The 57,671-nt window shown below is 62.9% G+C and carries 47 protein-coding genes, 1 tRNA gene, 1 pseudogene and 1 riboswitch (2 of these 50 cut by a window edge); of the genes and pseudogenes, 16 read left to right on the forward strand and 33 right to left on the reverse strand.

The genetic code is table 11. The features are described 5' to 3' along the window. Nucleotides 1-1,059, forward strand: the 3' portion of a protein-coding gene (locus tag E4P09_RS03275) for a GumC family protein (protein ID WP_137388133.1). Its footprint begins 423 nt before the window's first position; 1,059 of the gene's 1,482 nt are visible here — the last part of the coding sequence; its start codon lies beyond the left edge, outside the window; the stop codon is at nucleotides 1,057-1,059. Then, nucleotides 1,056-2,072, forward strand: coding sequence for a UDP-glucuronic acid decarboxylase family protein (locus tag E4P09_RS03280; protein WP_137388134.1), 1,017 nt, complete (start codon nucleotides 1,056-1,058; stop codon nucleotides 2,070-2,072). The genes E4P09_RS03275 and E4P09_RS03280 overlap by 4 nt, the downstream gene beginning before the upstream one ends. A gap of 80 nt (nucleotides 2,073-2,152) precedes the next feature. Here E4P09_RS03280 and E4P09_RS03285 read toward each other — a convergent pair whose 3' ends face one another. The 3 genes from E4P09_RS03285 to E4P09_RS03295 form a co-directional block, all read right to left on the reverse strand. Continuing rightward, nucleotides 2,153-3,964, reverse strand: coding sequence for a potassium/proton antiporter (locus tag E4P09_RS03285; RefSeq protein WP_137388135.1), 1,812 nt, complete (start codon nucleotides 3,962-3,964; stop codon nucleotides 2,153-2,155). A 372-nt stretch (nucleotides 3,965-4,336) separates the two neighbouring features. Next, nucleotides 4,337-4,412: transfer RNA gene (locus tag E4P09_RS03290), tRNA-Glu, on the reverse strand. 118 nt (nucleotides 4,413-4,530) lie between these two features. Beyond that, complete coding sequence (locus E4P09_RS03295; protein ID WP_137388136.1) at nucleotides 4,531-5,040, reverse strand: hypothetical protein; 510 nt, start codon at nucleotides 5,038-5,040, stop codon at nucleotides 4,531-4,533. Here E4P09_RS03295 and E4P09_RS03300 point away from each other — a divergent pair. The 4 genes and pseudogenes from E4P09_RS03300 (at nucleotide 5,039) to E4P09_RS26430 (ending at nucleotide 8,192) form a co-directional block, all read left to right on the forward strand. Continuing rightward, complete coding sequence (locus tag E4P09_RS03300; RefSeq protein ID WP_137388137.1) at nucleotides 5,039-6,040, forward strand: RluA family pseudouridine synthase; 1,002 nt, start codon at nucleotides 5,039-5,041, stop codon at nucleotides 6,038-6,040. The genes E4P09_RS03295 and E4P09_RS03300 overlap by 2 nt on opposite strands. 147 nt (nucleotides 6,041-6,187) lie before the next feature. Then, nucleotides 6,188-7,087, forward strand: a complete 900-nt coding sequence (gene rpoH / locus E4P09_RS03305; protein ID WP_137388138.1) for an RNA polymerase sigma factor RpoH — start codon at nucleotides 6,188-6,190, stop codon at nucleotides 7,085-7,087. 163 nt (nucleotides 7,088-7,250) lie between these two features. Further along, nucleotides 7,251-7,739 (forward strand): annotated as a pseudogene (locus tag E4P09_RS26680) (DUF1801 domain-containing protein); the annotation flags it as partial. After that, nucleotides 7,737-8,192: a DUF1801 domain-containing protein gene (locus E4P09_RS26430; RefSeq protein WP_239025083.1), complete on the forward strand. Its 456-nt coding sequence runs from the start codon at nucleotides 7,737-7,739 to the stop codon at nucleotides 8,190-8,192. The pseudogene E4P09_RS26680 and the gene E4P09_RS26430, both read left to right, overlap by 3 nt. 55 nt (nucleotides 8,193-8,247) lie before the next feature. Here E4P09_RS26430 and E4P09_RS03315 read toward each other — a convergent pair whose 3' ends face one another. Then, on the reverse strand, nucleotides 8,248-8,649 hold the full coding sequence (locus E4P09_RS03315; RefSeq protein ID WP_137388140.1) for a hypothetical protein: 402 nt from the start codon (nucleotides 8,647-8,649) through the stop codon (nucleotides 8,248-8,250). 114 nt (nucleotides 8,650-8,763) lie between these two features. Further along, nucleotides 8,764-9,090, reverse strand: a complete 327-nt coding sequence (locus E4P09_RS03320; RefSeq protein ID WP_137388141.1) for a hypothetical protein — start codon at nucleotides 9,088-9,090, stop codon at nucleotides 8,764-8,766. Nucleotides 9,091-9,522: 432 nt separating this feature from the next. On the opposite strand from E4P09_RS03320, the gene E4P09_RS03325 reads away from it, so the two are divergent. Further along, the gene (locus E4P09_RS03325) at nucleotides 9,523-10,680 is read left to right on the forward strand and encodes a GNAT family N-acetyltransferase/peptidase C39 family protein (protein ID WP_137388142.1); all 1,158 of its coding nucleotides are present in this window, start codon (nucleotides 9,523-9,525) and stop codon (nucleotides 10,678-10,680) included. Then, a complete protein-coding gene (locus E4P09_RS03330) occupies nucleotides 10,677-12,152 on the forward strand; it encodes a RimK family ATP-grasp domain-containing protein (protein WP_137388143.1) in 1,476 nt (491 codons plus the stop codon). Before E4P09_RS03325 ends, E4P09_RS03330 begins: the two co-directional genes overlap by 4 nt. A gap of 29 nt (nucleotides 12,153-12,181) precedes the next feature. On the opposite strand, the gene E4P09_RS03335 is transcribed toward E4P09_RS03330, so the two are convergent. The 4 genes from E4P09_RS03335 to E4P09_RS03350 form a co-directional block, all read right to left on the reverse strand. Next, on the reverse strand, nucleotides 12,182-12,742 hold the full coding sequence (locus tag E4P09_RS03335) for a hypothetical protein (RefSeq protein ID WP_137388144.1): 561 nt from the start codon (nucleotides 12,740-12,742) through the stop codon (nucleotides 12,182-12,184). Between the two features lie 215 nt (nucleotides 12,743-12,957). Next, a complete protein-coding gene (locus tag E4P09_RS03340) occupies nucleotides 12,958-15,681 on the reverse strand; it encodes a YadA-like family protein (RefSeq protein WP_137388145.1) in 2,724 nt (907 codons plus the stop codon). 253 nt (nucleotides 15,682-15,934) lie between these two features. Continuing rightward, nucleotides 15,935-17,791, reverse strand: coding sequence for a phosphomethylpyrimidine synthase ThiC (gene thiC / locus E4P09_RS03345; protein ID WP_137388146.1), 1,857 nt, complete (start codon nucleotides 17,789-17,791; stop codon nucleotides 15,935-15,937). A gap of 56 nt (nucleotides 17,792-17,847) precedes the next feature. Continuing rightward, nucleotides 17,848-17,973, reverse strand: a riboswitch (TPP riboswitch). 67 nt (nucleotides 17,974-18,040) lie between these two features. Further along, complete coding sequence (locus E4P09_RS03350; RefSeq protein WP_137388147.1) at nucleotides 18,041-19,333, reverse strand: adenylosuccinate synthase; 1,293 nt, start codon at nucleotides 19,331-19,333, stop codon at nucleotides 18,041-18,043. Between the two features lie 191 nt (nucleotides 19,334-19,524). On the opposite strand from E4P09_RS03350, the gene betC reads away from it, so the two are divergent. Both betC and E4P09_RS03360 read left to right on the forward strand, forming a co-directional pair. After that, a complete protein-coding gene (gene betC, locus E4P09_RS03355; protein ID WP_205041999.1) occupies nucleotides 19,525-21,081 on the forward strand; it encodes a choline-sulfatase in 1,557 nt (518 codons plus the stop codon). A 92-nt stretch (nucleotides 21,082-21,173) separates the two neighbouring features. Further along, a complete protein-coding gene (locus E4P09_RS03360) occupies nucleotides 21,174-21,644 on the forward strand; it encodes a DUF992 domain-containing protein (RefSeq protein WP_137388148.1) in 471 nt (156 codons plus the stop codon). Between the two features lie 137 nt (nucleotides 21,645-21,781). On the opposite strand, the gene serA is transcribed toward E4P09_RS03360, so the two are convergent. The 3 genes from serA to E4P09_RS03375 all read right to left on the reverse strand — a co-directional run bounded on the left by serA (nucleotide 21,782) and on the right by E4P09_RS03375 (nucleotide 26,614). Beyond that, nucleotides 21,782-23,362, reverse strand: coding sequence for a phosphoglycerate dehydrogenase (gene serA / locus E4P09_RS03365; protein ID WP_137388149.1), 1,581 nt, complete (start codon nucleotides 23,360-23,362; stop codon nucleotides 21,782-21,784). Nucleotides 23,363-23,401: 39 nt separating this feature from the next. Further along, nucleotides 23,402-24,574 (reverse strand): phosphoserine transaminase, encoded by a 1,173-nt coding sequence (locus E4P09_RS03370; RefSeq protein ID WP_137388150.1) that lies wholly within the window; start codon nucleotides 24,572-24,574, stop codon nucleotides 23,402-23,404. Nucleotides 24,575-25,255: 681 nt separating this feature from the next. Then, a complete protein-coding gene (locus tag E4P09_RS03375) occupies nucleotides 25,256-26,614 on the reverse strand; it encodes a pectate lyase (protein WP_137388151.1) in 1,359 nt (452 codons plus the stop codon). 205 nt (nucleotides 26,615-26,819) lie between these two features. Between E4P09_RS03375 and E4P09_RS03380 the strand changes: the two genes are divergently transcribed. Continuing rightward, nucleotides 26,820-28,055 carry a glycosyltransferase gene (locus E4P09_RS03380; RefSeq protein WP_137388152.1) on the forward strand — a complete coding sequence of 412 codons (1,236 nt, stop codon included), beginning with the start codon at nucleotides 26,820-26,822 and terminating at the stop codon, nucleotides 28,053-28,055. Nucleotides 28,056-28,108: 53 nt separating this feature from the next. Here E4P09_RS03380 and E4P09_RS25850 read toward each other — a convergent pair whose 3' ends face one another. From E4P09_RS25850 to ruvC, 18 genes are all read right to left on the reverse strand, one after another. Then, nucleotides 28,109-28,300 (reverse strand): hypothetical protein, encoded by a 192-nt coding sequence (locus E4P09_RS25850; RefSeq protein ID WP_170984208.1) that lies wholly within the window; start codon nucleotides 28,298-28,300, stop codon nucleotides 28,109-28,111. Between the two features lie 560 nt (nucleotides 28,301-28,860). Next, a complete protein-coding gene (locus E4P09_RS03390; RefSeq protein WP_137388154.1) occupies nucleotides 28,861-29,451 on the reverse strand; it encodes an outer membrane protein in 591 nt (196 codons plus the stop codon). Nucleotides 29,452-29,664: 213 nt separating this feature from the next. Then, on the reverse strand, nucleotides 29,665-30,249 hold the full coding sequence (locus E4P09_RS03395; RefSeq protein ID WP_137388155.1) for an outer membrane protein: 585 nt from the start codon (nucleotides 30,247-30,249) through the stop codon (nucleotides 29,665-29,667). A 304-nt stretch (nucleotides 30,250-30,553) separates the two neighbouring features. Continuing rightward, nucleotides 30,554-31,186: an outer membrane protein gene (locus tag E4P09_RS03400; protein WP_170984209.1), complete on the reverse strand. Its 633-nt coding sequence runs from the start codon at nucleotides 31,184-31,186 to the stop codon at nucleotides 30,554-30,556. Nucleotides 31,187-31,542: 356 nt separating this feature from the next. Beyond that, nucleotides 31,543-32,898: a phosphoglucosamine mutase gene (gene glmM / locus E4P09_RS03405; protein ID WP_137388157.1), complete on the reverse strand. Its 1,356-nt coding sequence runs from the start codon at nucleotides 32,896-32,898 to the stop codon at nucleotides 31,543-31,545. Between the two features lie 14 nt (nucleotides 32,899-32,912). Further along, on the reverse strand, nucleotides 32,913-33,905 hold the full coding sequence (folP, locus tag E4P09_RS03410) for a dihydropteroate synthase (protein ID WP_137388158.1): 993 nt from the start codon (nucleotides 33,903-33,905) through the stop codon (nucleotides 32,913-32,915). Between the two features lie 279 nt (nucleotides 33,906-34,184). Beyond that, nucleotides 34,185-36,110, reverse strand: a complete 1,926-nt coding sequence (ftsH, locus tag E4P09_RS03415; RefSeq protein WP_137388159.1) for an ATP-dependent zinc metalloprotease FtsH — start codon at nucleotides 36,108-36,110, stop codon at nucleotides 34,185-34,187. Between the two features lie 144 nt (nucleotides 36,111-36,254). Next, nucleotides 36,255-37,622 carry a tRNA lysidine(34) synthetase TilS gene (gene tilS / locus E4P09_RS03420; protein ID WP_137388160.1) on the reverse strand — a complete coding sequence of 456 codons (1,368 nt, stop codon included), beginning with the start codon at nucleotides 37,620-37,622 and terminating at the stop codon, nucleotides 36,255-36,257. Next, nucleotides 37,573-38,847 carry a tol-pal system protein YbgF gene (gene ybgF, locus E4P09_RS03425; RefSeq protein ID WP_137388161.1) on the reverse strand — a complete coding sequence of 425 codons (1,275 nt, stop codon included), beginning with the start codon at nucleotides 38,845-38,847 and terminating at the stop codon, nucleotides 37,573-37,575. Before ybgF ends, tilS begins: the two co-directional genes overlap by 50 nt. 170 nt (nucleotides 38,848-39,017) lie before the next feature. Further along, a complete protein-coding gene (gene pal, locus E4P09_RS03430) occupies nucleotides 39,018-39,515 on the reverse strand; it encodes a peptidoglycan-associated lipoprotein Pal (RefSeq protein ID WP_137389218.1) in 498 nt (165 codons plus the stop codon). Between the two features lie 191 nt (nucleotides 39,516-39,706). Then, a complete protein-coding gene (gene tolB, locus E4P09_RS03435) occupies nucleotides 39,707-41,014 on the reverse strand; it encodes a Tol-Pal system beta propeller repeat protein TolB (protein WP_428977696.1) in 1,308 nt (435 codons plus the stop codon). A gap of 60 nt (nucleotides 41,015-41,074) precedes the next feature. After that, the gene (locus tag E4P09_RS03440; protein ID WP_137388163.1) at nucleotides 41,075-42,019 is read right to left on the reverse strand and encodes a hypothetical protein; all 945 of its coding nucleotides are present in this window, start codon (nucleotides 42,017-42,019) and stop codon (nucleotides 41,075-41,077) included. A 7-nt stretch (nucleotides 42,020-42,026) separates the two neighbouring features. Further along, a complete protein-coding gene (gene tolR, locus E4P09_RS03445; protein ID WP_137388164.1) occupies nucleotides 42,027-42,482 on the reverse strand; it encodes a protein TolR in 456 nt (151 codons plus the stop codon). A gap of 38 nt (nucleotides 42,483-42,520) precedes the next feature. Beyond that, nucleotides 42,521-43,228 (reverse strand): protein TolQ, encoded by a 708-nt coding sequence (tolQ, locus tag E4P09_RS03450; RefSeq protein WP_137388165.1) that lies wholly within the window; start codon nucleotides 43,226-43,228, stop codon nucleotides 42,521-42,523. Nucleotides 43,229-43,496: 268 nt separating this feature from the next. Then, complete coding sequence (ybgC, locus tag E4P09_RS03455) at nucleotides 43,497-43,958, reverse strand: tol-pal system-associated acyl-CoA thioesterase (RefSeq protein ID WP_137388166.1); 462 nt, start codon at nucleotides 43,956-43,958, stop codon at nucleotides 43,497-43,499. Then, nucleotides 43,948-44,997 carry a Holliday junction branch migration DNA helicase RuvB gene (gene ruvB, locus E4P09_RS03460; RefSeq protein WP_137388167.1) on the reverse strand — a complete coding sequence of 350 codons (1,050 nt, stop codon included), beginning with the start codon at nucleotides 44,995-44,997 and terminating at the stop codon, nucleotides 43,948-43,950. The genes ybgC and ruvB overlap by 11 nt, the downstream gene beginning before the upstream one ends. Continuing rightward, nucleotides 44,994-45,614, reverse strand: coding sequence for a Holliday junction branch migration protein RuvA (gene ruvA / locus E4P09_RS03465; protein ID WP_137388168.1), 621 nt, complete (start codon nucleotides 45,612-45,614; stop codon nucleotides 44,994-44,996). Before ruvA ends, ruvB begins: the two co-directional genes overlap by 4 nt. Nucleotides 45,615-45,641: 27 nt before the next feature. Next, entirely contained in the window at nucleotides 45,642-46,160 is a 519-nt protein-coding gene (gene ruvC, locus E4P09_RS03470) for a crossover junction endodeoxyribonuclease RuvC (RefSeq protein WP_137388169.1), read from the reverse strand. A 142-nt stretch (nucleotides 46,161-46,302) separates the two neighbouring features. Here ruvC and E4P09_RS03475 point away from each other — a divergent pair, with 142 nt between their 5' ends. Further along, nucleotides 46,303-46,914 (forward strand): LysE family translocator, encoded by a 612-nt coding sequence (locus E4P09_RS03475; RefSeq protein ID WP_137388170.1) that lies wholly within the window; start codon nucleotides 46,303-46,305, stop codon nucleotides 46,912-46,914. An 85-nt stretch (nucleotides 46,915-46,999) separates the two neighbouring features. Here the strand turns inward: E4P09_RS03475 and E4P09_RS03480 are convergent, their stop codons facing one another. The 3 genes from E4P09_RS03480 to E4P09_RS03490 all read right to left on the reverse strand — a co-directional run bounded on the left by E4P09_RS03480 (nucleotide 47,000) and on the right by E4P09_RS03490 (nucleotide 52,872). Further along, the gene (locus E4P09_RS03480; RefSeq protein WP_137388171.1) at nucleotides 47,000-48,616 is read right to left on the reverse strand and encodes a peptidoglycan L,D-endopeptidase MepK; all 1,617 of its coding nucleotides are present in this window, start codon (nucleotides 48,614-48,616) and stop codon (nucleotides 47,000-47,002) included. 475 nt (nucleotides 48,617-49,091) lie between these two features. Continuing rightward, nucleotides 49,092-51,005 (reverse strand): L,D-transpeptidase family protein, encoded by a 1,914-nt coding sequence (locus E4P09_RS03485; protein WP_137388172.1) that lies wholly within the window; start codon nucleotides 51,003-51,005, stop codon nucleotides 49,092-49,094. Between the two features lie 355 nt (nucleotides 51,006-51,360). Beyond that, nucleotides 51,361-52,872: a sigma-54-dependent transcriptional regulator gene (locus E4P09_RS03490; RefSeq protein ID WP_137388173.1), complete on the reverse strand. Its 1,512-nt coding sequence runs from the start codon at nucleotides 52,870-52,872 to the stop codon at nucleotides 51,361-51,363. Between the two features lie 311 nt (nucleotides 52,873-53,183). Between E4P09_RS03490 and E4P09_RS03495 the strand changes: the two genes are divergently transcribed. The 4 genes from E4P09_RS03495 to E4P09_RS03510 form a co-directional block, all read left to right on the forward strand. Continuing rightward, a complete protein-coding gene (locus E4P09_RS03495) occupies nucleotides 53,184-55,013 on the forward strand; it encodes a M3 family oligoendopeptidase (RefSeq protein WP_137388174.1) in 1,830 nt (609 codons plus the stop codon). After that, entirely contained in the window at nucleotides 55,010-56,386 is a 1,377-nt protein-coding gene (locus tag E4P09_RS03500) for an ABC1 kinase family protein (protein WP_137388175.1), read from the forward strand. The genes E4P09_RS03495 and E4P09_RS03500 overlap by 4 nt, the downstream gene beginning before the upstream one ends. 92 nt (nucleotides 56,387-56,478) lie before the next feature. Continuing rightward, entirely contained in the window at nucleotides 56,479-56,763 is a 285-nt protein-coding gene (locus E4P09_RS03505; RefSeq protein WP_137388176.1) for an aa3-type cytochrome c oxidase subunit IV, read from the forward strand. Continuing rightward, nucleotides 56,763-57,671, forward strand: the 5' portion of a protein-coding gene (locus E4P09_RS03510) for a Re/Si-specific NAD(P)(+) transhydrogenase subunit alpha (RefSeq protein WP_137388177.1). 219 nt of this gene lie beyond the right edge of the window; only the first 909 of its 1,128 coding nucleotides appear in the window; its start codon is at nucleotides 56,763-56,765; its stop codon lies off the right edge, out of view. Before E4P09_RS03505 ends, E4P09_RS03510 begins: the two co-directional genes overlap by 1 nt.

A 57,671-nucleotide genomic window follows, 5' to 3' on the forward strand; every position in this document is an offset into this window, starting at 1 on the left:
GGCCTTCGAGCGAAGCTGCTCGATCTGCTTGGCGAGGGGGATGCCGCAGGAAGCCGCATCGCGCAGGACCCAACCGAGCTCGCGCTCTACCACCTGCGCAAGGCGCTCTATGTGAAGCGGGTCGGCAATACCTACATCATCGAGATCTATATGCTGCTGCCAGATCCCCGTCAGGCGGCCGCGATCGCCAACGCGGTTGCGGAGGCGTACCTGGCGGAGGAGGCGCATGCGAGCTCTTCATCCACCCGGGAGACAACCGAAAGCCTGGCGGCGCGAATAGCCGAGTTGCGCACCGACGTTGAGCGGGCCGAGAGCCGGGTGGAGGACTACAGGAAAGCGCACGACCTGGTGGGCACCCAAGGCACGCTGATCAACGAGCAGCAGCTTGCCGACATGAACCAGCGCCTCGGCGCCGCCCGGGCGCAGGTGGAGGCGGCTCAGGCGCGCTTCGCGCAGGCCAAGCTGCTCGTTGGGGCCGGCCCAAGCGCCGCTTTGGCTGCAGAGGGGCTGGACTCGCCCACCCTCGCGGCGCTGCGCACGAACCTTGCCGAGATCGACCGCCGCCGTGCCGAGCTTAGCGCCGTCTTCGGTCCGGACCACCCGCAGATGAAGACCATCGAGGCCCAGCGCGCCGTCGCACAGGGCCAGCTGAGCGCCGAGCTCTCGCTCGTGGTTCAGCGGACGCGCAACGAGCTAGAGCTTGCCCGCGCCAATGAAGCTTCCCTTGCCCGAGAGCTCGACAAGCTCAAAGCCACCACGCTCGCCAACAACGAGGCGCAGATCAAGCTTCGCGAATTGCAGCGTGACGCCGACACCTCTCGCGCGCTTCTGGAAAACGTGCTGGCCAGAGTGAAGCAGAGCAGCGAGCAGGAGGCTCTGTCCACCAGCAACTTCCGCATTCTGACCAGGGCGACAACGCCCATGCGCATCGCCTATCCGCCGACCCTCATCGTACTGCTCGGGGCCCTCTGCGCAGGGCTGGCCATCGGCGCGCTGTTTGCCTGGCTTCTTGAACATTTCGCAACAAGAGCCGCTTCCCCAGAAAGGTCTGTCGCATGAACAATGTTTCCCGTCCCTTTCCGCCCACCATCGTTTCGTCCAACCGGCGCATTCTGGTCACGGGCGGGTCCGGGTTCATTGGCAGCCATCTCTGCGAGCGCCTCTTGGAGGCTGGCCAGGAAGTGCTCTGCGTGGACAATTTCTTCACCGGCAGCCGTGCCAACGTGGCGCATCTGCTCGATCACCGCAATTTCGAGCTGGTGCGCCACGACGTGACGGTGCCGCTCTATGTGGAGGTGGACGAGATCTACAATCTCGCATGCCCCGCCTCGCCCATCCACTATCAGCGCGATCCCACGCAGACCATCAAGACCTCGGTGCATGGGGCCATCAACATGCTCGGGCTGGCAAAGCGCCTGCAGGCCAAGATCCTGCAAGCCTCGACCAGCGAGGTCTATGGCGATCCCCACGTCCACCCGCAGCCCGAATCCTATTGGGGCAATGTCAATCCGATCGGACCGCGAGCCTGCTATGACGAGGGCAAGCGCTGCGCCGAAACCCTGTTCTTCTCCTATCGGATGCAGCACAATCTGCGCATCAAGATACTGAGGATCTTCAACACCTATGGCCCGCGCATGCATCCCAATGACGGCAGGGTCGTCTCCAACTTCATCATCCAGGCGCTGACCAACCAGCCGATCACCATTTTCGGGGACGGCGAGCAGACGCGCTCGTTCTGCTATGTGGACGACCTGGTGGAGGGCATGATCCGAATGATGGACCGGACACCGGACCGGGTCACCGGTCCGGTCAATCTCGGCAATCCCGGCGAGTTCACCATTCGCGCCCTGGCAGAAGCGGTTCTCGAGCTGACGGGATCGCGTTCGAAGATCGTGCAGCAACCGCTGCCCGTGGACGACCCGCGCCAGCGCCGGCCCGACATTACCCTTGCCAAGCAGCTGCTCGACTGGGAACCAACCATTGCGCTCCGCGAGGGGCTGGCGAAGACCATCGAGTACTTCGATCGATATCTGTCGAGCACCGCTGCCGCCGCTGCCAACGCCGACCGGTAGGTCCGACGGGTCTGGGTATCCACGGGACGAGCACTTCGTAAGCAGCGGCTCCTAAAGACCCGAAGGCGAAATCCAGCGGATCACTTGCCACCCGACCTTGCTTCTCGCGCTTTTTGTTTAAACCATCCCCAAATCTCTTCCCCGCTGACAAAAAGCGGAATTTGAGCCTGCCCGTCAGTCTGATCAATGGCCAAGCCAATCTCCCCGATTTGCCCATCCGCACGTACATCCCTTACGATCAGCTCAACCTCACCGCATTTAACTCTGTCGCCGACTTCAGCCGTTCCACCGAGCCGCTGCACCATGAAGTCCGCAAGAGAATGCGACAAGTAGCGCTCCGGAACCGATCGCAAGTCATATGCGTCGACGAGCGCCGACAGCGGCTTCTTGGGATCGAGCGTGAACCGGCCAAAGAATTCGGCATCGTCTTCGCTGAGCTTCTTGGGGCTGGCGAAAAGACGGTCCAGGAGCCTTACGTACTGTGGGGCGACGAAAATGTAGACGAGATCGTTTGGCTTCAGGTGTCCTGCGTATTGGTATCGCATGGATCTGCCGTCGCGAACCACGAGAGATGGGCGCGCCCAGCGGGGTAGGCGCTCACCTTGAAGGACCGGACTTTCATTCACCACGCGATAAACGAGCAGCTCGTGGTCGGATCGCCCGGGGAGATCAAGAGCCACTCGTTCAACCGGTCCAATTCTCGGGGGAATAATAAGCCCCAGCCATCGCGCCATTGGCCGGATCGTCCACCCCTGGACGAGCAGCGAGGTGAGCACGATGATGTAGGCCGTGTTGAAAAGCAGTTGGCCGTTTTCGAATCCTTCCGCCAAAGGGATGATGCCGAGCAGGATCGAAACCGCTCCGCGCAGGCCGACCCAGGAGATAAACGCCGTTTCATTGCGTTGATACCCAAAGGGAAGCAGGCAAAGCCAGACTGCGAGTGGCCGGCAAACGAAGGTCAGCGCAAGCGCGATGGCAATGGCCGGGACCGCGATGTCAAGGAATTGCGATGGCGTCGCGAACAATCCCAAGGTCAGAAACATCGAGATCTGGGCGATCCAGGTGAGCCCTTCCAGGAACCGTCGCAGACCCGCATGCCCCGTAATCCGACTGTTTCCGGCCACCAGTCCGGCCACGTATACGGCAAGGAAGCCACTGCCTCCCAGCATGCCCACCAACCCAAACAAACATATCGCCGTAGAGATGACGCCGATTGGATAAAGAGCTCCTTCGAGTGTTATCCGGTTCGCCGCGGCTACGATCGCATAACCCCCGGCGATGCCCATGACGACGCCCAGGCCTATCTGCATCACGAATCCCTCTACGATCTCATCCCAGAGGTTCTGCTGGCTCCCGCCAGCAAGGATGAGCCCAAGCAGCATCAGAGTGAGGAAAATCGCGATTGGGTCGTTCGAGCCGGACTCCACCTCGAGGGTGGAGCGCACGTGATCGCGGATCGTTATCCCGCCAACGCGCAGCAGGAAGAACACAGCGGCCGCGTCCGTGGAACCGACAATGGCGCCGATGAGGAACGCTTCCAGCCACGGGAGGCCGAACGCATAACGAGCGGCAACACCGACCAGCCCGGCGGTGAGAGCCACGCCCAAGGTTGCCAGCGTGATGGCGGGTGCCGCAGCCTGCCTGAAGGAACGAAGCTTCGTGTCGAATCCGGAGTCGAAGAGGATGATCGCTAAGGCCAAGCTGCCGATCAGATAGGCTGAATTGGCATCGTCATAGGTAATCCCTAGGCCATCCTCGCCGGCAAGGAGGCCAATTCCAAGGAATACCAGCAACAGCGGTGCGCCAAACCGGAACGCCAGTGCGCTGGTGATCACGGACGCCAGCACGAGCCCTGAGGCCACGAGGAAGGCTGGGAAAATAAGCTCTAGCATCGCGCAGCTTTCTAGATACCCTCCTTTCTGGCACGGCATCTAAGGCATTGATTCCGATTGGAACCTTATGGCCGCTGCAAATTCAGCGCGCAAGGAACATCGGGGTGCATCTGTCCGGTGCAGGTAGAATGAACGACGAGCGACTGCACGCTCGATGGCTCATTTGACAGGGCGTTCGGCAAGGCTGTGAGAAGGTCGGGGCTTCGCTGCAGATATCCGTCCCGGCCAGAACTTAGAGAGAGCAATTGAAATGGTGTAGATGGCTCTCCGGACTGCCAGTTCAGACGGCTTTATGTATCTTAGTCCGGTACCGTCCGGGCAAGTCTCGTTTGACGCGTATTGGACGAATCGAAAACCAACTAATTGAAAATTTGGCGCTCCCAAGGGGACTCGAACCCCTGTTTTCGCCGTGAGAGGGCGACGTCCTAGACCGCTAGACGATGGGAGCAGGTGCCGGCATGGTCACCAGCCTGCGCGCGGATCGTATATCGTGCTCGGCCGGGAGAAAGCAAGTGGGAAAGGCCTTGTCGGCGCGCATTGTTTGTCCGGCGGTTTGGCGCGGCCCCCTATTCGCCCTCCGCTCCTGCTGCACCCGGGCGGAGCCGGACACGGGTCAGAACTCTGCCGTTCCGGAGGTCGACGACGACGACTTCACCAGGTGCCGCGTTGTCTCCAGGCGCCGTCAACAGCGTGAGCCAGCCATCTGAGACCGCCGCTTGGACCACGCGCGTACCCGGCGGCAGGTCGACATCCACAAGCGGCTGCAATGGCTGCGCAGCCGGCCCGCTGCCGCCCGATTGAGCGGCTGCTCGGCTCGGCCGGTCCGCAACGCCGCCCTGCCCTGCCGCCGCCGGTGGTTGCGGCAAGACCGGGGTGGATTGCGCAGGAGGCTGATCGGCCATGCGGCTGGCGCGGAACACAATGGTGAGCACGATCGTGGCCAAGGCCGCCACGATCAGGACGCCCAGGATGATGCAGATCGCCTTCAGGATCCTTATTTTACGCGCGTCCGGCTGGGGAAGGGCAGCGCCAGCCGTTGACGCGGGCGATGAAGGATGTGACGGCTGTGCGGCCATGACAGACGAGTTCCAGGACATCAGGGAGATCACCGTCGCCGACGCGGAACAGGGTGAACGCCTCGATCGGCTGCTCGCCCGCCATTTCGGCGACATCAGCCGGTCCCGCATGAAAGCCCTCATCGAGGACGGAAGGGTCACCGCCGACGGCTGCAAGATAGGTGAGGCGCGCTACCGGGTCAAACCCGGCGAAAGGATCAGCTTGGCAGTGCCCCCACCCGTGCCGGCGGAACCGGAGCCCGAGCCGATCCCGCTGAACATCGTCTACGAGGATGATCAGCTCATCGTGATCGACAAGCCCGCGGGGCTTGTGGTGCACCCCGCTGCCGGAAACTGGACCGGCACCCTGGTCAACGCGCTGATCGCCCGTTGCGGCGACAGCCTTTCGGGCGTCGGCGGCGTCCGCCGGCCCGGCATCGTCCACCGCCTCGACAAGGACACCACCGGCCTTCTGGTGGTGGCGAAGACGGACCTGGCTCATGCTTCGCTCTCCGAACAATTCCAGGCCCATGGCCGCGACGGCCGCCTGGAGCGCGTCTATACGGCCCTGGTCTGGGGAAAACCCGCGCGACTCCGCGGGACGGTGAGCACCCAGCTCGGCCGCATGGACAGCAACCGGCAGAAGATAGCGGTCCTGCGGCAAGGGGGACGGAGCGCGATCACCCACTACGAAACTGCGGGCTCAACCGAGGATGGCTTGGTCTCGTGCCTTCGCTGCAGGCTCGAAACGGGGCGCACCCATCAAATTCGCGTGCACATGGCTCATATCGGCCATCCGCTTCTGGGCGATGTGGTATACGGGCGCGGCTTCGCCACCCGCGCCAACAAGCTGCCGGATCCGGCCAAATCGGCCCTGGTCGGCCTAAAACGCCAGGCTCTCCATGCCCAGCGTCTTGGCTTCGACCACCCGGTGACCGGGCAGCACTTGGTGTTCGAAAGCCCGTTACCTGCGGACATGGCAAATTTGGCCCACTCGCTAAAATTTCACTCCCGGAACTGATCCATTAGCGAGGGATTTGCGTAACTATAGGCGAAACCAAGGGTGGGATGCCTCACCAAGGCCATATAGGCTCAGTAGGATCCTGGCCAACCAGAGAGAGCAGAGGATAAACGGCCATCCGGCCGCCCCTCGGAAAAGGGGGACAGAATGAGCAAGATCATGGTTCCAACCATCACCAGCGACGGCGGGCTGTCGCGGTATCTCCAGGAGATCCGCAAGTTCCCGATGCTGAAGCCCGAGCAGGAGTTCATGCTCGCCAAGCGCTGGCGCGAAACCGGCGACAGCGAGGCGGCTCACAAGCTCGTGACCAGCCATCTGCGCCTCGTGGCGAAGATCGCCATGGGCTATCGCGGTTACGGCCTGCCGGTCTCCGAGATCGTCTCCGAAGGCAATGTCGGTCTCATGCAGGCCGTGAAGCGGTTCGATCCCGATAAGGGCTTCCGACTCGCTACGTATGCCATGTGGTGGATCCGCGCCTCGATACAAGAGTTCATCCTGCGCTCGTGGAGCCTCGTGAAGATGGGCACCACGGCCAGCCAGAAGAAGCTGTTCTTTAACCTGAGAAAGGTGAAGGGCCAGATCCAGGCGCTGGAGGAAGGTGACCTCAACCCGGATCAGGTGTCGGAGATCGCCACCCGCCTCGGCGTGCCGGAGGAGGACGTCATCTCCATGAATCGGCGCCTGTCGGGCGATGCATCACTGAACGCGCCCTTGCGCGCGGAGTCTGAAGGCGAGTGGCAGGATTGGCTGGTGGACGAAGAGGCCAACCAGGAAACGAAGCTTGCTGACCTGGAAGAGATGACGGTCCGCCAAGGGCTGCTGGCCCGCGCCATGGACAAGCTGAATGAGCGCGAGCGTCGCATCTTCGAAGCGCGCAGGCTGTCCGACGAGCCGCTGACCCTTGAGGATCTGTCTCGGGAGTTCGGCGTGTCGCGGGAACGGATCAGGCAGATCGAGGTCCGCGCCTTTGAAAAGGTGCAGAAGGCGGTGCGCAACGAGGCCCAGGCGGCGCTTGCCGCGCCGGCCGGCACAGGCGCTCTGGCCTAAGATCCGCAACCGGCAGCAGGCCCGCTGCCGAACGACAAATACGGAGAAGCGCAGGCCATTCATGGTCTGCGCTTTTTCTTTTGGGGCTTGTCTCTCAGGTGGCATTTGGTAGACATCCGACCCGCGATATGAAGCGCGCAGATCCTCTCGAAGGGATGGATCAATGACCGATAACGGCACCGAAAAGCCCTCTGCCGCCGCCCGCAAGACGCCCCCGAAACCGGTGAGGCCTGCAAGCAGAGCAGCCGCCAAACCATCTGAAGCAAAGGCGGCCAAGCGCCCGTCTCGCGCTAAAGAAAAGGCCGTCTCGGCGAAGGCCAAAGTGGAATCCTCGTCGAAATTGATTGACGAGAGGATACAGGAGCTTGGCGACTGGCGAGGCAAGACACTCCAGAGAATACGCGAGATCATGAAGGAAGCAGATCCGGAGATTATCGAGGAGTGGAAATGGGAAACCCCCGTCTGGTCTCGCAATGGTCTTATCTGTACGGGTGAAGCCTACAAGAATACCGTCAAGATGACCTTTGCCAAGGGAGCGTCCCTGAAGGATCCTTCGCGCCTATTCAACGCCAGTCTCGAGGGAAAAGTCAGGCGGGCCATCGACATTCGTGAGGGTGACAAGCTCAACGAAAAAGCCCTCAAGAACCTCATTCGTGAAGCCGTTGCGCTAAACCTCGGGAGCAAGAGTCCTTCCCAGGCTGAAAAACCGGTCCTCCTCACAGGCGGGAATCCTCAGATCCCCAAGGGCGACGGCGACGCCCCCGTGCAGGCCTATATCGCGGCCATGCCGGGCTGGAAGAGCGATATCGGGCGCCGCCTCGATGCGCTCATCGAGCGCACCGTCCCTGGCGTGCGCAAGGCGGTGAAATGGAACTCGCCCCTCTACGGGATCGAGGGCCAGGGATGGTTCCTCGGCATCCACTGCTTCACGAAATACATCAAGCTGGCTTTCTTCCGCGGCGCATCGCTGCAACCGGTCCCGCCGGTCGAGTCCAAGGACAAGAACACGCGCTATTTCCACATCCACGAGGGCGACCGGCTCGATGAGGAGCGCCTGGCGCGTTGGATCAAGCAGGCATCGCAGCTGCCCGGCTGGATTCCGTAGGGCCGGCAGACTGGCACGCGCTTGCGATGATCCAGCACCCGCCAGTCGCGGTTCCTCACGAACAGTAGCTATCCACGCGCAACCAAGACGCGTCTTCCAGCTGCGGAGGCACACTTCCAAACCAGTATGAAGCCGCCTGAGTAGTGGTATAGTCCATTTCTATTCTCACATGGCCACGTCCACAATCCTCATTATCGTGAATTTCCGGATATTTCTCACGCAAGACTGAATACATTTTCTTCAGTGAGTGCGCTTCGCTGAGGGGATAGAATCGAATTTCATTGACATATTCACGCGATCTGCTGGAAACATCTTGCGTTTGGCGTGCAACCCGAAGGGTGCCATGAGTGAGATCGCCAGTCGCATCCCTGGTATTCTCTTCTCTGTGAGCCAAGTGCAGCATGCAGCGAGCACCCCGAACCCCAGCCTCTGTCGATAAGACGAGCTTGCTTGCCATCGCTTTCTCCGTCGTTCGGCTTCAACATCCCGATGCTCTGCGACGGCAGAAACACGCGCCTTACGGCCAATCTGAGTTGATTTTCTGATCAGTCCATGTCGACGTGCTCAATTGTCATCCAACGCCATACTGGGCCTCGACTTGCATAGGGGTTGCTGATGACCAGTATTCTTCGGCATTGATCCAACAATAACCGGCAATGTCGGCCGGAATTTCTTCGATAGGCCCATCGTGGGACTCGGAAACGCGCTGAGGTGAAAACGCAATGTAGACTTGGGTTTGCTTGCACTCCGAGGTCTCGCATTCTGGAAAGTAGGCACGCATCTTTTGGATCACGGCTTGTACCGTTTCGGGCAGATTCGATTCGCCCAGTGCGAAGGCGCTGAGATGAACACTCGTCTTGCTTGACCCATCAGCGATTTCGGTGGTGGTCAGGGTCACGGCCACGCTCCTCGCCTTATCGCTCGCTGCGAGGGCGGATCCGGACTGGCACGGTTTGGAACCCGCAATTGCTCTTAGCGAGGGTACGGCGGCTGGCTCTTGGGTCTCGGTGCTCGTCATAAAAGCTTGTCCATTGCTAATCTATCCTAGGACGCGCAACCTCCGGGCGCCATGCGGCCGATATGAGGTTTTTCGAGGCCGAATTTGTGTTGCCACCGGCGCCCGAGGCCCGCGCACAACCATTGCCAAACCTTGGCGGAAAGAATTCGTCGGCGATCCAGGATTGCCCCTTGAACTCCGCCGTGAACGGCGCGATATCAGCGCATCCGGGTTGGAACGGCGCGGCAGTTGCCTCCGGCGTGCAGGACGCGAAGTCTGGCCGCTGCATCGACGTGAGAAGGCTTGCGTTGGCGGTCCCGTGGAGCGCGGTTGATGAGCATCGCAATGACGTCGATACAGGCTTCGTCAGGCCGCGAGCCCTCGGCTATTTCGCTGCGCCTTGCAGAACCCTCGGATATTCCCGTGCTCGTCGCTCTCGAGAATGCCGTCTTCGAGACGGACCGGATCAGCGCGCGCAGCTTCAAGGACTTTCTGCGTTCCGATTCAGCCGTGGTCAAGGTGGCCGAGTTGAATGGCAGGGTGGCCGGCTATGGGATCGTTCTTTTTCGACGCACTACATCCGTCGCCCGGGTCTATTCCATTGCGGTTGCGCCATTCGCGCGCGGCCGCAAGATCGGTGAGCATCTGATGCGGGCGCTGGAGGCCTGCGCGACGGAACGCGACGCGCTGTTCATGCGCCTCGAGGTCCGGCCCGACAACCACGCTGCCATCGCGCTGTATCAGCGCCTCGGCTATCGTGCCTTCGGCCGCTTCCTTGATTACTATGGCGACCATTCCGATGCCTTGCGCTTCGAGAAATCGCTGCTCTCGCACGCGCCGACCATCGTGCGTCAGGTGCCCTACTATCCCCAGAGCACCGATTTCACGTGTGGCCCGGCGGCAATGATGATGGCCCTGGCGGGTGCCGGCGCCCCTGTCGAGTTCAGCAAGCGCTTCGAGATCGGGCTGTGGCGGCAGTCCACCACCATCTTCATGACCTCCGGCCCGGGTGGATGCGAGCCTTTGGGCATGGCCGTTACGCTCGCCTGCATGGGACTGAAGACGGCTGTTTATGTCAGCAACACCGGACCGTTGTTCCTGGACGGCGTGCGCTCGCAATGGAAGCGCGACGTCATGATAACCGTCCAGGAAGAGTTTCAGGAGCAAGCTCGCGCCTTGGGCGTGCCGGTGCATTATCGGCCGCTGAGCATGACGGAGCTTCGCGAAGCGCTGAAGCGTGGGGCCTGCGTGATCGTGCTGGTTAGCGCCTATCGCATGTATCATGAGCGCTCGCCCCACTGGATCCTGGCCTATGACTGCGATGACAGCTACGTTTTCGCCCACGATCCCTGGGTCGACCCCGAGAGCTATGAAATTCCAGCCTCCAAGGCGGCCGTGGCGATTCCGGTCAAGGAGTTCGAGCGAATGAGTGTTTATGGCAAGTCGCGCCTAAGGGCAGCCGTGATCGTGGAGCCTGTCGAGCACAGATGAGCTGGCTAATTCTCGTCGACCAGAACCGCGACTTCGCCAATGCCGACACGCCGCACAAGGTGATGACCTCGCGGGATTATCTTTCCCGGCCCAATCTCTTCGGCGAAATGAAGCCGAAGATCATCAATCTCGCGCGCAACTACTCCTATCAAGCCACCGGCTATTATTGTTCGTTGCTGGCGGAAGCGCGCGGACATCGCATCATACCGTCCGTCGAGACCATGGTGGAGCTGTCCAAGAAAACGCTCTACAAGCACGCGCTCCCTGAGCTGGAGGACACGCTCAATCGCTGTATGGAAAAAAGCAACGGGCACGGCGGACCCAGAACTGTTCCGGACGAAATCCTGGTCTGTTTCGGCCTGACGGTGGATCAGAACCTCAGCGCCTTCGGACGGCTGCTGTTCGACTGGTTTCGCGCCCCCATTCTGCGGGTCCAGCTGGAGCAGAACGGCCAGCCCACCCCGAAGCGGATAAAGAAGATCGGCTTGGAGTCGGCAAGCACCCTCAAAGGTAACGAGAACGACTTCCTCCGGCAGGCACTGGATGCCTATACCCGGCGCGCCTGGCGGGAGGCCAAGACCCGCGTGCCGGCGAAATATGCCCTGGCCGTGCTGTATGATCCGCAGGAGCGGCTGGCCCCCTCCAAGGAGACCTCGCTCAAGTATTTCGCGAAGGTGGCGGAGAAGCACGGGGTGGAGGTGGCACCGATTACCAAAGGCGACCTTGACCGGCTTGCAGAGTTCGACGCCCTGTTCATTCGCGAGACCACCTCGATCGACAACCACACCTACCGCTTCGCCAGACGGGCCCAGCAGGAAGGTATGCCGGTCATCGACGATCCGCAGTCCATGATCCGCTGCACCAACAAGGTTTATTTGGCGGAGCTGTTGACCGCGCACAAGCTGCCGACCCCGAAGACAGTGATCGTGCAGAACATCCGCCAGGCGGATGAGTTGCCGGACCAGCTCGGTTGGCCCGTGGTCTTGAAAATACCGGATGGGTCGTTCAGCCGAGGCGTGTTCAAGACCGAGAGCCCTGACGCCTTGCGTGAGAAGATCAAGAGCCTGCTTGAGGAATCCGATCTGCTCATCGCCCAGGAATACGTGCCGACCGCCTTTGACTGGCGCATCGGCGTACTCGGCGGCGAGCCGCTCTTCGCCTGCCAGTACATGATGGCACCCCACCACTGGCAGATCGTCAAGCACGAGCCGGGAAAGGCGCCGGACGAAGGCAAGTTCAAGTCATTTCCGGTGAGCGAGGTGCCGGAGGCGGTCATGAAGACAGCTGTGGCGGCAGCGCGGCTGATCGGCGACGGCCTGTATGGCGTCGATCTCAAGCAGACGGAACACGGCCTCTACATCATCGAGGTGAACGATAACCCGGACCTCAACCACGGTATCGAAGATCTCGCCGAGAAGGACGCAATCTGGGACAAGCTGATCAGCTGGTTCGTCACCAGGCTGGAGGCTTGAGTGCGGCGCCTTTGCCGCGCAATCGCTGTCTACCGCCCGCTGCGCGGACCCGGCCAGCGCCGCGGCACCGGAAATTCCGTGATGTCAGGTGGCGTTATCGCCGGAGCACCAGCCGGTTCGACCGCCTGGCCCCGAGCTGGTTGCGCTGAAGTGGCCCGTTCGGGCGTTGCCGGGCTGGCAGTCAGCTTGATTTCATAGAGCGCCCATCCACGGTCCGCCTCATAATTGAAGGCCAGCTCGAAGCTCACCTGAACCGTTTGGCCCGTCAGCGTGCCGGCCAAACTCAGCCGCCCTTTCCGGTCGACGACCGGCGCCCGCGAGAAGGATATGGGGCTGTTGGTCAGGGCCGTCAGATTCATGCCGCTGAGCCGCCAGCCCTTGAAGATCTCCGCTAGCTGCTCCGCTGAGTTGGCATCTTGGAAGTGCTGCGAGGCGAGCTGCCGGAGGACCGTATAGTTCCCGGTGCGGTTCGCCTGGTCCACCGCGATCAAGGTCGCGCGGATAAGAGCGAGGATTTCGCCGCTGGCCGGAGGGCGCTGCGGCTGATCCAAGCCGCTCGCCGCCGCTGTGACCGTCGGGGAGGCGGCCACTGGCTCTGCCGTCGGAACCAGCAACAGGGAGAGCGCTACGCCGGCACGGGCAACGGCAGCAGTTTTTCTACGCAATGTACGCATTTTACAACCTCAAGGCACGAACTCGCCATAAGGTTGCATTGCGGTGAAAAAATGTCGGCGTCAGACCGGTCGAAAATGCCGGACTGCGCACAAACAGTCCGGCACCGGATCCAAAGATAAGTCATCCCGCTCTAAAGCGCCCAGGAGACGCCAAAGCGGTAGCCGATCGTGCCCTTGTTCAATCCGACACCCAGACCGGTCGATACGATCACATTGGGAGCGAGGCGCATACCCGCGGCGAATGCCATGGCCTGCTTGCCGCCAAAACCGCCGAGGTTGGCTGAGAACGCCACCTTCTCGAAATCCGGCAGAGGACCCGCGAGGGCGAGAGCCATGGCAATGCCTTCCTCGGCCTCGTCCATTCGGTGGTCGAACTGTTCCATCCTGGCATTCAACGAGCCGAAGCCGCTCTCGAGTGCATCCATCCGCTGATTCACCTGGCTGAAATGACCGGATAGGAACAGATCGTTGTAGTCCTGCGGAGTGAGCGACCCGAGATAGTCACCATCCCCGACGACCACCACCTTGTAATCCTCCCTGTTGCCGGCCGGCTTCGTGTTCCCGAGGCCCCGCGCCTGAAAAGTGCTCCCATCCTTGCGGCCAAGAGCAACGCGGCGCCCGTCGTTATCGACTTCGATCACAGCGGTCTTCTTCTGCAGCTCGTTGATCTGGCCGCCCTGGGCCACCAAACCGACCTCGAGCTCGCCAGTCTTGGTCCGCAGGTCGGCGATCTGCCTGCCTTGAGTTTTGAGGCCGGCCTGCAGACCGGTGATCTGCCCACTCTGGGTCTCAAGTCCCTCTTTCAGACTGGACGTCGCCTTGTTGACCTCGCTGAACTGCTCGGCGGTTTTGACCTGGTGATCGCTCAGATCGCTCTCCACTCGGTCGAACCGCTGAGCGGTTGCCGACCTATGCTCATTCAGTTCAGTCTTCTGGCTGTCCAGCCCATCCTGCAGAGCCGCAGTCGTCTTACCGACCATTTCGAACCGCTGAGCCGTGTCGCTCTTATGGGTGTCTAGATCAGTCCTGAGACCGGTCGCCGTCTCGTCAACCTTCGCAAACCGTTGGGCTGTCGCATCGTTCTGAGCAGCCAGCTCAGTCCGCAGACCGGTCATCGCCTTTGTAACACTCTGGACGCGTCCATTCGCTTCCTTGCTGACCGCCCGCAGCTGCTCCTTCTGCTGATCGACATCAGTCCGCAATTCACCCGTTTTCGCTTGCAGCTCGACGATCTGCCCGCCCTGAGTATGCAGGCTGGTCTGCAGCTCGGCCAACTGCGCAGAACCGATCCCATCCTGACCTCCCGGCTCCCCGCTAGCGCCAGATGAAGGCACTCGATTTTTCAAGTCGTTGAGAAGGCTGTCCGCCTCGCTTTTTACATGTTCCACTTTCTCGGACACACCATCATAGAGACGATCGATCTGCCTCTTCGTGTGCTCCGCATGCTGCTCGACATATTTCTCTTTGTTCGAAACGTATTCTACAAATCTGTTACTTTCATCGACGGATGATTTCCTGAGCGCCTCTCTCGACTCGCTCGAACTCGTAATAAATCTCTCCGCCTCTTGGTTGATGCGTCGCCGAGCGTCCGCCGCGTGATCCGCGACCGTTTTTGTGGCTTCTTCTATGCGCTTGAAATAGGCCTGAGCGTCGGTCTCGCCCGCTCCGCCCGACGGTGCGACAACACTGCCGAGATCACGCTTTACGCGTGTCAGCAGTCCGTCATAGCTGGTGGCCGAGAGCTTGCCGTCACCGTCGGTGGTGACGAACGCGCCTTTCCACTCGCGGATCTGATCCGGCGAAATATTCTGCCAGTTGTCATGGCCCAATCCAGGCATGACATAGGAGTGGTTCTTCGTGCCGAGCACGACCTGGTATTTTGCCGTCGCCTCTGCGCCATAGCCAATCGCAACAGAGAATGGCGCCAGTGCCTTGCTGTTCGTCCCCAGCGCCATGGCCCCCCGACCACGCTCGGACAGTCCTTTGTCGGTCTTGAAAAGGCCGCTTTCCGTTCCGGCAACCGCACCCGCACCGAAGGCGACTGACTCCTCCCAGTAGGCGTGAGCGTCTCGGCCAACCGCGTTTGCGTCTCTTGCCTTGCTGTAAGAATAGGCCCCGATAGCGATAGCGCCGGGTCCATGGGCCCTTGCGCCAGCACCCACAGCGGCGTTGGGATCTCTTCCACCTATTGCCACACCGCCGCCGCCGGTTGCCTCAGCGGCATAGCCGATGGCGACTGAGCGGTCCTCCATGGCCCGCGCTTCCTTGCCGATGGCGGTCGCGCCCATCGCATGGGCCTTGGCAGAATTGCCCACCGCGGTCGCGCCGATGCCGGGCGCCTCCGACCAGACGCCGATGGACGTGGCCGCCTCCCCAAGGGTTCTCCTCTTTCCTGTCTCGGGATCCGTCCACCCGTATTTCCCCCCTAGCAGGACACTGCCCCCGGGCTGACCGACTGTGGCAAAGTACAGACCTTCACCCGCTCTGTCGGTGCCCTTGCAGACCATTGCCGGATCTTGCGCTGTCCCGCCTGATTTCTTGCGGGGCACGAGATCGCAAATGGCATTACCCTTGCCCCCGCTCAGCACTACATTTTCAGGGCCGGGCACGGCGAGCGATAACGTCTGAGGCGCCTGCTCACTTGGCCTGTGAGACAAGCCCGCTCTATCCTGCGGATCCGCGGCCTGGCGCATCACGGCGCCCTGCTCCCACGGCACCGGCGCGCGAGGAGGTTCCTGAGCAAAAGCCGCCGAAGCAGTGGCCACGAGAGCAGCCACAGCAACCCCGGCCGAAAGTAAAAATTCTGATTTATGAGCGCGCGACAGTACAGTGCGCCCCGAATCCCGCAGCAACATAAGCAATTCTCCAAAGTGAATCAGGAGTAATATCGTCTGAACTGATCAAAAACTGCGAATCAACAGCATCAATCTCTTTGAATGGTTTGCGCTGCGGTATCGGCCCACCATGACGATATATTGAATGATTAAAGGCAAAATTGTGCCCGAATTCTACCGGCCACGATCAGAAGGAGAGCAGCAGCCATCGCCCAAAAGAAAAGGCGGCGCGAGAGACCCGCGCCGCCTCGCATATTTGTTTGCGCCCAAGCCCTCAGGCGGAGGGCTCATCCGGCCGCGGCACATAGACCTCGGCCCCCATCTCCATGAATTTCCGGGACATTTCGGCCATGCCGAAGGTCTGATCGTTCAGCTTGGCTGCATAATCGCGCACGTCCTGGGTGATTTTCATCGAGCAGAACTTAGGGCCACACATCGAGCAGAAATGTGCAACTTTATGGGCTTCCTTGGGCAAGGTCTCGTCGTGAAAGGCCAAGGCCCGTTCCGGATCGAGTGACAGGTTGAACTGATCTTCCCAGCGGAAGCTGAACCGCGCCCGCGACATGGCATCGTCCCACGCCTGCGCTGCCGGGTGGCCCTTCGCCAAGTCGGCCGCATGGGCCGCGATCTTGTAGGTGATCACCCCTTCCTTCACGTCGTCCCGGTTGGGCAGGCCGAGATGTTCCTTCGGCGTGACGTAGCACAGCATGGCCGTGCCGAACCAGCCGATCATCGCCGCCCCGATGGCCGAGGTGATGTGGTCATAGCCCGGCGCGATATCGGTCGTCAGCGGCCCCAGGGTGTAGAATGGTGCCTCGCCGCACTCGCGCAGCTGCTTCTCCATATTCACCTTGATCTTGTGCATGGGCACATGGCCCGGGCCCTCGATCATCACCTGACAGCCCTTGTCCCAAGCGATCTTCGTAAGCTCCCCAAGCGTCTCCAATTCGGCGAACTGCGCCGCATCGTTGGCGTCCGCGATCGAGCCCGGACGCAGCCCGTCGCCCAGGGAGAACGACACGTCATATTTCGCCATGAGATCGCAGATCTCGTCGAAATGCTCGTAGAGGAAGCTCTCCTTGTGATGCGCCAGGCACCACTTGGCCATGATCGAGCCGCCGCGGCTGACAATGCCCGTCACCCGGTTGGCGGTTAGGTGGATATAGCCCAGCCGCACACCCGCATGGATGGTGAAATAGTCCACCCCCTGCTCGCATTGCTCGATCAGCGTGTCGCGATAGACCGGCCAGTCGAGCTTCACCGGATCACCGCCCACCTTTTGCAGCGCCTGATAGATCGGCACGGTGCCGATCGGCACCGGGCTGTTGCGGATGATCCACTCGCGCGTGTTGTGGATATTGCGGCCGGTGGACAGGTCCATCACCGTGTCCGCCCCCCAGCGGATCGCCCAGACCATCTTCTCCACCTCCTCCTCCACGGAGGAGGTCACCGCCGAATTGCCGATATTGGCGTTGATCTTCACCAGGAAATTGCGGCCGATGATCATCGGCTCGAGCTCGGGGTGGTTGATGTTGGACGGAATGATGGCGCGCCCGCGCGCGATCTCGTCGCGCACGAATTCCGGCGTGACGAACTGGGGGATCGCCGCCCCGAACGATTCGCCATCGGCGATACTTTGCGCAGCACCGGCCAACGCCTGCTCGCGCCCGAGATTCTCGCGGGCGGCCACATAGATCATCTCCTTGGTGATGATTCCCGCGCGGGCACATTGCAGCTGGGTCAGCGGCCGCGAGCCATCACCACGCAGGGGCCGATGGCTGATCGGGAAGGCCTGGGCCAGGTGTTTGCCCCCCACATTGCCGTTGTCTTCGGGCTTGACCATCCGGCCGTCATAGGCCTCGATGCCGCCGCGCTCGCGCACCCAGGCCGTGCGGGTGCGCGCCAGCCCCTTCTGCACGTCGATGGTCACGCTCGCATCAGTGTAAGGGCCGGAGGTATCATAGACCCGCAGCGGCGGCTCGCCGGCGCTCGGATGCAGGCTGATCTCCCGGAAGGGGACCCGCAGGTCCGGCGCGGCCGCGGGCGAGACGTGAGTTTTGCTGCTCGCCGGCAGCGGCCCGGTGGTCACTTTCGGAATGCTGAAATCTTTAATCTTTGCAGGCTTGTTCATGGCAGATCTCCTCAGGCTTGAAGGAGATCCGGGAAACGGAGGCGGAGCTGGAGGAAAGCAAGAACAGGTTCCAGTCCCTTCGCCGGCATGACCCGGATCAGGTTCGAAGGGTTCGCTTTGTGGAAGGCTTGTGGGGCCCTCCGAGCATCTCAGCGCCTTGCGGCGCACCCCTCGGAACGCGTCTTCACTGTGCGGGATATCGGCGCCGCGCGCAAGGGCCGCGCGTCGTCCATCTGCAAATTGGGGGGGTCAATCCTCGAACGGGTCGTGCATGAGAATGGTATCGTCGCGTTCGGGGCTGGTGGAGAGCAGCGCCACCGGACACTCGATCAGCTCCTCGATGTGGCGGACATATTTCACCGCCTGGGCCGGCAGATCGGCCCAGCTGCGTGCGCCATGGGTCGATTCCGACCACCCCTCCACCGTCTCGTAGACCGGCTGCACGCGCATCTGCGCCGCTTGGCTCGCCGGCAGATGGTCGACCCGCTCGCCATCGAGCATATAGCCGATACAGATCTGCAATGTGTCGAACCCGTCGAGCACGTCGAGCTTGGTGAGCGCGATGCCATTGATGCCGCTGGTCTTCACCGTCTGGCGCACGAGCGCGGCATCGAACCAGCCACAGCGCCGCTTGCGCCCCGTCACCGTGCCGAACTCCCGTCCGCGCTCGCCCAGCCGCTCGCCGATCGCATTGGTCTGCTCGGTCGGGAACGGCCCGGCACCAACACGCGTCGTATAAGCTTTGGCAATGCCGAGCACATAGCCGATCGCGCCTGGCCCAAGCCCAGAGCCGGTGGCGGCCTGCCCCGCCACGACATTGGACGAGGTGACGAACGGATAGGTGCCGTGGTCGATGTCCAGAAGCGCGCCCTGGGCGCCCTCGAACAGGATGCGGTGGCCGGAACGGCGCTCCGCATCCAGCAGCAACCACACCGCATCCATGAACGGCAGCACCTTCGGCGCCACCGCGCACAGTTCCGCATGCAGTGCGGCCGAATCGATTTCCGGCGCGCCAAGCCCGCGACGGAGCGCATTGTGATGGGCAAGCAACCGCTCGATCTTGGCCCCGAGCGCATCCACGTCCTGCAGATCCATCACCCGGATGGCGCGCCGCCCCACCTTGTCCTCATAGGCCGGCCCGATGCCGCGCCGCGTCGTGCCGATCTGTCCCGCGCCCGCCGCCTCTTCGCGGATGGCGTCGAGCTCCCGGTGCAGCGGCAGGATCAGCACCGCGTTCTCCGCAATCCGCAGGTTGTCGCGCGAGACCTCGACCCCTTGGCCACGCAGGCGCTCGATCTCGTCGCACAGGGCCCACGGATCCACCACCACGCCGTTACCGACCACCGAGAGCTTGCCAGGGCGCACGATGCCCGACGGCAGCAATGACAGCTTGTAGGTCTTGCCGTCGATAACCAGGGTATGGCCGGCATTATGGCCGCCCTGGAAGCGCACCACCACATTGGCGCGTTCGGAGAGCCAGTCCACGATCTTGCCTTTGCCCTCGTCGCCCCATTGGGCGCCGACCACGACCACATTGGCCATACCGGTGCGTCCTCGTTTCAGCCAGCAAACGGGGGGTCTATAGCGCGATTGTCCGAGCACCCCAAGCCCGGATCTCGACCATCATGCCGATATTGTCCTCGCCCGCGTCGGTCGCGTGAGGCAGACGTCGACGCCAAGACCATAATGTATATACAAGCCCATACCACCTGGGATGTGAGGGAGGGTAACCCGTGCAGCCGAACATCGTGCTGATTATGCTCGATCAGATGAGCCCGCAATCGCTGCCGGTCTACGGACATAAGCTTGTCCGCACGCCCAATATGTCGGCCCTCGCCGACGACGGCGTGGTGTTCGAGAATTTCTATTGCAACTCCGCCCTTTGCGGTCCCTCCCGCTTCTCGATGATGGCCGGGCAGCACAACAGCCGTATTCAGGCCTTCGACAACGCCTCGGACTTCCCCGCGGCCATACCCACCTTTGCCCATTACCTGCGCTTGGCCGGCTACCGCACCTGCCTCTCCGGCAAGATGCATTTTGTGGGACCGGACCAGCTGCACGGCTTCGAGGAAAGGGTGACCACGGATGTTTATCCCGGCGACTACGGATGGACCCCCACCTGGGATGATCCGGCCCGCATCCATTGGTGGTTCCACAACATGCTGAGCGTGATCGAGGCAGGACCCTACGACCGCACGCTGGAAATCGACTATGACGAGGAGGTGGCCTGGCAGGCGGAGCGCTGGCTCTATGACGCGGCACGCGCGCGAGACCGGCGGCCGTTCATGCTCACCGTCTCCTACATGCACCCGCATGATCCCTATCTCGCGCCACGCAAGTTTTGGGACCTGTACCGCGGCGACGATATCGACATGCCGGCGGTTTCCTATATCCCCGTGGAGCAGCGCGATCCGTTCAGCCGGCGCATGTGGCAGCTTTACGACCGCGGCGAATATGAGGTGACCGACGAGCACATCCGCGCCGCGCGTCATGGCTACTATGCCATGACCTCCTATGCGGATGACCTCGTCGGCCGTATCCTCGCGCCGCTGCGCCAGCTCGGCCTTGCCGAGAACACCGTGGTCATGGTCACCGCCGACCATGGCGACATGCTCGGCGAGCGGGGCTTGTGGTTCAAGATGGTGTTCTATGAGCGTTCTATCCGCGTGCCTCTGATCATGCACTGGCCCGGCGCGCTCCGCCCACGGAGAGTCTCCCAGAACGCGTCGCTTGTCGACCTGCTCCCCACCTTGCTTGATCTGGCGGGCCCACAAGCCCCTGCCCTCGCCGGGCCGATAGACGGCAGCAGCCTCATGCCTCTTGCGCAGGGCAGTGCGCAAGGCTGGAGCGACACCGTGATCGGCGAGTATTTCGCGGAAGGCACCACCGAGCCGGTCTTCATGATCAAGCGCGGCCGGTTCAAATACGTCACGGCCGAAAACGACCCGCCCCAGCTCTTCGACACCGAATCTGATCCGCACGAGCTCGCCAACCTGGCGTCCGATCCGGCCCATCAGGCGCTCGCAGCGGAGTTCGCCGGGGAAGCCGCCCGCCGTTGGGATAGCGCCGCCCTGCGCGAACGGGTGGTTGCTTCGCAACGCGCGCGCCTGCTCGTGCAGCAGGCTTTGCTGACCGGCCAGATCACTCCCTGGGACTATCAGCCTCGCATTGACGCCGCCAAGCAGTATAATCGCAACTACGGCGGCGAACTCTACGATACCGACCGGCGGGCACGTATTCCCTATCGCGAGGAACCACCCAAGACAAAGCAGGATCGGCCTGCGCCGTGATCGCCATCCTTTCGACGCGCTTGCGGCCGATTGCTCCGCCGAAATGGCGCGGTATAACCCTCGTTCCCAATTGAATGCTGGAGGTTTGGATTATGCGTTTCGTGAGCAGCGCGGTCGTCGCGACGAGCCTGGCATTGGCCGCCTTCACCAGCCCCGCTCAGGCCGGCGGCGTGAAGGTGGGCGTGCTGACCTGCACGGTGGCGGGCGGCACCGGCTTCATTCTGGGTTCGGACAAGGCCGTCGCCTGCGATTTCGTCGGCAACGGCCGCAAGGAATATTATCGCGGCACATTCCGCAAATTCGGCATTGATATCGGCACCACCAAGAAAGCCTATGTAAAATGGGTGGTGTTCGCACCCACCCCCCGCTTCAAGCGCGGAGCGCTCGCCGGCACCTATGCCGGCATCACCGGCGAAGCCACAGTGGGCGGCGGCGTGGGCGCCAATGCGCTGGTGGGCGGCGGCAGCCGCTCCTTCACCCTGCAGCCGTTCAGCGCCTCGATCCAGACGGGCGCAAACGTCGCCCTGGGCGTCGGCGCGCTGGAGCTGCGCTATGTGAAGTAGGTCTCTCCCTCCCCGCGTTGACGACGTAAACGGTTGAAAATAACAACCCGTCATGCCGGCCTTGAGCCGGCATCCAGAGCCACCAACGATTAGATTCAGTTGAAAGCATCCCTCCCCGCATTGCGGGGAGGATTTGCTCAAAACGCTAGTGGCTTGGCTTGGCGCACATGGGGCAGCGCTGCCACCTTGGCCAGCACGTCGGTCGGCAAAGCCTCGTCGATCTCCACCAGCGCGATTGCCTGCCGGCCCGGCCCCTCGCGGCCGAGATGGAACGTGGCGATATTGATGCCGGACGAGCCGAGCAGCGTGCCCAGCGCCCCGATGAAGCCGGGCTTGTCCTCGTTGGTCACATAGAGCATGTGGCGGCCGAGTTCCGCCTCCATGTTGATGCCCTTGATCTGGATGATGCGTGGCTTGCCGTCGGAGAAGACCGTGCCGGCCACTGAACGTTCCTGCCGCTCGGTGACCACGGTCAGGCGGATATAGTTCTCGAACGTCCCGCGCTGGGTCTGCAGCACCTCGTCCACCGCGATGCCCCGCTCGCGCGCGATGAGCGGCGCGTTCACCATGTTCACGTCCGACAGCATGGGGCGGAACAGCCCCGCAAGCAGCGCGCTGGTCAGCGCTCGGACATTCATCTCCGCCACATCGCCCGCATATTCGATGCGGATGGACTTGAGGCTCGTCTCGGTCAGCTGCCCCGCGAACGAGCCGAGCTGCTCGGCCAAACGCACGAAGGGCTTCAGCCGCGGCGCCTCCTCGGCGGTGATCGAGGGCATGTTCACCGCGTTCGACACGGCGCCATAGAGCAGATAGTCCGACATCTGCTCCGCCACCTGCAGCGCCACATTCTCCTGCGCTTCGGCGGTGGACGCGCCGAGATGGGGCGTGCACACCACGTTGGGCATGCCGAACAGCGGGTTGGCCTTGGCAGGTTCTTCCTCGAACACGTCCAGCGCCGCCCCCGCAACATGGCCGCTCTCCAGCGCTGCCTTGAGATCCGCCTCGACCACCAGCCCGCCGCGCGCGCAATTGATGATGCGCACGCCCTTGCGCGTTTTGGCCAGGGCGGCAGCATCGATGATCCCGCGGGTTTTGTCGGTCAGCGGGGTATGCAGGGTGATGATATCGGCCCGGCGGAGCAACTCGTCCAGCTCCACCTTTTCCACGCCGAGATCCACCGCCCGTTCCTCCGACAGGAACGGATCATAGGCGATCACCTTCATATGCAGGCCAATGGCCCGGTCGGCCACGATCGAGCCGATATTGCCGCAGCCGATGATGCCCAGCACCTTGCTGGTCAGCTCTACGCCCATGAACCGCGACTTCTCCCATTTGCCCGCCTGGGTCGAGGCATTGGCCTCAGGGATTTGGCGGGCCAGCGCCATCATCAGCGCAATGGCATGCTCGGCGGTGGTGATGGCGTTGCCATGCGGCGTATTCATCACGATCACGCCCTTGGCCGTAGCCGCCGGCACGTCGATATTGTCGACGCCGATGCCGGCGCGCCCGATCACCTTCAGATTGTGGGCTGCTTCCAGCACTTTGACGGTGACTTTGGTGGCGGACCGCACTGCCAGCCCGTCATAGTCTCCGATGATCGCGATCAGCTGGTCGCGGTCGAGCCCGACCTGCACGTCGGTTTCGATGCCGCGCTCACGGAAGATTTCGACGGCGCGATCGGACAGCTTGTCCGCAATGAGTACACGAGGGGCCATGCGAGCCTCCTGAAGAGAAAAAATGAGGAAAGATGAAGCTCAGGCCGCGCGCCGCGCCGCCTTTACCTGCTGGTAGGCCCAATCGAGCCACGGGAGCAGCGTCTCGAGGTCGCTCGTTTCCACCGTGGCACCGCACCAGATGCGCAGGCCCGGCGGCGCGTCGCGATAGGCGCCAATGTCGAACGCTGCCCCTTCCCTGTCGAGAGTGGCGGCTATGGCCTTTGGGATAGCCGCCTGCTCCTCCGCCGAGAGGCCGGCAATCGCCTGATCGGACAGCTTCAAGCAGACGGACGTGTTCGAGCGCGTGGCAGGATCCCGAGCGAGATGGTCGATCCACGGCGTGCGCGCCACCCAGTCGGCAATGACCTTGGCATTGGCATCTGCCCGTGCGATCAGGGCATCGAGGCCGCCAATCGCCTGGGCCCATTGCAGCGCCCTTATGTAATCCTCGACGCACAGCATGGAGGGCGTGTTGATGGTCTCGCCCTCGAAAATGCCGGCGATGAGCTTGCCGCCCTTGGTCAGCCGGAAGATCTTCGGCAGCGGCCAGGCCGGGCTATAGCTCTCCAGCCGCTCGATGGCACGGGGGCCCAGAATCAGCATCCCGTGAGCCGCTTCCCCGCCCAATGCCTTCTGCCAGGAGAAGGTCACCACATCGAGCTTGGCAAAATCGAGCCGCTGGGCAAAGGCGGCCGAGGTGGCATCGCAAATGGTGAGGCCTCGGCGATCGGCCGGAATCCAATCCGCATCAGGCACGCGCACGCCGGAAGTGGTGCCGTTCCAGGTGAACACCACATCCCTCGTGAAATCAACGGCAGTGAGGTCGGGCAGAGCGCCGTATTCCGCCTTGAGCACGCGGGCATCGGCCAGCTTGAGCTGCTTCACAACGTCCGTGACCCAGCCCTCGCCAAAGCTTTCCCAGGCCAAGAGGTCGACACCGCGCGCGCCGAGCATGGTCCACAGCGCCATCTCGACAGCACCGGTATCGGAGGCCGGCACGATGCCGATGCGGTGCGTGTCTGGCACCTCCAACACTTCGCGGGTAAGGTCGATGGCGCGTTTCAGCCGTGCCTTACCGTCCTTGGCGCGATGGGAACGGCCGAGAAAAGCGGAGTTGAGGAGTTCGGGAGTCCAGCCGGGGATCTTGGCGCAGGGGCCGGAAGAAAACAGCGGGTTCACCGGCCGCTGCGCCGGTTTCATCATGTCTGCCATGTGCAGCCACCCTTCCAGATAGCAGCCCCTCGTTGGGGAGGGGTGTCCCGCCGCCGCGTATAGCGGAGGGCAGCAGGAAAGGCAAGCGGTCCGCGCATTTTGCTCGTTTCTCGATTGCGGTCCTTGCCGGTTCTTGCTGCAAAAGCAGAACAGCGCCGGAATATGAGCCGTCGATTAGCACACCATTTGACACAGTGCATGGTGAGCCTGTTCACAGACCGTTCTCCAGCCCTCCCGCCCGGAGGTGCGGCAGGACCCTCACGATCAACCGCATTGCTGCGCCGAGAAGATCTGTCCTGAGTGCGGCATCGTCTATTATGTGCCGCAAGCGTTTTAGGATGAGTGCCTGCGTCAGGGATCGAAAAACCTGGTACTGTCCAACGGGCACGGGCGCGTCAATAGCGAGTCTACCGAGGATAAGCTTCGCCGCGACTCGAAAATCGCGCCGAGGCCGGTCCATGCCCGTGCTGCAACCGGCACTTCACCAATATGGAGCGCCATATCGCGACGAAGCACCCAGACTATTCTTCAGAGCCTGAAATGTTGTACCGCTCAAGGGTGGAGGCGCGGCATGATCCGCTGGTATGGGCCCAGCGCTGAGGATTTCGAGCGGCGCGTGTGGAGTTGGAGGCAGCTTTACCTACTCGCTAGCGTCGTATTCGACCCTGCGCCAGAGCGCGGCTAGCGCGGATAGCGGCCTTCGATTCGCTCATGCGAGAGCCATTGCGTAAACTCATCGAGATTGGTCCAGCCATCGGAATTGCCATCCAGCCACGGATCGAACCGGCCGACGACCGCGCCTAGCGAGGGCTCAAGGCCATCGGCCATACCATCCCTATCGCTGTCAGAATAGGGCCGGGCCGATCTCATTCTTGGCAAGCGGCCGGGTTCGGAGGTGATCGCACCGTGTCCGGGGCTACTTAAGCCTCCCATTTGTCCCATGAATTCCCGGTCGACTTCGTCTCGCGGAAATGCGCCCGCTCCTTGGCGAACCTCTGTGTAAGCCGCGAATGCCGAACCGATGCTCGGCGCTGCGGCCTCGCAGGAGGGAGTGTTGGTGATCCATTGTCGTGTGTCCGGAGCCACCAGTACGGGCCTGGTGTCGTGATGGGCGATGATTCTATTCCCGCGTTCAAAGATCACAGGTGAGGCCACACTCGCATCTCTATGCCATTTGATTGCAAATGTAATCTCGTTCGTGCTCGGCCCTGCCTTGAACACGTTGTCTCTTAAAATCACCGGCGTGCCGCCCGGAAATTGAGTGAAGATTTCGCTCCATTCGGAACGGGCGTTGAAGAACACGTTATTCGTGATTTCGATACAGGACCCGGCGTAGTGGTTGCTATCGGGGTTGCGATCTCCGTTCGATATGCAGGCATTTCGCCAGAAGGAAATGCGTTGCGGCGCGGTCGGGTCAGAACCAAGCAGCGCGCATTTGCTATGGTTTCGCAGTCCCTGGCCGAAGATGGAATAGGCAATCGTCAGGTCGGTCGTGTCGCCATGCGCGTTGATATTTTCATCGGTTGCCCATGATGTGGAGATATGGTCGAGATACACACGCAGGCTGTTCTCAATCGTGACCCCGTCGACATTCGGTCTTCCGTTTCCGATTTGGGGGCGCAAACGGAGATGGCGAACGATGACGTCATGCGTGTTTTTGATGACCAAGGGCGTGAGGTGAACGGTGCCCGGACGCTCCCGGACCGTTATGAGAATGCCGTCGCCGGGCGCCGTTTGACCGAGCACCGAGAGGAACCCTCCCTCGCGTTCGACCACCAGCGAGGAATGAAGCTCGATTATACCGCTGACCCGGAAAACGCAGGTCCTGGCACCAGAAGCTTCGATGCAAGCGCGCAGGCTGCCCGGTCCGGCATCGTTCAGGTTGTCGACGTAGATGATGCTGCCTGAGCGCCCGCCCTGGGCACTCCTTCCGAACCCCTGGGCGCCGGGGAAAGCATCTTGCCGCTCGAGATTTCCTGAGCCGAGTGCCAGTAGCGAACCGTAGATGCACGCGAAAGTGACTATGCCCGCACCGACCATGGATCGAACGGCCCTGAGGCTATGGAGGGGTGCATCTCGGCCTGGTTGCAGCGGCGGCATGGGCAGCATGAAGGAGAGACGCCTTTAAGCTTGCTACCGGCCAAATAAGCTGTGCGTCGTGTGCCGGGAAGTTCGGTATTTCCTGACTCAGCTTGCCCTTCCGAAGGCGCTTTATTCACGGAGGGAAGTTCAAGTAGGTCATACCATGAGTTTTATGCATTCCGGCGAGAATGGTGATTGGGAAAAGCTAGCCGTTCTCAACTGCATCACCGGCCTCAATATCGGTGGCGCCGAGCATATGCTGGTTCGATATATCCGCAACCTGGTCGGTGGTCCCTTCGAGTTGTCGGTGCTGTCTTTGATGACGCCAGGGGCTCTGCACCGGGACCTGCTCGCGCTGCATGTGCCGGTCGCTAGCCTCGCAATGGCGCGCACGCTTCCCTCATGGCGAGCCATCAGCGGTTTAAGGCAAGTCTTCGGTCGAATGCAACCAAGCCTGGTGCATGGATGGATGTATCACGGCAACATGGCGGGTTCCGTTGGGGCATTGCTGTCGTCGAAGCCGCCGGTGATCTGGAGCGTCCACCACTCGCTTGCGGACATCCATAATGAAAACGGTATGACTCAGGCGCTCATCCGCATGTCAGCAATCATGTCCAAATCGACCGCTGCCATCGTCTACTGCTCAAGAGTCTCGGCGGAACAGCACGAGAAGCTGGGCTATGATCCGGAGAAGCGGGTCATCATCCCCAATGGCGTTGATTGCAGCATCTTTCGGCCGCGGGCCGGCGCTCGCGACAAACTGAAAGCGACCCTTGGTCTCGGGGAGAATTGCCTCGTCATCGGCAATGTAGCGCGTGCCCACCCGATGAAGGATCACCGGACTTTAGTGAGGGCAGGCCACATCCTGGTGCGTCAGGGGCTGGACATCCACTTGCTGTTCGTAGGCGCTGACCATGAGAATGGGATTGTGATGGAGGAATCCGCGACGCTGGGGATCAGTGACCGGGTCAGCATCTTGGGGCCACAGGCGGACGTCAGCGAGATTGTCGCTGGCCTGGACATCTATGCATCCTCATCCGCTTGGGGCGAAGCATTCTCGCTTGCGATCCTCGAAGCGATGGCGTCCGGCGTGCCAGCGATCACCACAGATGTCGGTGATTGTGCGGAACTCGTCGGCGATGCCGATCTGACTGCACCACCAAGCAATGCAGAGGCACTTGCCGCTGTGCTCGGCCGCCTTTGTCAGGCTTCTCCCGACGAGCGCGCCGCCCGCGGCCTGCGTGCAAGACGCCGCGTTGTAGAAAGCTACTCGCTTGAAACCTATGTTCGCAGGCATATGCGGCTCTATGAGCGCGTGCTAGCTGAAGCTCGGCGGGTCCAGCCATCTCTGCTTGCTATATTCGGGACCTGGGGGATGCAATTGGGGGTCGTCGTTTAGCCGCACTTGGGCTTCTCAATACGAATCGCCCCATCCGCTGCTGGCTGGAGACACTAGATGAGGCTTGCCGCTGACGGGAACAATGCCAGCAGCCTGTCATTGAATCCGAACACCAAGGCGAAGGCGGCGAGAGCCCAGCGATTATCCAGGGCACCTAGAATGCCGGTCAGGATGCTGACGGCCGAGGCAATGCCGGCCCAAATGGTCGTATCCTTGATCAGCGGCGGGCCCGTCTGGTTCCACAAGCTCCACGCTTACATCGGCCGATTGAGGCGTTGAGATCTCTACCGGATCGTCTGTGGTGGCGTTGAAGTAGTCACCGAGCTTCTTGCCCGTGAACAGGCCACGCGCCATCCCCTCTGGGTGCCGCAGGACCCGAAGCTGGACAAGGACGCTATTGAGAAGGCGCTGAAGAACAAGCGCGACATGTCGGCGGGCGAATGAAACGGCTGGTCGATAGCTGCCATCCGTCAGACCTATGTCATGCGCTGGATGATGACGGAGTGGTGAACCGCCTGACGCCGAGTCGGCTCGCCCTTTTGATGAGCGCCGGGGTGGTCGGCGCGCCATCGGGCCAGCGCCGCGGCGGGAACATGGCCAGCGGCCCACATGCGTGGACCGTTTCCCACGGAGAGGTGAGCCAGCTGATAGTGCCAGACGAACCCCTGCCCGCTCGGGTCGTCAGAAGATCAGAGCAAGGCGCAAGCTGCGCCTGTGGGCGCGGCACTCAGTGGTTCGGCAGCCGGCGACATCCCCCTCGTCGCCGGCTTTCCCCCTTTGCCCCACCTCGAGGTGATTCGCCGCGTCAGAAACCAACACGAAAACCCGCCAGGATCGAGTGATCGGCAAAGTCCGGCCCGCTGACCATGATATCGCGATACCGATAGCCCAGATCCAATGACATCATTTCGGTCATGGCGAAATTGAAACCGGCATAGGCCGCCACCGCAAAGCCTGCTCTGTTCGAGCGATAGTCAAGCCAACCATATCCGACACCAATCCCCACATAAGGTGCAGCAAAATCGAAGACGGGCACCTCGAAATACGCATTCCCCAGCACTGTCCAGACATTCAGGTCTTCCGTTAGCGCCCTTCGTTCACGTGGTATGATTTCGTGGCGAAGATGTCCCTTGTAGGCGCCCGAGTAATCCCCGGTAATATCAAAGCGGACATATTCACTGAACTGATAGCCAAGCCCAACGCCGACCGCAAAGGCGTCGTCAGACTTGAAGAGACGCTCATGCAGGAAAGACCAACCCAGTTGACCACGGAGATAAAGGCCGCTCGGCTCGATCACGGGCGGCGGTGGCTCGATCGGAACAAGATCAGCCGCCGACGCGATGTTGCTTGCGGCACAGAGCAGCGCAGCAGCCCCGAACACTCCCAGATGCTTCATTCTTGCCTCTCCTTCCGATCAGCGGAAGCCCGTTCGCGTAAGTGACGTGGCAAAAGCTAACACATGCTGAGGTTGCTTAAATAGTAAAAATTCCCTCAAAAGTTGAATATACTCCGATGTGACACGGAAGCGACAAGGGACGTTAACCCACGGACAGCAAAGAAAAAGGCGGCATCGGAGATGCCACCTTCGCACGCCAATGCTCGGATCCCTTTAAAAGGCGAAGCGCAAACCTGCACGAACCGAATGGTCGAGGAAGTTCGGGCCGTCGATGAAAGCATCGCGGAAGCGATAGCCGACATCCAGGGTCACGCTGTCGCTGACCTTGAAGCCGACGCCGGCCATGGCTGCGGCCGTGAAGCCGTCCTCGCTATAGCTATGCTTGCCGTCCACCCAGCCGTAGCCGGCACCCGCACCGAGATAGGGCACTATGGTGTCGGACAACGGAATGTCCACATAGCCGTTCGCAAGCACCGTCCAGGCATCGATTTTGTTGTTGCCGACATCGTACTTGCCAGAATAATCGGCCGTGATGTCACCGCGGAAGGTGTTGTTGAAGCGGTAGCCCACGCCGAGGCCACCGGTAAAGGCATTGTCGTTCTTGCGGCCGATATCCGAGCTCAGGAACGACCATCCGAGATCGCCCCTCAGGTACCACCCGGCTTGATCATAGATAGGAGCAGGAACAGCCTCCTGCGGGGGAATATATGGCGCCGGCGCCAGATCCGCCGCCATCGCATAGCCGGCCGTCAGGCTCAGGGCCGTCAAGCCGAGCAGAGCCGATTTCAGCTTACTCAAAACAGTAACTCCTCCGCGCCGCGTAGCGCGCACTCACCACTTACCTCAACGCCGCCTCCGTGAACTCGCACAGTCGAGACGGCACATGACGACGGCTGGCGTTATGCTGCTAAAATGCGGCTAAAATCCGAGAGGGCCCGTTAACCATCCGTGAGGACCGTTCAACTTCTCGCGCGCAGTAAACAAGTTCTTACCAGTCGGATCGAGCCAGTTCGGCCGAAGACGAAACGCCCGCCACGGCGAACCGCGGCGGGCGGAGGCGGCTGGGAGAGAGAGGTGCCGCTGGTGTATTCTGTAGTCCCGCTCAGTTGAGGCGGAAGCGCAAGCCGACCCGGGCTTCGTGAGCGGTGATGCTGTCCACGTGGAAGTGGTCGGGTCCGCCGGACTTGGCGTCGCCCAGGTCGACATAGCGGTAGCCGACATCGACGGCGATGTTTTCCGTCACGTCGAAAGCAAGGCCGGCCTGGACGTTCCAGGCGAAGTCCGTGCTGCTGCCGGAACTCGAGAAGGGCGGCTTGTCCACATTGCTGATGCTGTGAAAGGCAACGCCCACGCCGCCGCCGACATAGGGCTTCACGAAGCCGAAATAGTCGAAATCCACATAGCCGTTGGCAAAGATGGTGCCGGTAGACAGCTTGGCATCGAGGCTGTTCCACTTGTCTTCGAGCTTGGAGTCGAAGCGGTATCCCCCCACGATGTCGGCGCGGAACATCGGCGTGAACTGGCAGCCCACGCCACCTTCGATGAAGCCGGAATCCTTCAGCTTCTCGCCGTAAGCTTTGCTCTTCTTGCCCCCGTGGTTCTTGTAGACATTCGGCCGCTCATGGAAGCTCGCGCCACCATCGACACGGAAGTAGATGCAGCTCGTCTCCGCCACCGGCTCGGGCAGCGGCGGCGGCAGGAGATCCGCGGCCAAAGCCGCCGTTGATGCCGACATCAGGAGGAAACCCCCACTCACCAAAACCTTCGCCGCCACTTTCATTGAAATATTCCCCATGATCACAGCGGCCCCGCAGGACACGGGACACGCGACACGCCAACGACAGATCCCCTCCAGCACGACACCAGGGCCGGCAGATCCATCCACTGCCTCCGGCAAGCTGTTGCTCGCTCGAATAACGTGTCTCAGTTATTAACCATAAGGATTAACAAGAAATTAAGCCTAACGGACCGTTGATGGGCGAGTTGTGGTGGAATTTAGACCCAGGTCTGTCCCGGCATAAGCAAAGTCGGCCCGCTGGAAAGCGCGCCGACTGCTAAGTCTACAGATTGTCTGGGATTTTGCTTTGGTTGCTAGGCAGCTGCTGCGCGCGCAGCGCTGTCCTTTACGGCTCCGGCAATATCGCGCACAACCGCGCGCACCAGCTTTTCGTCGTCGCCCTCACCCATGACCCGAATCACGGGCTCCGTACCGGAGGCGCGAATCACCAGGCGGCCATTGCCGGCAAGCCGTTGCTCGCCCTCGGCAATGGCGCTCTTCACCAGCGCTGATTCGAGAGGATTGCCGTCGGTATAGCGCACGCTGGTCAGAACCTGCGGTACAGGCTCGAAACAGGAGCATACCTCACTGACCGGCCGGCCGCTGGCCACCACCACGCCGAGCACCTGCAAGGCAGCGATCAGGCCATCGCCGGTGGTGGTGAAGTCGCTCAGCACGATATGGCCGGACTGCTCGCCGCCCACATTGAAGCCGCCGGTGCGCATCCGCTCCACCACGTAGCGGTCGCCGACCTTGGTGCGCTCCAGCGTGAGGCCAAGGTGTTGCAGACGGCGCTCGAGACCGAGATTCGACATGACGGTCGCCACCACGCCGCCGCCCGATAGACGCCCGGCCGCCGACCACGTTCCGGCGATCAATGCCAGCACCTGGTCGCCATCGATGATATGGCCCTTCTCATTGACGAGAATCACCCGATCCGCATCGCCATCAAGTGCTATGCCCACATCGGCGCGCAGCTCCCGCACCCGCTCGCACAACCGCTCGGGTGCGGTCGATCCGCACTTGTCGTTGATGTTCAAGCCATTGGGCTCGACACCGAGCGGGAAGACCTCGGCTCCAAGCTCCCACAACGCCGTGGGGGCCACCCGATAGGCTGCCCCGTTGGCGCAATCGACCACGACCCGCAGGCCCTCCAGCCGCAGCTCCTTCGGGAAGGTGCGCTTGGCAAACTCGATATAGCGAGCCTGGGCGTCCTCGATCCGCTTGGCGCGGCCAATCTTTTCGGACGCTGCCGGCTCGCCGATGCCCTCATGGATGAGCCGTTCGATCTCGTGCTCCTGATCATCGCTCAGCTTGTAGCCGTCTGGCCCGAACAGCTTGATGCCGTTGTCGCAGAACGGGTTGTGCGATGCGGAAATCATCACCCCGAGATCGGCCCGCAGCGAGCGCGTGAGCATGGCCACCGCCGGTGTGGGCAGCGGCCCGAACTGGAACACGTTCATGCCGACAGACAGAAACCCGGCCGCCAGCGCCGACTCGATCATATAGCCAGACAACCGCGTGTCCTTGCCGATCACCACCCGATGATTGTTGTCGTCGCGCATGAACAGGCGTCCGGCAGCCATGCCGACCTTCAGCGCCGTTTCCGCATCCATTGGCCATGTATTGGCCTGCCCCCGGATACCATCGGTTCCGAAATGTTTGCGCATCTGCGTTGGCTCCCTCATGCGGCAGCATCGGCCTCGATTATTCTACGCCATACTGCAATGGACTGCACCGTTTCGCGGACATCGTGCACCCGCACGATCTGCACACCTTGCTGCACGCCGGCCATGGCGGCGGCGACAGACCCCATGACCCTGCTGCGCGCCTCGGTCTCGCCGGTGACCTTGCCGATAAAGCCCTTGCGAGAGGCGCCCAGCAGCAGCGGCACACCCAACCCGTGAAACAGGCTGAGCTGCGCCATCAGCTGCAGGTTGTGCTGATGGGTCTTGCCGAAGCCGATGCCGGGATCGGCAATGACCCGTGACCGCGGGATACCAGCCCCTTCGGCTTCCGCAATGCGCCGGGCCAGGACATCGAATATGTCGAGCGCCACGTCGTCATAACGCGGGTCGATTTGCATGGTCTTCGGCGTACCCTGGGCATGCATGAGAATGACGGGCGCCCCGGTCTCCACCACAGCCGCGGTCGCACCGGGATCATGCTGCAGGGCGGAGACATCGTTGATGATCGAAGCCCCCGCGGCAACGGCGCGGCGCATGACCGATGCCTTGCGCGTATCGATCGAGACCGGCAGACCGAGCGGCCGCACCCCCTCGACCACCGGCAGCACGCGCCGGGCTTCCTCCTCCTCCGGCACGTCGTCGGCGCCGGGCCGGGTCGACTCTCCACCGATGTCCAGTATGTCGGCGCCCGCCTCGGCCAAATGGCGGGCGTGATCTATGGCAGCCTGCGACTGGGAGAACAGGTTGCCATCGGAAAAGCTGTCGGGCGTCACGTTGACGATCCCCATGACCAGGGGCCAGGCGAAATCGAGGCCCGCGATCGCCGGGCGCGGTGTGGTCAGGGCTTGCAAGATTGCGCGAACGGTGCTCTCGGTCGACCGAGCCATTTCATCGGCGGGAAACATTCGGGCAGCGCTGCGGCGCGAGGCTCCCGCGCGCTCGATGAGCTCGACCAGAGAGAAGGCCGCGGGCCCTCCGGCGAGCCGCATGGCGGCGCCTGCTGCCACGGCCGCGGCTGCTTCTGCACCGTATACGAGCCCGGCTGGCCTCAGGTAAACGGATGCCCCCACATCGCCTCCACGAATGCTCGGGTCCTTGAAATGCGAAGGAGCCGGAAACGAAAATTCCCGGCTCCACCACTAAGACCACGAATTGTAACGAGACCGTTGCTCGACCTCAACCCTGGCGGTTTCATGACTTCCATCGTGTTAAGATGCGGAAGCCGTGAACCGGGCGTCAGGCATCATCGGGCATGCATGCCAAAAGGGCTACGCCTGCGGCTGCGGCTCGAACTCGCCGGGCGCAGTGCCCGCATCCCCACGCCGGCCGCTGCCGGCCGACGGTACCGCCGATTTCGGCGGCACGGGGTCTTCCTTGATGGAGGTGTCGCGCACCGGCGGCTTGCCGTTCAGCAAGTCCTTGATCTCCTCGCCGGTGAGGGTCTCGTATTCGAGCAGGCCGTTGGCGATCACATGCAGCTGATCGATGTTCTTCTCCAGGATGTCCTTGGCCATCCTGTAGCCTTCATCCACCAGCTTGTAGATCTCGGCATCGACGATGCGCTGGGTCTCCTCCGATAGGTTCTGGGTGCGCGCCACCGAATGACCGAGGAACACTTCCTCCTCGTTGTCGCCATAGGCCAGCGGGCCCAGCCTCTCGCTCATCCCATATTGGGTGACCATGGCCCGCGCCATCTGGGTGGCCATCTTGATGTCCGACGATGCGCCCGAGGTGACCTTGTCGTGCCCAAAGATGAGCTCTTCGGCCACGCGCCCGCCCATGGCCACCGCGAGGTCCGCCTTGAATTTGCTGCGGGTCACCGACAGGTGGTCCCGTTCCGGTAGCCGCATCACCATGCCCAGCGCGCGGCCGCGCGGGATGATGGTGGCCTTGTGCACCGGGTCGGACGCATCGAGGTTCATCGCCACCAGGGCATGTCCGCCTTCGTGATAGGCGGTGAGCTTCTTTTCCTCTTCGGTCATCATCATCGACCGGCGCTCGGCGCCCATCAGCACCTTGTCCTTGGCGTCCTCGAATTCGAGCTGTGTGACCAGCCGCTTGCCGCGGCGGGCCGCCATCAGCGCCGCCTCGTTGACCAGGTTGGCAAGATCCGCGCCGGAGAAGCCCGGCGTGCCGCGCGCGATGGTCTTGGGGTCCACATCGGGCGCCAGTGGCACATTGCGCATATGCACCTTCAGGATCTTCTCGCGGCCGACGATATCCGGGCGCGGCACCACGATCTGCCGGTCGAATCGGCCGGGACGCAACAGTGCCGGGTCTAGCACGTCCGGCCGGTTGGTGGCAGCGATCAGGATCACGCCCTCGTTGGCCTCGAAGCCGTCCATTTCCACCAGCAGCTGGTTTAGGGTCTGCTCGCGCTCGTCGTTGCCGCCGCCGAGCCCCGCGCCACGGTGGCGGCCCACCGCGTCGATTTCATCGATGAAGATGATGCAGGGCGCGTTCTTCTTCGCCTGCTCGAACATGTCGCGCACGCGGGATGCGCCCACGCCCACGAACATCTCGACGAAATCGGAGCCGGAAATCGTGAAGAACGGCACATTTGCCTCGCCGGCGATCGCGCGGGCGAGCAAGGTCTTGCCGGTTCCGGGCGGGCCCACTAGCAGCGCGCCCTTGGGAATACGGCCGCCAAGGCGCTGGAACTTGTGCGGATCCTTCAGGAACTCGACGATCTCCTCCAGGTCCTCCTTGGCCTCATCGACGCCGGCGACGTCGTCGAAGGTGATGCGGCCGTGCCGCTCCGTCAGAAGCTTCGCCTTGGATTTGCCGAAGCCCATGGCCTTGCCGCCGCCCGACTGCATCTGGCGCATGAAGAACACCCAGACCGCAATCATCAGCAGGATCGGGAACCAGGAGATGAACACATTGAGCAGGAAACTGTCGTCAGCCGGAGCCTTGACGCTGATGCCCACATTCTGCTTGCGCAGCTCGGAAATCAGGTTCGGATCGTTCGGCGCTTGCGTCGTATAGGTGCGCCCGTCCGTATATGTGCTGATGATCGTATCGCCCGCGATTTGCACCTCGCGCACCTTGCCGGCATCCACGTCGTTCAGCAGCTGCGAATAGGCCACATCGGTGGATGCTGTCCGCTGCCCCGGTGCCTGGAACAGCTGGAACAGCGCGAACAGCAACAGGGCGATGATGACCCAGACAGCGAAATTTCGAAAATTGTTCACGGATACCTCGCCAAGGTCGGTCTGACGTGAGCAGCCAAGAGCGCGCAGTCTCCGAGGCTCGAAGTCAGTTCCGAGCTAACATAGGAACACCGCCACGCTTTGCCAAGCGCCACAAACTGCCGCGCTTAAGGAAGAATTCCTGGGCTATAGCGGTTCCCCGGAAAACCGTTCGACCAATCGGGCCGGCATGAGCTCCTTTCCCACGAAGTGGAGAGACAGGTCCGGCTTGTCCAGGCGCGCACCGAGATAAGGCACGAGCACCTCGCCACCGCGGCGGATTGCGGGCAAGGTGCGGCCGATGAAGGCCGGAATGGCTGCGAGCTCGGTCCTTGCGGCGCGCAGCCGTGGCCAGTCCACTGCTCCGACCGCGCCGATGGTAGCTTCGGCGTCAACCGCGGATGAGAGCACGACCCGCAAGCGGTTGTCCCAGATCATGCCGTCGGCCAGCGGGTGCCGCGCCTGGTCCATGCGCCCCCATTCCCGCACCACGTACAAGCGGTCGTTGCGGGTGACGAGACGGCAGCCGCCGGCGGTGCGGTCGAGATCGCATCCCCGGGTCAGCCGCCCCGCCATATCGGCCAGTGATTCATAGCGCAGGGGATAGGTCCGCCCGCCGATCACCTTCACCGCCCGCTCCAGCACCCGGCGCACGATTTCGCGCGGAACATCCTGCAAGGCCGCTCGCTCCACGAGAGCAAAGCCGCCTCCATGCAAGGTGCAAGACCGCGCAATCAGCTCATCGGTGAAATGATCCAGCGCACAGGCCGCATCGCGCAACCGCGCCGCTGTCCGGGCGAGGCTCTGCGGCGTCACGCCAACTTCGGCGAAATCGGCGAGCTTGCGCCGAATGCGCACCCGCTCGAACCGCTCATCCTCATTGCTGGGGTCATCGATGAACGGCACACCGCGCGCCGTCAGCGCGTGCCGCAGCGCAGGGCGCGATAAGTCGAGCAGGGGCCGTAGCAGCGTCACCCCGTCCAGCTCGCTGGCGGCCGCCATTCCGGCCAAACCGTCGACGCCACTGCCATGGGCCAGACGCATCAGCATGGTCTCGGCCTGGTCGTCTCCAGTATGGCCGGTCACGAGGCAGGCCGCACCGTGGCGCCGGCACCAGTCCACCAGCAGCCGATAGCGCGCATCGCGTGCTGCGGCCTGAATACCGGTGGCCGGCTTCTCGCCGCGCCAGGGCAGGATGCGATGCGGCAGCCCGAGGGCTTCAGCTTGGCTCGCCACCACGCGGGCTTCCCCGGCCGAGGCTGGACGCAGCCCATGGTCGATGGTCAAGACGATGACTTCCGGCCGAGACTCGCCCGCTTCGGCATTGGACAGCCAGGCCGCAACCATATGCATGAGCGCCGTGCTGTCCGCGCCGCCGGACACGGCAAGAGCAACGTGCGAAAACGGGAGTAGCGGCGCAAAACGAGGGATGAGATTGGCCGGCGCGAACAGGTGCGCCGAGGCGTCAGACGCAACCGGCCTTCTTGCTCTCCTGGGTCGCACGCTTGATGGCATCCTTGGCGCTGGGGAAGGCCCGGCTGACCTGCTCGAACGCAGCACAGGCCTGATCCTTCTGGCCGAGCTTGCCAAGGCTGACGGCGAGGCCGATCAGGCTGTCGGGCGCCTTCCGGCCCTTCTTGTAGTTCTGATATCCCTTGAGGAACTCGCCGGCCGCAGCCTTGTAGTCGCCCTGCGCCGCATAAGTCTCGCCGAGCCAGTATTGGGCATTACCCGCCAGCTCGTTCCCCGCATAGCGCTGCAGGAAGGCGCGGAAGCGCTGCTCCGCCTCGCCGTAGCGCTTGTTGGCGAAACTGTCATAGGCCTCTTCATAGAGCTTGTCCGGTCCGCCACCGGTCGTGGTCAGTGCGGCCTCCTGACGCGGCGCCGCATCCGCTGCGGAAGCAGCAGGCGGCGCGCTAGTGCCGGCCTGCTCGGAGGCAATCGGCGGCGCCAGGCCGTTATCGTTGAGTTGCCCGCGCTCGACCGGCTCGGGCACGAGGCTACCCGCTTGGTCATATCCAGCCTGGCCGTGGGGCTGCTGACCGTAAACAGGAGCGGCGCTGCCATAGGCACCCTGAACCGTGCCATAGCTGTTCTGCAATCCGTTGGTCAGATTGACCGGGCCGCCACCCGTGCCGCCCCCCGCGGACGGATCGGGCACGCGCGCCTCTATCGGGTCGGCCGGAATGGTCCCGAGCACCTGCGGCCCCGGCGCCTGCTGCGCGCTCCCGGCACCATACCCCGCCCCCGGGCCGGCGACCCGCGTGCGCCCCGGATCAAGACTGGGGTCCTGCACGACAGACGAAGCCAGCTGCTCGAGACCACCTTCCAAATAGGACGGCGCCAGCTGTGTCGGCTGGCCCTGGCCTGCGCTGCCGCCAATGCTGCCCGTGGTCATCGCATCGCCCGAGGAGCCGCCCGAAGCCATGCGCCGGTTGCCCGGCTCTCGAATGCTGCCGGACCGCCCACCCTTCTCGAGCTGCTGGAAGCGGAATTCCGAATCGTCCTGCAAGCGCCGGATCTGATCCTGCAGCACCTGGATCTGGCGGCTGGTCTCCTGAACCTGCCCGGCCAGCATCCGCATCTGCTCCTGCAGCTGTCCCATCTGCAGATTGAGATTGGCAACTGCGGAGGCATCGTAGGACTGCGCCGCAGCCGGCCCTGCCGACATCGCGGTGCAGCCGATCGCTACGGCAACCGCAGCAGCCCGAATGCGCCTGTCGAATGCCCAAGCCGTCACGATATTCTCCCGATTTGCCTGAAGCCCCAGCTTAACGCAGCGATAGTACCGCTACAATACTTGGACAGTCCTTCGCAAAGGCGGAGAAAATGAGGCGAGCGGGCAATTGCTGCCCGCTCCCGCACAAATGGCTGCCAACCCACCAGGCCGATAGCCCGCCCGATCGCCACCTAGCCGGACACAGCGCCCGACATGATGACGGTGACCGCGCGGCGGTTCTGCGACCAGCACGCTTCGGCGTCGCACAGCGCCACCGGCCGCTCCTTGCCGTAGGAAATGGTCGAGATGCGATTCGGCGCGATGCCCTGGGCCACGAGGAAGTCGCGTACATTGGCCGCACGGCGTGCTGAAAGCGCCAAGTTGTATTCGCGGGTGCCGCGCTCGTCCGCGTGTCCTTCGACCTGCACCGTGACATTGGGATAGAGCTTCAGCCACTGAGCCTGCCGACGCAGGGTTTCCATATTCTCCTGGCTGAGAGTGCTCACGTCGTTGGGGAAGAACACGCGGTCGCCGACATTCACCGTGAAGTCCCGCTCGGAGCCCGGCACGGCCCGCCCTGCCATAGCCGCCGCCGATGGGTCCGTCGGATTGTTGCTCTTGGAGCATGCGGCCAAGGCCAGCAATGCGACACCTATCACTGCAACCTTCGAGGCTGCGATCCAACGCATCATGACTTAGTTCCTACCCAAAGAATACCGCCAGCATCGTGCTGAACCCGGACCTTCTCCGAGCGATCCCGTCCGCACTCCGCTTTGGCCGTCCTGCTTCCCGCGCTCTCCACCCGATTGGCTCGGTGGCAGCTTTTCCTTTGCCCGCCCAGGCGCCCCGCATGAAGAATATGGTTAATACTGCCCCCACATCACTTGAGCAAGGGTGACCACGCCGGATCAGATGCAAAATTCGGCGTTTGCAACTGCAGCTCGTTGTAGCCGGTTAAGTCCACTGTCCAGATCTTGGGCCCGCCGCCTTCGCCCTGGCTCTCGCGGAAGAACATCAGGACCCGCCCGTTCGGCGCCCATGTCGGACCCTCATTGTGGTAGCCTTCGGTTAATATTCTCTCACCAGAGCCATCCGGACGCATGACACCGATGAGGAACTTGCCGCTCATCTGCTTGGTGAAGGCGATGAGATCGCCGCGCGGCGACCACACCGGCGTCGAGTAGCGGCCCTGCCCGAAGCTGATGCGCCGCTGGCCGGATCCGTCCGCGTCCATCACATAGATTTGCTGCGAGCCTTCCCGGTCTGATTCGAACACGATCTGGCTGCCGTCGGGCGAATAGCTGGGGCCCGTGTCGATCGCGTTGGTATTCGTGATCTGCTGCACCTGCTTGCTGCGCAGGTCCATGGCGTAGATATGCGAGTTGCCGCCTTCCTGCAGGCTCAGCACGATGCGCTGGCCATCCGGCGAGAAGCGCGGCGCGAAAGCCATGTTCGGAAACACCCCGACGATCTCGCGCTGATTCGTCTCGATGTTCAGCAGGTAGACCCGCGGCTGGCCGCCCGCATAGGACACATAGGTGATCTCCTGCGCATTCGGGCTGAACCGCGGCGTGAGCACCAGGTCGCTGCCATCGGTGAGATAGCGCAGATTGGCCCCGTCCTGGTCCATCAGCGCCAGCTTCTTCACGCGGCGATCCTTGCGGCCGCTTTCTTCCACGAACACAACCCGGCTGTCGAAATAGCCCTTCTCGCCGGTGAGCCGCTCGTAGATCGCGTCCGCGATCATGTGGCCGATGCGGCGCCAGTTGCGCGGGGTGGTCACGAATTGCAGCCCGAGCATCTGCTGTTGGGCGAACACGTCCCACAGGCGGAACTCCGCGCGCAAGCGGCCGTCCGGGAGCACGGTGGTGCGGCCGGTGACCAGCGCCTGCGCCTGGATGATCCGCCAGTCGCCGAAGCGAGGCGGCTGATCGAAATTCGTGATCTGCTCAATGAACGCAGAGGCCGGAATCGACTTGAACAGGGCCGACCGCTCGAGATCGCCCGTCACCACCTGCGCGATGTCGGCGCCATATTTCTGCGCCTCTGGGGTTGCTCCCACGAAATCCGGTAAGGCAATGGGCAACGGCTGCGGCTGGCCCTGCGTGATGTCCAGCTCCAGCACCGCGTGCGCCGGCGTGCTGGCCGCCAGCAGCAGCCACGGTGCAATCACCATGGCCAGCAACATGGCAGCCGTCTTCCTGAGCAGGTCGCTCTTTGGTTGGGGCATCGCTTCGCTCTTCTTGGATCAGCTCGGGAACATATGGCTTGGATCGAAATTCAGGATAACGTCCCGCCAGCTATCGTATTTTTCCTGAGGCATCTGATAGGGTTGGCAGCGCAGAACCGCGCGCACCGCGGCATCTGCTGCCACTTGGAACAAGGGTGAGCTGCCGGTGTTCGTCACAACCGGGTCGCCGGCCACGGTCCCGTCGATGTTGAACCCGATCCGCAGCTTCACCACGAGATTGGGCGCGTCCATGACCCCCGTCGGCGGGTTCCAGCAGCGCTGGATCTGGCTGCGCAGCCACTCCCGCTCGTCGGCGGTGATGGCGTTGTCGCTGCCGATCATGCTGGTCTGCTGAGCCTTCAGCGGTGTTCCCGATTCAGCCGGTACTTCCTGGGCCGCGCTCACCTCGTCGGGAATTTTGTTCAGCAGAGCGGCAATGTCGTCCGGATTGAACTCGCGCTCCGGCTTCTTTTTATCCGCCACTTTGGGGGCGGGAGGCTTCGGCTTCGCCTTGGGCTTGGGTGCCGGTTGCGCCTCCGCCTTCTTGTCCGGCGCCTTCTGTGGCACGGGCTCGGGGTCCGGTGAAACGGCCGGCGGCTGCGGCTCCGGCTCGGCCGGCTTGGGCGGCGCTTCTGCCTCGGCCTGCTTCACCGGCTCGGGCTCCGGTTGCGGGTCGGGCGCCGGTGGCTTTGCCGCCTCGGTGGGCTCGGGCTTGGGTTCGGGCTTGGGCTTCGCCTTCTCAACCTCTTCTTTGGGCTTGGGTGGCGCAACCTTCTCCGCCGGCTTGTCCGGCGCGTCCTTGCTGACCGCCTGCCGTTTCGAAATGTCGCTCAGGGTCACCAGCTCCACCGGGACGGCCGGCGGCATCGCCTCGTCCAGCGTCTTCCCGGTCGGCAAGGCGATGACGCAGGCCAGCAACACCGCCACATGCAGGATGAAGGATGTGGTGACGCTCCAGCGCATCGCCCGGTCAGCTCCCACTCTCCGGTTCGTTGACGAGGCCGATACGCTTGAACCCCGCCGCGCTCAGCGAGCCCATGACCCGCGCAACGGTTCCGTAGTCGACGTTCTTGTCACCCCGGACGTAGATCCGCTCATCATAGCCCTGATTGGTTATCGCTTCCAATTTCGGCACCAGTGTGTCGAGGGTAATCTCGGTATCCTGCAGGAAGATCTTGCCGTTGGCATCGATGGAGACGGTGAGCGGCTCCTTGTCGCCTTCGAGCGGATTGCCGCTGGTTTCCGGCAGTTCCACCGGCACGCCCACCGTCAGCATCGGCGCCGCGACCATGAAGATGATCAGCAGCACCAGCATTACGTCGACCAGCGGGGTGACGTTGATCTCGCTCATCGGCGCATGCGACGAGCGACGGCGCCGGCCATTCCGTCGCAAGCCGCCATTGTTCATCTGAACGCCTGCACCCATACGCGCTTGCCCCTCGGGTTAGCGAATAAGTCCGCTCATCAGCTGCGCTCGTCCAGCTGCCGGGAGATGATTGCCGAGAACTCGTCGGCGAAGTTCTCGAGCCGCGCGGCAATCTTGCCCATCTCGTTGCTGAGCTTGTTGTAGAATATCACCGCGGGAATGGCCGCGATCAGACCAATGGCTGTGGCAAATAGCGCTTCCGCGATACCCGGCGCCACCACCGCCAGGTTGGTGTTCTTGCTGGCCGCAATCGCCTGGAACGAGCTCATGATGCCCCATACGGTACCGAACAGGCCGATGAACGGCGCCGTGGACCCCACGGTCGCCAAGAACAGGAGCCGGCTTTCCAGCCGCGACATCTCCTTCTGCAGCTGCACGTCCATCACCTTCTCGATGCGCTTCTGCACGCCGTGGAAGCCGGCGCGGATCGCGCTTTCCTGGCTGCGCTTCCACTCCCGCATCGCCGCCATGAACAGGGCCGCGGCCCCGTGATTGTTGCGAGGACCGAGGGTGAGATAGAGGTCCTCCAGCGACTGCCCCGACCAGAACATCTGCTCGAAGCGGTCGATGGCCCGCTTTGTCCGGGCGACCAGTGCATATTTCTCGAAGACGATGGCCCAGGTCCAGATCGAAGCAGCGATCAAACCCAACATCACGATCTTGACGACAATATGCGCCTGCCAAAACAGGGCGAGCAGCGAGTAATCAGCATGCTGCGCGGCGCTTTGAGCGAGCTCCACTTCCATTCACTTCCTCGGATTTAGACCGGAACGCATGCCCGAGGCTTGCGCTGGCGCCTCCGCAGGCATGGTTAATGCACCAAGCCCTTCAAACTTGTCCAAACTGCGGCGCATGAACATTCTGCCCGACCTCCGCCGCTGGACAGCGGCAAGATAACCATCCGTGTCACAGAAGCAGGACATGGTTAAGAAGCGATTTACCGCAAATGCAAAAGAAGATGGACGGAGGAGAAATCAGCGCCTCAGCAACGGTTTGCACCGGGCTGGAGCATGATCATGAAAGGCTGTCCAACAGCTGCTGCGGAAGCCGGCGGGGTCGCCCGCGGCGGTCCACCACCGCCACCGTCACGGTGAGCACGAACAGGCGCTCCTCTCCCCGCAGGATCGTCTGTGAAAGCGTGAGGCGGGCTCTGGTTAACGCCACGGCATCCGTCACCACCTCCAGCACATCGTCCATCACCGCAGGCTTCAGGAAATCCGCCGTGAGCCTGCGCACCACGAACCCGAGCCCTCCTCCAGCGCCCTCTTCTCGCTCCATCAATTCATGGTGATGCAGGCCGATGAGCCGCAGCCAATCCGACCGGGCACGCTCGCAGAATTTCAGGTAATTGGCGTGGTAGACGAAGCCGGAGAAGTCCGTGTCCTCGTAGTAGACCCGGATCGGGAGCCGGTGCCGTCCGCCCTCGAGACGGCCGGCCAGATCCGGCCAGCGCTCATCGCTCGGCTTAGGAGGCATCCCCGTCGTCCTCCACGAACAGGTCCGTCTGTGCCGTCGTGAGCCGGCCGGGTACCGCCAACCCCAGGTGAGCGAACGCATGCGGTGTCAGCACCCGCCCGCGCGGCGTGCGGTTCACGAAACCCTGCTGGATGAGGAACGGCTCGATGATGTCCTCGATCGCATCCCGCGGCTCGCTCAGCGAGGCGGCCACCGTCTCGATCCCCACCGGCCCGCCGCCGAAATTCATCGCGATGCATTCGAGATAGCGCCGATCGAGCATGTCGAGACCGCGCTTGTCCACTTCCAGCATCTGCAAGGCATCGTCGGCGGCTTTGGTGTCGATCCGCTCGATCCCCGCCACATTGGCGAAATCCCGCACACGGCGCAGCAGCCGGCCGGCAATGCGCGGCGTCCCCCGCGAGCGGCGGGCAATCTCGCGGGCACCGCTCTCGGTCATGGCCACGCCCAGCACCCGTGCGCCGCGGCTGACGATCCCGAGCAGCTCGTCCTCAGTATAGAAATCGAGCCGGATGGGAATGCCGAACCGATCGCGCAGAGGCGTGGTCAAGAGCCCTGAGCGCGTGGTGGCGCCGATCAATGTGAACCGGGCCAGGTCGATGCGCACCGACCGCGCGGCCGGTCCCTCGCCGATGATCAGGTCGAGCTGGAAGTCCTCCATGGCGGGGTAGAGGATTTCCTCGACCGCCGGACTTAGCCGATGGATCTCGTCGATGAACAGCACGTCGCGCTCTTCGAGATTGGTGAGCAGCGCCGCAAGATCGCCCGCCTTGGCGATCACCGGACCGGACGTCGCGCGGAAATTGACGCCGAGCTCACGGGCCACGATCTGCGCCAGCGTGGTCTTGCCGAGCCCCGGCGGACCGGCGAACAGCACATGGTCCAACGCCTCCCCCCGGGAACACGCCGCCTCGATGAACACGCGCAAATTCGCCTTCGCCCGGCTCTGGCCGACGAAGTCCTCGAGCTTGAGCGGACGCAGGCTGCCCTCGCCTGCGTCTTCGTCCCGTTCGGCGCGGTCGACGAGACGTGCATTCATGTGGCCAACTCCCGAAGCGCTGCGCGGATGAGCTGCTCGGTACGCGCCTCATCGCCCAGCTTGGCCATGGCGCTAGCAACCGCCTGGCCGGCCTGCACTTGGGCATAGCCCAGATTGACCAGCGCCGAAACCGCTTCGCTTGCCGCAGCGCCGCCGGCAATATTAGCCTCCGCCGCGGCTTGCAGACGGGCGAGGCCGGGGTCGGCGAGCACCAGAGCCGGTCCCTTGTCCTTGAGCTCGCTCACAATGCGCTGGGCAACCTTGGGGCCGATGCCCGGCGCGCGAGCGATGGAGGCCTTGTCTTGCATGGCAACCGCATTGGCAAGCTCCGTCGGACTCAGGGTGGAGAGCAAAGCCAGCGCCACCCGGGTGCCGACCCCCTGCACCGATTGCAGCAGCCGGAACCACTCCCGTTCCGTGGCCGTGGTGAAGCCGAACAACCGGATCATGTCCTCACGCACGTAAGTTTCGATCGCGAGCGTCGCCGGCTCACCCGGCCGCGGCAAGCCGGCGAGCGTCTTGGCCGAGCAGCTCACCTGATAGCCTACCCCCTGGACATCGATGATGACCCAGTCTTCGCCGAAGCTGTCCACCACGCCCCTGAGCTTGCCGATCATGCACGCATCATCCTACCGAGAGGCTTTTCACACGCTGGCCCCCGCCAAGCGCCGCGCCCCATAGGCGCTGCGGTGATGGGCATGAGTAATCGCCACCGCCAGGGCATCGGCCGCATCGGCGCCCGTCACCCTGCAGCGGGCGAGCAGCAGCTGCACCATCTCGTGTACCTGCGTCTTCTCCGCATGGCCCGCCCCCACGATCGCCTTCTTCACCGCGTTGGGCGCGTATTCGGAAACCGCAATGCCCGCCGAGGCCGGCACCAGCAGGGCGACCGCGCGCGCATGGCCCAGCTTAAGGGTGGCTCGTGCGTCCTTGTTGACGAACGTCTCCTCCACCGCTGCCTCGTGCGGCTGCCATTCCCGGATGATGGCGGTCAATTGGCCGTGCAGGTCAAGCAGCCGCTCGGCCAGCGATGCCTTGTCGTCCACCTTCAGCGTGCCGTGGGCGATGTGGCTGAGCCGGCTGCCGCATTGCTCTATGATGCCCCATCCGGTCCGTCTCAGGCCCGGATCGATGCCGATGATGCGAATCGCCAACTGCGCCATGCAGGATCAATAGCGCAAAGGCAGGGTTGGCCAAAGCCGTTCCGGATGCCGTCCAATTCCGAGGCCCTCGGCGCCCTTGACCTGGCGCAGCCCGAGGCGGAAAGTGCCTCCGTAACCTCCACATGCGGGAAGGACGCCATCCATGGAGCTGACTGCGCTGCTGATTTTCGCCGGCGCCCTCGTCATTTCCGCGGGATCGCCGGGGCCTAGCATCGCCGCCCTGGTCGCGCGGGTGCTGGCGCGGGGTCCGCGCGACGTCCTGCCGTTTCTGGCAGCCATGTGGGTGGGAGAGGCGATCTGGCTGTCTCTGGCCGTGTGGGGGCTATCGGCCATCGCTCAGACCTTCCACCTCGTCTTCGTGGTGATCAAGTGGGCTGGCGTCGCCTACCTCATGTATCTCGCCTGGAGGATGTGGATCGCTCCCGCCAAGCTGGCAGATGGCGAGGTACCCGAGCGCGCCTCCCCGATCAGGATGTTTGCGGCCGGCATGGCGGTGACCCTGGGCAACCCGAAGATCATGATGTTCTACATGGCCCTGCTGCCGACCATTATCGATCTGCACAACCTGTCGGTTCTCGGCTGGCTCGAGCTCACCGCGACCATGATGCTGGTGCTGATCCTGATCGACTTGGCCTGGGTGGTCCTTGCCGCCCGCGCGCGGCTGCTTCTGAAGAGCCCGCGCGCCGTCCGCATCGCCAACCGTTGCAGCGCCGGGCTCATGGCCGGCGCCGCCACCGCCATCGCCACCAAATAGAACCCTACGATCACCCCTTGGCCGCAAACGCGAACCATCCCTCCCCGGCACGCCGGGAAGGGATGAACTGTGGAGAGTGACAGGCTTATTCCTGGAACGACAGGGGCTGCGGCTCGTCCGAACGCATCCGGGCCATGGTCACCATGGGATTGGGCTGGCTCAGATCTACGGCATAGCTGTCCATCCGCGGCCCCTTGGCCGCGCCGTTGATCGTGGTCTGCTGATGCCGCGACATGAGCAAGTTGCCCTTGTCCGCACGGTTGATGACCGGGCCGCCGGACTGCGCCTGTCCATCATCCGTAACCGGCACCGTCTCCGGGTCGAACGGCAGGAACAGCCGGGTCAGCTCGCTCAGCACTGGTGGCAGGAACGAGAACTCGCCCTTCTCCGCCGTGGGCGCCTCCAAGGTCACCGTCGAGGTGGTGGCGGGCTCGTTCAAGCCCAACTCCTTCGAGGCGTTCGAGTTGAAGAAATGAGGCTTCAGAGAGAACTTGAGGTTCTGTTCCTTCCAGAACGCCTCCGGCGTCACGCTGGCCTGCACGGCGCCAATACCGAGCGGGCGCGACATGGCACCGGTCATGGGATGGCCGCCGGAGCCGAGCGAGGTCTTGCCTTCGCCAGAGAAGGGTCGAGCAAACGACTGCCGCTCAGGTGGCGGCGCAGAGGCGGGCTCCACCTGCACGCTTCCGGGCTGGCTCGACTGCGGCTTCACGCTCGCCGAAATGGTGGGCGTGGAGATCGGACCGCTCGGGGCCGCGTCGGGCTTTGCGGTCGGCACGACGGGCACGGCAGGCTCCGCCGGTGCACCAGACGCAGCAGGTGCCGGCGCCGGCTCGGCCGGAGCGCTTTGCGCCACGGTCGTCTCAACCGGTTGCGGGGCCGGTTCTGCCGGTTCCGGGGTTGCCAGCTTCGGCTTGCTCCGCGGCAGAGGCACGTCCGGAACCACAGCGCTCTTCGCCGGCGCACTCTCCGGCTTTGCCTCTTCCGCAGCCGGTGCGGTCTCGGCGATATCGGCAGGGGCGGACTGGATGGGCGCCGTCACTGGCGTAGCCAGCTGTGTGCTCTGCGATGACCCCGTGAGCTTCGAGATCAAGGACGCCAGCGTGCCGGTGCTCTGGGTTCCATCCTCGTCCTCGGCCGTCATCACCGGCTCGGACCGCTTCTGCGGACCGCGCGGCGCATTCTTCATGATCGCGGCGAATTCCTGCTTCGGTATGGCCGGCCAGTGGCGCACACGTCCGGTGTCGACATGCACGAACCCCAACGGGCCGGACCGCGGATAATAGCCGACGCCGCCGATCTGTCGCACGAGAGCCGAATTGCGAAGCTTCTTCGTCGGCACGTCCGGGAAGTAAATGTCCATAGCCTGTCCGCGGCTATGCATGCTCTTCCTCGCGACGTTGCGGCCGATCTTCCTCAGCATCGCGTTCGTCGCCTCATTGCGATAGCCGCAGATCACATGCACCGGCTTCTTGGAGCCAAGCTCCTGGTGCAGCTCCCACACGAGATCGATCACTTCTGGATCGATCTTGATGACCTCGTTCCTCCGCCAATCGCGCAGGAAGTGGTTGAGCTGACGAAGGGCTGAGGGGATGTAGCGGCCATCCTTCTTGTAGGTGACCGTCAGGCTCTCCTTGGTGTGAACCATGTAAAGGGAAAGGGTGCGCGTGTCGTCCACAGCATTCAGCTGGTTGACAGGCATTGACAGCACCCCAACGGTGCCAATAGCAGCAAACAAACAGGCTACGGCCAAGCGTCGTGCTTTTGATCGCAAAGAGCTGTTCCGTCTCGTTTGATAGGACGCGTAAAACGCCACAACGTTTACCGGGAACCCCGCTAGAGGCTGTATTCCCCGCTCCTCTTAAGGGCAATCATTACCCGCCGACGCCGATGAGCACAAGAGGTAGGCGATCCAAGCTCCCCCGAGCCCCATTACGTGAGACGGCTGCTATCGCGTGTCAGTTTGCGGCGGCCATGATTAAGGATGGGTTAATGCAAACCCAGAAATCCCAAAGGATCTGGTGAGCCCTGCTTCACCAGATCTGAACAGTTCTAGATTGCACACAGCTGCATCAGTAAAAAATAACTAAAATTGCCAAGAATAGAGAAATCCCGCAGGAAACTCAACCAGTTAGCAGAAATATAGAGGCCGAATGTCGCAGAAGTTGCATTTAGCCCTATTGCAGTGAAACGAGGCCGCCCTGCATGGCCTTCGCCAGCTTCGCATCGCGTCCATAGATGTCGTTGTAATAGCGGATGGACCCATCGCTGTCTGGCCAGGCCGTCATGTAGACCAAATGCACATCAACCCTGTGCTTCAGCCGCACGCCGTTGTTCTTCCCGGTCGCAATGGCCTTGGCGATCTGCTCGGCGGTCCAGCCGTCGCGCGAAAGCAGTACCTCCGCCAGCCGGCGCGGATCTTGAACGCGCACACAGCCATGGCTGAAGTCGCGCTCAGCCCTGCTGAACAGTCCCTTCGAGGGCGTATCGTGCAGATAGACCGCATGACTGTTCGGGAACAGGAACTTCATTTCGCCCAAGGCGTTCGCCCGCCCCGGAGGCTGCCGCACGCTTGCCACCGGCGTCCGCTCCGAATACTTGCGCCAGTCGATCGAAGCGGAGTTCACGACCCGGCTGCGCGTATTGAGCACCTCATAGCCGCTGCGCGTGAGATAGCCGGGATCACGCCGAAGCCTCGGCAGCATTTCGTTGGCCACGATCGAGCGCGGCACGTACCAGTACGGGTTGAACTCGATCGTCTCCATGACGTCGCTGAACGCCGGCGTCTGGTTGGTCTGGGTGCCTATCACCACCCGAGCCCGATGGATCTCGGCGCCGTCCTCGACTACGCTGACCTCGAACGCTGGCTGGTTCACCAGCACATACCGATCGCCGAGCTCGCGCGGCAGCCAACGCGCCCGTTCCATGTTCAACAGCAGCTTCTGGATCTTGGCAGCGTGGGACGTGCTGTTGAAGGCAGCCACCGTGCGCTTGCCGACGATGCCGTCGGGCTTGAGGCCTTCCCGCTTCTGGAAAGCCTTGATGCCGTCCATGACTTCCTGGTCATAGAGCATCGGGTCCACAGGCGGTGTTCCGGTCGGGCCAACCGGTGCCGCGTTCGCATCGGCGCTGGCCACCACAACGCCGGCGAGGGACCCCCGTCCGCTGCCGGCGGCGCCGCCAGCCTCGATGGGATCCGGCCTGATGGTCGACAGCCGGTCTATGGCGACGTCGTCCTCGTGCGTCAGATTGGTCGATGGTCCGTCGGCAGGGGCCGATGCCTCGGTGATCGTGATGTGGCTGTCGAGCAGTCCGAGCGAGGCCAGGCGGATTCTCAGATTGGGCACCCGCTCGTCCCGCATGCCGAGTGTAATCACCGATCCTGGCTCGAGCTGCGGCAGCGACGCAACGGCAGCCTCGCTCGCGCGCAGCCGGTGCAGCTCGGCCTTGAGGGCTTGGTAGGCGGCAGTCGTCGGATGCAGCGATGCCAGGTAGCTGCCGGGCTGTTTGGCCTGGTTCAGCTCGGCGAGCATTTCCTCCGGCGCGAGCTTCGGCGGCTTCAGATCGTTGAAGCGCGTGATCTTGTTCGGCTCGATGCGGCCGCTCCTCGCATGGCGCGCATATTTCAGGGCAGCAGCCGTGACCTCGAGGTCAAGCCTGGCAAGCGCCTTCGGGCTCGTCACGAGCCGGGTGCCGTCATCCCCGAAGCTGCTGAGGGAAGCCGGCAAATAGTCCTGCGCGTTGAGGCCCTCCTCGTCTGCCGAAGCCATGACGGAGAGCATGTCGCGGGCACGCTGGTTCAATCCCCTGACGCCCACCCATGCCGGGATGTAGTCGCGCGCCTTGTAGTAGGCCAGGATCGCGCTCCGCTCTTCCGATGTCACGCGAAGGGCCGGCAGGCTATCGTCGCTCAGCTGCGCGAGGATGGCGTCCGAAACAGGATCGCCCAGCTTCACCTTGGCGAGATCGACGTCCTTGAGTGGCACCAGCGGGGCCGGCATGTAGACGGTGATGTCCGAGGAAGAGCCTGCGGAAGGCTCGCCATCCGGATCGATGTTTTCCTCGCGCCGCGGCTGCTGCCGCCGGGTCACGCGCGACGTTGCTCTCTGCGACCGGACGTTTTGCGCAGGCCGAGCCCGCGATTGAACAGCAAGCTGGGGCCCGGCCCATCCCGAGCTGCGGGAGACGAGCGATCCGCTGGGGCGCTGGCTGCCCGCCTGGAATGCCTGCTCGAACCAGTTGCGGCCTGCGAAGTTCTGGCTGCGGACAGCCTCTGCCGATGCTTCGGTATTTTGCCATGCCGCGAGAATCGTGCACGCCAATATACTGAGCCTGAGGGCGGCTTTAGTCACAACATTCCTCCGCTGACTGGCCCGAGCGACGCTAGACGCCGGTCATGGCGCCCGCAATATGCTCAAGCTCTACCATGCGAAAACAAACTAACTGTTACATTTTAGCTTCGAGCCCGAGGTCGCGGATCTTGCGATAGAGCGTCGAACGCCCGATTCCAAGCTTGCGCGCAACCTCGGACATCTGGCCGCGATAGCGCTGCATGGCGAGACGGATCATGTCGGCCTCCACTTCCTCGAGCTTCCGGATGTGGCCGCCCGAGGTGACGGCCGGAATGCCGAGCGGCACGCCCGCTCCCGCGATCTGGTCGGAAGAGCCGGCTGCAGGATCGCCGGCAGCAGCCGGCCCTTGCAGCGGTGCGGTGGGACTGGGCGCCGGTGCCCGTGCCGGCGCGGGAGCAGGTGGAATCCGGGCCGCATAGCCCCCCACCTGGGGCGCGATCTGCGGGAAGTCATTCACCTCCAGTGTGTCACCCTCGCAGAGCACGATCGCGCGGAACACCGCGTTTTCGAGCTGCCGCACATTTCCAGGCCACGAGTAGCTTTGCAGCATGTTGAGCGCCGTCGGTGATATGCCGCGGATCTTGCGTCCTTCCTCGGCGGCAAAGCGCACGATGAAGTGCTCGACCAGCGGCGGGATGTCCTCGAGCCGCTCACGGAGCGGCGGCACGTTTATGGGGAAAACGTTCAACCGGTAATAAAGATCCTCGCGGAATGTGCCCCGCTTGACCATGTCGATCAGGTTGCGGTTCGTGGCGGAGATCAGCCGGATGTTCACCTTCACGGGCTTGCGGGCGCCGACCGGATCGATCTCGCCCTCCTGGATCGCGCGCAGCAGCTTCACCTGGATGTCGGCCGGCAGCTCGCCGACTTCATCCAAGAACAGGGTGCCGCCGTCCGCTTCCTGGAACTTGCCGATGTGCTTCTGCACGGCTCCGGTGAACGCGCCCTTCTCGTGGCCGAACAGGATGCTCTCCACCAGGTTTTCGGGGATCGCCCCGCAATTGACGGTCACGAACGGCTTGCCGCGCCGGTCGCTCTCCCCTTGGATGGCGCGAGCGATCATCTCCTTGCCCACGCCGCTTTCCCCTTCGATGAGAATGGGGATGTTCGACGCGGCGGCGCGTCGGCCGAGCCGCGCGACCGCACTCATGGCGGGGCTCTCGGCAATCAGCGAGTCGAACGTGAGCTGACCTGATGCGCGTGCATTCAGGCGCTTCACCTCCTCGGTCAGCGCATTCACCTTCAACAGGTTTTGAATGGAGACCTTCAGCCGCTCCGGATTGACCGGCTTCACCACGAAATCGTCCGCGCCGGCCCGCATCGCCTTGACGACCGTTTCGATCGAACCGTGCGACGTCTGGACGATGACGGGGAGGTCTTTGCGGTGAGCCCCGAGATAGTCCAGAACCTGCATGCCGTCCACGTCCGGCATCACCAGATCAAGGATCATCAGGCCGACTTCCTTGCCTTTCGCACCGGCGAGAAAGTCGAGTGCTTCCTGGCCCCCCTGTACTGTATAAGGCTCATACCCGAACCGGCGGATCAGCTCCTGGAGAATACGTTGCTGCGTCGGATCGTCATCGACAATAAGAACCGCCTGCGCCATGTTTTCTGCATTCCTGAGGCGCCCCCCGAGGGTGCCGTTCAGCCATGTGGCTAATTACATGTTCGTGGTCCCCACAGCGCGGCACGCTGCAGGTATACTGTTTATTTGTACTGCTACACGGCCATATTATTAGATCTCGGATATGACCCCGAAAAGGTTTAAAGGGTTACAGGCTTAACGGATCCCCAAGCCCAGCCGTCCCTACCCACCTCGCATGGCCGGCTTGTCTCCTAAGCTCGGGCGCCACATATGGCTCTTGTTCCGGGACGAAACACCTGCTGAGCTCCTTTTCCCATTTGAGAGGCATCGATATGACAAGCTCGATTTCAGCGGAAGGGACCGCGGGCAATGCACTTACCGACCTGCCCGAATGGAACCTCGACGATCTCTATCCCGGTCCGGATTCGGTGGAGCTCAAGCGCGACCTCGAAACCGCCTCCGCTGACGTCAAGGCTTTTGCGGATCGCTACCGCGGTAAGATCGTGGAGCATGCCGGCAAATCGGACGGAGGAGCCTATCTCCATGGCGCCATCCGCGACTACGAAGAGCTGAACGATCGCCTCGGGCGCATTGGCGCCTTCGCGACCCTCTACTATGTCGGCGACACGACCGATCCCAAGCGCGCCAAGACCTATGGCGATCTCACCGATCGGCTCAACCGCATCACCACGGATCTGATCTTCTTCACGCTCGAGCTCAATCGCATCGACGAGCCCACGCTGGAAACGGCGTTGGACGATCCTGGCCTTGCCCGTTATCGGCCCTGGCTGCGCGAGCTGCGCAAGTGTCGTCCTCACCAGCTCGACGATCAGGCCGAGACCCTGTTCCACGAGCTGGAGCAGACCGGCGCCGGCGCCTGGAACCGGCTGTTCGACGAGACCATGGCCAGCCTGACATTCGACGTGGATGGCGAGACCCTGAGGCTCGAGCCCACGCTCAATCTGCTCATGAGTCCGGACGAGGACAGGCGTCGGGCGGCCGCTGAGGCGCTGGCCAAGACATTTCGGGAAAATCTGCGGATCTTCACCCTGGTCACCAACACGCTGGCCAAGGACAAGGAGATCTCGGACCGCTGGCGCAAATTCGAGGACATTGCCGATAGCAGGCACTTGTCTAACAGTGTCGAACGCGACGTCGTCGACGCACTGGTGTCCTCCGTGCAGGCGGCCTATGCCCGGCTGTCGCATCGCTACTACCGGATGAAGGCCAAATGGCTCGGCAAGGACAAGCTTGCGTATTGGGACCGCAATGCGCCGTTGCCTTACGAGGAAACCCGGATGATCGGCTGGGACGAGGCGCAGCGCACCGTGCTCGAAGCCTATCAGGACTTCGCGCCGGCCTTGGCCGACACGGCCCGGCTGTTCTTCGACAAGCCTTGGATTGATGCGCCGGTTCGCCCCGGCAAGGCGCCGGGGGCCTTTGCCCACCCGACCGTGCCGAGCGCCCATCCCTATGTGCTTCTGAACTACCAGGGTAAGCAGCGCGACGTGATGACCCTGGCCCATGAGCTCGGCCACGGCGTGCACCAGGTTCTTGCCGCCCGGCAGGGATTGCTGCTCTCGCAGACGCCCCTGACCCTCGCCGAAACCGCGAGCGTGTTCGGCGAGATGCTCACCTTTCGCAAGCTGCTCGCCCAGACGAAAGACCCGCACAAGCGCAAGGCGCTGCTGGCCTCCAAGGTCGAGGACATGTTGAACACGGTCGTCCGCCAGATCGCCTTCTACACCTTCGAGCGTAAGGTCCACACCGAGCGCCGCGAGGGCGAGCTGACGGCCGATCGCCTGGGCGAGATCTGGTTGGAGGTCCAGCGGGAAAGCTTAGGCGATGCCTTTACCTTCGGCCCGGGCTACGAGACGTTCTGGACCTATATTCCCCATTTTATCCACTCGCCCTTCTACGTCTACGCCTATGCCTTCGGCGATTGCCTGGTCAATTCGCTCTACGCCCTTTACGAGGAGGCGCATGAGGGCTTCGTTGAGAAATATCTTGCTATGCTCGAAGCGGGCGGATCGAAGCATCACACGGAGCTGCTGGCGCCGTTCGGGCTGAATGCGGCGGATCCCGCCTTCTGGAACAAGGGCCTGGCCATGATCGAGCGGTTGATCGACGAGCTCGAAGCCGTGGACGAGGGAACGCGGTGAGCGAGCGCCGGGACGAGGAAGCCAATCGTTTGACCGGGCGCGTCGCTCGTTACGCCCGGGTCGGCACCAATGTCGGCGCGGTGGCGGCGCGGTTGGCGAGCGCCCAGCTGCTGGGCCGCAGCCGTGACGATGCGAGCAATGCGCGCCTGTTCCGGGAAGCGCTTGGCAACCTCCGCGGTCCCCTCATGAAGCTGGCGCAGATGCTGTCGACCATTCCCGACGCTCTGCCCGCGGAATACGCGATCGAGCTGGCGCAGCTCCAGTCGAATGCCCCGCCCATGGGCTGGCCCTTCGTCCGCCGCCGCATGGCGGCCGAGCTAGGGCCCGATTGGCTTTCGCGCTTTGCAACCTTCGAGCGGGAGGCGGCGGCTGCCGCCTCGCTCGGTCAGGTGCACCGGGCCTCCACCAAGGAGGGCGAGCTCGTCGCCTGCAAGCTGCAATATCCCGAGATGCAGTCTGCCGTGGAGGCTGACCTCCAGCAGCTCAAATTCATCCTGGCGCTGCATCGGCGCATGGATCCGGCCATCGATACGACGGAGATTGGCGAGGAGATTGCCGCGCGGCTGCGCGAGGAGCTGGACTATCGGCGCGAGGCGAAGAACATCGCGCTCTATGCCGAGATGCTCGCGCCCTATCCGACCATCCGCGTGCCGAAGGTGCATGACACGCTCTCAACCCGCCGTCTGCTCACCATGACCTGGCTCGAGGGCAAGCCCATCCTCTATTTCACGCAGCATAGCCTTGCGGCCCGCAATCTGCTGGGGCGGCACCTGTTCGACGCGTGGTGGCAGCCGTTCTGCCACTACGGCGCCATCCACGGCGACCCGCATCTCGGCAACTACACGGCCGTGGTCGACGCAAAGGATCAGCCCCAGGGCCTCAACCTCCTGGATTATGGCTGCATCCGGCTCTTCCATCCGCGTTTTGTGGCCGGCGTGGTCGATCTCTATCACGGACTGATGGCCAATGATCGCGACCGCATCGTCCACGCCTATGAGACCTGGGGGTTCGTCGGCCTGTCCAACGAACTGATCGAGGCGCTCAATATCTGGGCCCGCTTCATCTATGGTCCGCTCATGGAGGACCGGGTGAGGCCGATCGCCGAAGGCGTGGCCCCCGGCCAGTATGGCCGCAGGGAAGCCTTCGCTGTGCACCGCACATTGAAGGAACGCGGCCCGGTCAAAGTGCCGCGGGAATTCGTGTTCATGGACCGCGCCGCCATCGGGCTGGGTTCGGTGCTGATCCACCTGCGCGCGGAACTCAATTTCCATCAGCTGTTCAAGGGCGCCATCGAGCGGTTCCGTCTTGAGGACGTTGCCAAGCGCCAGGCCGCCGCCTTCACCCGCGCGGGCATCGACGTTCCTGCAGCATGATTTTCTGTGCGGTGCACAAGCACTGTTGCCTTGGCCGAAACGATCGGCTATCGAACCCCGTTATCTGCTCGTAAACTGGGGGAAACAGCAACATGGCAGACGACACCGCCCCGCAGATCGACTTCAACGAACATGAGCGAACCTATGTGAATTTCCTCAGGGGGTCGGTCGCCGTCATTCTCGGCTCCCTCATCGTCCTGGTTGCCCTGGTGATGTTCGCCTTTGGGTCGGGGGCCTCGGCCACGGTCCTGGGCTTCCTCGGGCTGATCTTCGGGCTCGCCGCCGTGGTGCTTGATCTGCGCATGGGCAGCAACTGGACCCTTTCGCTGGTGGTCACTGCGATCTTCGTCTTCATCACCCTCATGTGGGTCGCCTGATGAAGCTGCTCGTCCTCGCGGATGGAGCGGCGGGCGCTGGCGAAACCCGTGTTGCGGCGGTACCGGACACCGTCAAGGCGCTCGTGAAGAAGGGACTTGACGTCGTCGTGGTCCGCGGCGCGGGCCAGGGCTCGTTTCTGTCTGACGACGCCTACCAGGCAGCCGGCGCCACCCTCGCCGACAGCGCTGCTGAAGCTGCGCGCGACGCCGATATCGTGCTGAGCGTCCGCCGCCCCCCAGCGGATGTGATCGCCGCCTTGAAGCCCGGTGCCGTGGTGATCGGCCAGCTCGACCCTTATGGCCCGCGTGAGCCGATCGAGCAGATCGCGGGGCAGAAGGCCGTCGCCTTCGCCATGGAACTGATGCCGCGCATAACGCGCGCCCAATCCATGGACGTCCTGTCTTCCCAGGCCAATCTTGCCGGCTACAAGGCCGTCATTGACGCGGCCGCCACCTTCGGCCGCGCCCTGCCGATGATGATGACCGCCGCGGGCACGGTGCCCGCCGCCCGCGCCTTCATCATGGGGGTGGGCGTGGCTGGCCTGCAGGCCATCGCGACGGCCCGGCGGCTTGGCGCGGTGGTGACCGCGACCGACGTCCGGCGTGCCGCTGCCGAGCAGGTGCAGAGCCTGGGCGCCAAGTTCATCATGGTCGATGCGGAGGGCGAAGACCTCGAGACCAAGGGCGGCTACGCCAAGGAGATGAGCGAGGACTACCAGCGGCGCCAGGCGGCGCTGGTGGCCGAGCACATCAAGGCGCAGGATATTGTCATCACCACCGCCCTCATTCCCGGCCGGCCCGCCCCCCGCTTGATTACTGCCGCCATGGTCGAGAGCATGAAGCCGGGCTCGGTGATCGTCGACCTCGCGGTCGAGCGCGGCGGCAATGTCGAGCTCTCGAAGCCCGGC

It is taken from the genome of Rhodoligotrophos defluvii, from assembly GCF_005281615.1.
In the GTDB taxonomy this organism is placed as follows: domain Bacteria; phylum Pseudomonadota; class Alphaproteobacteria; order Rhizobiales; family Im1; genus Rhodoligotrophos; species Rhodoligotrophos defluvii.

What these genes read in the sequence shown, in the direction of transcription:
- E4P09_RS03280 (WP_137388134.1), top strand. Translation starts at nt 1,056, where the DNA reads ATGAACAATGTTTCCCGTCCCTTTCCGCCCACCATCGTTTCGTCCAAC.
- E4P09_RS03285 (WP_137388135.1), bottom strand. Translation starts at nt 3,964, where the DNA reads ATGCTAGAGCTTATTTTCCCAGCCTTCCTCGTGGCCTCAGGGCTCGTG.
- E4P09_RS03300 (WP_137388137.1), top strand. Translation starts at nt 5,039, where the DNA reads ATGACAGACGAGTTCCAGGACATCAGGGAGATCACCGTCGCCGACGCG.
- E4P09_RS03295 (WP_137388136.1), bottom strand. Translation starts at nt 5,040, where the DNA reads ATGGCCGCACAGCCGTCACATCCTTCATCGCCCGCGTCAACGGCTGGC.
- rpoH (WP_137388138.1), top strand. Translation starts at nt 6,188, where the DNA reads ATGAGCAAGATCATGGTTCCAACCATCACCAGCGACGGCGGGCTGTCG.
- E4P09_RS03315 (WP_137388140.1), bottom strand. Translation starts at nt 8,649, where the DNA reads ATGGCAAGCAAGCTCGTCTTATCGACAGAGGCTGGGGTTCGGGGTGCT.
- E4P09_RS03325 (WP_137388142.1), top strand. Translation starts at nt 9,523, where the DNA reads ATGAGCATCGCAATGACGTCGATACAGGCTTCGTCAGGCCGCGAGCCC.
- E4P09_RS03330 (WP_137388143.1), top strand. Translation starts at nt 10,677, where the DNA reads ATGAGCTGGCTAATTCTCGTCGACCAGAACCGCGACTTCGCCAATGCC.
- E4P09_RS03340 (WP_137388145.1), bottom strand. Translation starts at nt 15,681, where the DNA reads ATGTTGCTGCGGGATTCGGGGCGCACTGTACTGTCGCGCGCTCATAAA.
- thiC (WP_137388146.1), bottom strand. Translation starts at nt 17,791, where the DNA reads ATGAACAAGCCTGCAAAGATTAAAGATTTCAGCATTCCGAAAGTGACC.
- E4P09_RS03350 (WP_137388147.1), bottom strand. Translation starts at nt 19,333, where the DNA reads ATGGCCAATGTGGTCGTGGTCGGCGCCCAATGGGGCGACGAGGGCAAA.
- E4P09_RS03360 (WP_137388148.1), top strand. Translation starts at nt 21,174, where the DNA reads ATGCGTTTCGTGAGCAGCGCGGTCGTCGCGACGAGCCTGGCATTGGCC.
- serA (WP_137388149.1), bottom strand. Translation starts at nt 23,362, where the DNA reads ATGGCCCCTCGTGTACTCATTGCGGACAAGCTGTCCGATCGCGCCGTC.
- E4P09_RS03370 (WP_137388150.1), bottom strand. Translation starts at nt 24,574, where the DNA reads ATGGCAGACATGATGAAACCGGCGCAGCGGCCGGTGAACCCGCTGTTT.
- E4P09_RS03375 (WP_137388151.1), bottom strand. Translation starts at nt 26,614, where the DNA reads ATGGTCGGTGCGGGCATAGTCACTTTCGCGTGCATCTACGGTTCGCTA.
- E4P09_RS03380 (WP_137388152.1), top strand. Translation starts at nt 26,820, where the DNA reads ATGAGTTTTATGCATTCCGGCGAGAATGGTGATTGGGAAAAGCTAGCC.
- E4P09_RS03390 (WP_137388154.1), bottom strand. Translation starts at nt 29,451, where the DNA reads ATGAAGCATCTGGGAGTGTTCGGGGCTGCTGCGCTGCTCTGTGCCGCA.
- E4P09_RS03400 (WP_170984209.1), bottom strand. Translation starts at nt 31,186, where the DNA reads ATGTCGGCATCAACGGCGGCTTTGGCCGCGGATCTCCTGCCGCCGCCG.
- glmM (WP_137388157.1), bottom strand. Translation starts at nt 32,898, where the DNA reads ATGCGCAAACATTTCGGAACCGATGGTATCCGGGGGCAGGCCAATACA.
- folP (WP_137388158.1), bottom strand. Translation starts at nt 33,905, where the DNA reads ATGCGGCTCGCCGGAGGGCCCGCGGCCTTCTCTCTGGTCGAGCTCATC.
- tilS (WP_137388160.1), bottom strand. Translation starts at nt 37,622, where the DNA reads ATGCCATCAAGCGTGCGACCCAGGAGAGCAAGAAGGCCGGTTGCGTCT.
- pal (WP_137389218.1), bottom strand. Translation starts at nt 39,515, where the DNA reads ATGCGTTGGATCGCAGCCTCGAAGGTTGCAGTGATAGGTGTCGCATTG.
- tolB (WP_428977696.1), bottom strand. Translation starts at nt 41,014, where the DNA reads ATGTTGCTGGCCATGGTGATTGCACCGTGGCTGCTGCTGGCGGCCAGC.
- E4P09_RS03440 (WP_137388163.1), bottom strand. Translation starts at nt 42,019, where the DNA reads ATGCGCTGGAGCGTCACCACATCCTTCATCCTGCATGTGGCGGTGTTG.
- tolR (WP_137388164.1), bottom strand. Translation starts at nt 42,482, where the DNA reads ATGGGTGCAGGCGTTCAGATGAACAATGGCGGCTTGCGACGGAATGGC.
- tolQ (WP_137388165.1), bottom strand. Translation starts at nt 43,228, where the DNA reads ATGGAAGTGGAGCTCGCTCAAAGCGCCGCGCAGCATGCTGATTACTCG.
- ybgC (WP_137388166.1), bottom strand. Translation starts at nt 43,958, where the DNA reads ATGCCTCCTAAGCCGAGCGATGAGCGCTGGCCGGATCTGGCCGGCCGT.
- ruvB (WP_137388167.1), bottom strand. Translation starts at nt 44,997, where the DNA reads ATGAATGCACGTCTCGTCGACCGCGCCGAACGGGACGAAGACGCAGGC.
- ruvA (WP_137388168.1), bottom strand. Translation starts at nt 45,614, where the DNA reads ATGATCGGCAAGCTCAGGGGCGTGGTGGACAGCTTCGGCGAAGACTGG.
- ruvC (WP_137388169.1), bottom strand. Translation starts at nt 46,160, where the DNA reads ATGGCGCAGTTGGCGATTCGCATCATCGGCATCGATCCGGGCCTGAGA.
- E4P09_RS03475 (WP_137388170.1), top strand. Translation starts at nt 46,303, where the DNA reads ATGGAGCTGACTGCGCTGCTGATTTTCGCCGGCGCCCTCGTCATTTCC.
- E4P09_RS03480 (WP_137388171.1), bottom strand. Translation starts at nt 48,616, where the DNA reads ATGCCTGTCAACCAGCTGAATGCTGTGGACGACACGCGCACCCTTTCC.
- E4P09_RS03490 (WP_137388173.1), bottom strand. Translation starts at nt 52,872, where the DNA reads ATGGCGCAGGCGGTTCTTATTGTCGATGACGATCCGACGCAGCAACGT.
- E4P09_RS03495 (WP_137388174.1), top strand. Translation starts at nt 53,184, where the DNA reads ATGACAAGCTCGATTTCAGCGGAAGGGACCGCGGGCAATGCACTTACC.
- E4P09_RS03505 (WP_137388176.1), top strand. Translation starts at nt 56,479, where the DNA reads ATGGCAGACGACACCGCCCCGCAGATCGACTTCAACGAACATGAGCGA.